Source organism: Pseudonocardia sp. Ae150A_Ps1 (assembly GCF_001932315.1).
Taxonomy (GTDB): Bacteria; Actinomycetota; Actinomycetes; order Mycobacteriales; family Pseudonocardiaceae; genus Pseudonocardia.
In genome coordinates this window covers 4,377,067-4,433,203 of the sequence record NZ_MCIJ01000001.1, presented here as the reverse complement: position 1 = coordinate 4,433,203, position 56,137 = coordinate 4,377,067, and the positions used below count along the sequence as shown (strand labels likewise).

Annotated in this window: 52 protein-coding genes, 1 tRNA gene, 1 other RNA gene and 1 pseudogene (2 of these 55 running past the window's edge); 20 read left to right on the top strand and 35 right to left on the bottom strand. The window is 73.3% G+C overall.

Annotated features, from left to right (window positions below):
- On the top strand, positions 1–1,060 hold the 3' portion of the coding sequence (locus Ae150APs1_RS20860) for an acyl-CoA dehydrogenase family protein (RefSeq protein WP_075299765.1). The gene continues 80 nt to the left of window position 1, outside the view; only the last 1,060 of its 1,140 coding nucleotides appear in the window; its start codon lies beyond the left edge, outside the window; its stop codon occupies positions 1,058–1,060.
- A gap of 287 nt (positions 1,061–1,347) precedes the next feature.
- Here the strand turns inward: Ae150APs1_RS20860 and Ae150APs1_RS20855 are convergent.
- From Ae150APs1_RS20855 to Ae150APs1_RS20845, 3 genes and pseudogenes are all read right to left on the bottom strand, one after another.
- A pseudogene (locus tag Ae150APs1_RS20855) lies at positions 1,348–4,728 on the bottom strand (pyruvate carboxylase).
- Positions 4,729–4,775: 47 nt separating this feature from the next.
- Positions 4,776–6,548: an L-lactate permease gene (locus Ae150APs1_RS20850; protein WP_075299763.1), complete on the bottom strand. Its 1,773-nt coding sequence runs from the start codon at positions 6,546–6,548 to the stop codon at positions 4,776–4,778.
- 421 nt (positions 6,549–6,969) lie between these two features.
- Positions 6,970–7,884: a LysR family transcriptional regulator gene (locus Ae150APs1_RS20845; protein ID WP_075299761.1), complete on the bottom strand. Its 915-nt coding sequence runs from the start codon at positions 7,882–7,884 to the stop codon at positions 6,970–6,972.
- 93 nt (positions 7,885–7,977) lie between these two features.
- Between Ae150APs1_RS20845 and mmsB the strand changes: the two genes are divergently transcribed.
- Genes mmsB through Ae150APs1_RS20825 form a run of 4 tightly spaced genes read left to right on the top strand, consistent with a single transcriptional unit; the run spans position 7,978 to position 12,442 of the window.
- Positions 7,978–8,871, top strand: a complete 894-nt coding sequence (gene mmsB, locus Ae150APs1_RS20840) for a 3-hydroxyisobutyrate dehydrogenase (RefSeq protein WP_283160256.1) — start codon at positions 7,978–7,980, stop codon at positions 8,869–8,871.
- A gap of 31 nt (positions 8,872–8,902) precedes the next feature.
- Positions 8,903–10,363, top strand: coding sequence for an aldehyde dehydrogenase family protein (locus Ae150APs1_RS20835; RefSeq protein ID WP_075299757.1), 1,461 nt, complete (start codon positions 8,903–8,905; stop codon positions 10,361–10,363).
- A gap of 8 nt (positions 10,364–10,371) precedes the next feature.
- Positions 10,372–11,232, top strand: a complete 861-nt coding sequence (locus Ae150APs1_RS20830; RefSeq protein ID WP_075299755.1) for an enoyl-CoA hydratase-related protein — start codon at positions 10,372–10,374, stop codon at positions 11,230–11,232.
- A 1-nt stretch (position 11,233) separates the two neighbouring features.
- Entirely contained in the window at positions 11,234–12,442 is a 1,209-nt protein-coding gene (locus tag Ae150APs1_RS20825) for a CoA transferase (RefSeq protein WP_075299753.1), read from the top strand.
- Between the two features lie 52 nt (positions 12,443–12,494).
- Here Ae150APs1_RS20825 and Ae150APs1_RS20820 read toward each other — a convergent pair whose 3' ends face one another.
- Positions 12,495–13,223, bottom strand: coding sequence for a GntR family transcriptional regulator (locus Ae150APs1_RS20820; RefSeq protein ID WP_075299751.1), 729 nt, complete (start codon positions 13,221–13,223; stop codon positions 12,495–12,497).
- Positions 13,224–13,395: 172 nt separating this feature from the next.
- The gene (gene ilvC, locus Ae150APs1_RS20815) at positions 13,396–14,415 is read right to left on the bottom strand and encodes a ketol-acid reductoisomerase (RefSeq protein WP_075299749.1); all 1,020 of its coding nucleotides are present in this window, start codon (positions 14,413–14,415) and stop codon (positions 13,396–13,398) included.
- Between the two features lie 223 nt (positions 14,416–14,638).
- Between ilvC and Ae150APs1_RS20810 the strand changes: the two genes are divergently transcribed.
- From Ae150APs1_RS20810 to Ae150APs1_RS20795, 4 genes are all read left to right on the top strand, one after another.
- Positions 14,639–15,760 carry an amidohydrolase family protein gene (locus tag Ae150APs1_RS20810; protein ID WP_075299747.1) on the top strand — a complete coding sequence of 374 codons (1,122 nt, stop codon included), beginning with the start codon at positions 14,639–14,641 and terminating at the stop codon, positions 15,758–15,760.
- 14 nt (positions 15,761–15,774) lie between these two features.
- The gene (locus tag Ae150APs1_RS20805) at positions 15,775–16,908 is read left to right on the top strand and encodes an amidohydrolase family protein (RefSeq protein ID WP_060573826.1); all 1,134 of its coding nucleotides are present in this window, start codon (positions 15,775–15,777) and stop codon (positions 16,906–16,908) included.
- 7 nt (positions 16,909–16,915) lie between these two features.
- Entirely contained in the window at positions 16,916–17,413 is a 498-nt protein-coding gene (locus tag Ae150APs1_RS20800; RefSeq protein ID WP_075299745.1) for a Rieske (2Fe-2S) protein, read from the top strand.
- A 137-nt stretch (positions 17,414–17,550) separates the two neighbouring features.
- Positions 17,551–18,516, top strand: coding sequence for a PDR/VanB family oxidoreductase (locus tag Ae150APs1_RS20795; RefSeq protein ID WP_075302355.1), 966 nt, complete (start codon positions 17,551–17,553; stop codon positions 18,514–18,516).
- Positions 18,517–18,533: 17 nt separating this feature from the next.
- Here Ae150APs1_RS20795 and Ae150APs1_RS20790 read toward each other — a convergent pair whose 3' ends face one another.
- Positions 18,534–19,094 (bottom strand): hypothetical protein, encoded by a 561-nt coding sequence (locus tag Ae150APs1_RS20790; protein WP_060573828.1) that lies wholly within the window; start codon positions 19,092–19,094, stop codon positions 18,534–18,536.
- Positions 19,095–19,228: 134 nt separating this feature from the next.
- Between Ae150APs1_RS20790 and Ae150APs1_RS20785 the strand changes: the two genes are divergently transcribed.
- Positions 19,229–19,828 (top strand): TetR/AcrR family transcriptional regulator, encoded by a 600-nt coding sequence (locus Ae150APs1_RS20785; protein ID WP_075299743.1) that lies wholly within the window; start codon positions 19,229–19,231, stop codon positions 19,826–19,828.
- A 115-nt stretch (positions 19,829–19,943) separates the two neighbouring features.
- Here the strand turns inward: Ae150APs1_RS20785 and Ae150APs1_RS20780 are convergent, their stop codons facing one another.
- From Ae150APs1_RS20780 to Ae150APs1_RS20730, 11 genes are all read right to left on the bottom strand, one after another.
- Entirely contained in the window at positions 19,944–21,695 is a 1,752-nt protein-coding gene (locus Ae150APs1_RS20780) for a biotin carboxylase N-terminal domain-containing protein (protein ID WP_075299741.1), read from the bottom strand.
- The gene (locus Ae150APs1_RS20775; RefSeq protein WP_075299739.1) at positions 21,689–22,630 is read right to left on the bottom strand and encodes an LLM class flavin-dependent oxidoreductase; all 942 of its coding nucleotides are present in this window, start codon (positions 22,628–22,630) and stop codon (positions 21,689–21,691) included. Before Ae150APs1_RS20775 ends, Ae150APs1_RS20780 begins: the two co-directional genes overlap by 7 nt.
- A 2-nt stretch (positions 22,631–22,632) precedes the next feature.
- Positions 22,633–23,463: a CoA ester lyase gene (locus Ae150APs1_RS20770; RefSeq protein WP_075299737.1), complete on the bottom strand. Its 831-nt coding sequence runs from the start codon at positions 23,461–23,463 to the stop codon at positions 22,633–22,635.
- On the bottom strand, positions 23,460–23,903 hold the full coding sequence (locus Ae150APs1_RS20765) for a MaoC/PaaZ C-terminal domain-containing protein (protein ID WP_010231785.1): 444 nt from the start codon (positions 23,901–23,903) through the stop codon (positions 23,460–23,462). Before Ae150APs1_RS20765 ends, Ae150APs1_RS20770 begins: the two co-directional genes overlap by 4 nt.
- On the bottom strand, positions 23,900–25,186 hold the full coding sequence (locus Ae150APs1_RS20760) for an MFS transporter (RefSeq protein ID WP_075302353.1): 1,287 nt from the start codon (positions 25,184–25,186) through the stop codon (positions 23,900–23,902). The genes Ae150APs1_RS20765 and Ae150APs1_RS20760 overlap by 4 nt, the downstream gene beginning before the upstream one ends.
- A 100-nt stretch (positions 25,187–25,286) precedes the next feature.
- The gene (locus Ae150APs1_RS20755) at positions 25,287–25,787 is read right to left on the bottom strand and encodes a MaoC family dehydratase (RefSeq protein ID WP_075299734.1); all 501 of its coding nucleotides are present in this window, start codon (positions 25,785–25,787) and stop codon (positions 25,287–25,289) included.
- Positions 25,787–26,587, bottom strand: a complete 801-nt coding sequence (locus Ae150APs1_RS20750; RefSeq protein ID WP_249266413.1) for an enoyl-CoA hydratase/isomerase family protein — start codon at positions 26,585–26,587, stop codon at positions 25,787–25,789. The genes Ae150APs1_RS20755 and Ae150APs1_RS20750 overlap by 1 nt, the downstream gene beginning before the upstream one ends.
- A complete protein-coding gene (locus tag Ae150APs1_RS20745; RefSeq protein WP_075299730.1) occupies positions 26,584–28,161 on the bottom strand; it encodes an AMP-binding protein in 1,578 nt (525 codons plus the stop codon). Before Ae150APs1_RS20745 ends, Ae150APs1_RS20750 begins: the two co-directional genes overlap by 4 nt.
- A complete protein-coding gene (locus Ae150APs1_RS20740; protein ID WP_075299728.1) occupies positions 28,158–30,134 on the bottom strand; it encodes an AMP-binding protein in 1,977 nt (658 codons plus the stop codon). Before Ae150APs1_RS20740 ends, Ae150APs1_RS20745 begins: the two co-directional genes overlap by 4 nt.
- Positions 30,135–30,159: 25 nt before the next feature.
- Positions 30,160–31,704 (bottom strand): acyl-CoA carboxylase subunit beta, encoded by a 1,545-nt coding sequence (locus tag Ae150APs1_RS20735; RefSeq protein WP_075299726.1) that lies wholly within the window; start codon positions 31,702–31,704, stop codon positions 30,160–30,162.
- Positions 31,704–32,819: an acyl-CoA dehydrogenase family protein gene (locus Ae150APs1_RS20730; RefSeq protein WP_083680264.1), complete on the bottom strand. Its 1,116-nt coding sequence runs from the start codon at positions 32,817–32,819 to the stop codon at positions 31,704–31,706. The genes Ae150APs1_RS20735 and Ae150APs1_RS20730 overlap by 1 nt, the downstream gene beginning before the upstream one ends.
- A gap of 159 nt (positions 32,820–32,978) precedes the next feature.
- Here Ae150APs1_RS20730 and Ae150APs1_RS20725 point away from each other — a divergent pair, with 159 nt between their 5' ends.
- On the top strand, positions 32,979–33,593 hold the full coding sequence (locus Ae150APs1_RS20725; protein WP_075299724.1) for a TetR/AcrR family transcriptional regulator: 615 nt from the start codon (positions 32,979–32,981) through the stop codon (positions 33,591–33,593).
- Between the two features lie 26 nt (positions 33,594–33,619).
- Here Ae150APs1_RS20725 and Ae150APs1_RS20720 read toward each other — a convergent pair whose 3' ends face one another.
- Positions 33,620–34,693: a M20/M25/M40 family metallo-hydrolase gene (locus tag Ae150APs1_RS20720; protein ID WP_249266412.1), complete on the bottom strand. Its 1,074-nt coding sequence runs from the start codon at positions 34,691–34,693 to the stop codon at positions 33,620–33,622.
- Between the two features lie 226 nt (positions 34,694–34,919).
- Between Ae150APs1_RS20720 and Ae150APs1_RS20715 the strand changes: the two genes are divergently transcribed.
- Positions 34,920–35,387 carry a GyrI-like domain-containing protein gene (locus Ae150APs1_RS20715; protein ID WP_010231806.1) on the top strand — a complete coding sequence of 156 codons (468 nt, stop codon included), beginning with the start codon at positions 34,920–34,922 and terminating at the stop codon, positions 35,385–35,387.
- A 132-nt stretch (positions 35,388–35,519) separates the two neighbouring features.
- Here the strand turns inward: Ae150APs1_RS20715 and Ae150APs1_RS20710 are convergent, their stop codons facing one another.
- Positions 35,520–36,137 carry a TetR/AcrR family transcriptional regulator gene (locus Ae150APs1_RS20710; RefSeq protein ID WP_075299722.1) on the bottom strand — a complete coding sequence of 206 codons (618 nt, stop codon included), beginning with the start codon at positions 36,135–36,137 and terminating at the stop codon, positions 35,520–35,522.
- A 119-nt stretch (positions 36,138–36,256) separates the two neighbouring features.
- Between Ae150APs1_RS20710 and Ae150APs1_RS20705 the strand changes: the two genes are divergently transcribed.
- The gene (locus Ae150APs1_RS20705) at positions 36,257–37,048 is read left to right on the top strand and encodes an SDR family NAD(P)-dependent oxidoreductase (protein WP_075299720.1); all 792 of its coding nucleotides are present in this window, start codon (positions 36,257–36,259) and stop codon (positions 37,046–37,048) included.
- Between the two features lie 102 nt (positions 37,049–37,150).
- Entirely contained in the window at positions 37,151–37,591 is a 441-nt protein-coding gene (locus Ae150APs1_RS20700) for an FtsX-like permease family protein (RefSeq protein WP_075299718.1), read from the top strand.
- Positions 37,592–37,682: 91 nt separating this feature from the next.
- Here the strand turns inward: Ae150APs1_RS20700 and Ae150APs1_RS20695 are convergent.
- The 3 genes from Ae150APs1_RS20695 to Ae150APs1_RS20685 form a co-directional block, all read right to left on the bottom strand.
- Positions 37,683–37,755 (bottom strand) — tRNA-Ala (locus Ae150APs1_RS20695).
- Between the two features lie 93 nt (positions 37,756–37,848).
- Entirely contained in the window at positions 37,849–38,595 is a 747-nt protein-coding gene (locus Ae150APs1_RS20690) for a TrmB family transcriptional regulator sugar-binding domain-containing protein (RefSeq protein ID WP_075299716.1), read from the bottom strand.
- A 271-nt stretch (positions 38,596–38,866) separates the two neighbouring features.
- Positions 38,867–39,580: a FadR/GntR family transcriptional regulator gene (locus Ae150APs1_RS20685; protein ID WP_010231824.1), complete on the bottom strand. Its 714-nt coding sequence runs from the start codon at positions 39,578–39,580 to the stop codon at positions 38,867–38,869.
- 163 nt (positions 39,581–39,743) lie between these two features.
- Between Ae150APs1_RS20685 and Ae150APs1_RS20680 the strand changes: the two genes are divergently transcribed.
- Both Ae150APs1_RS20680 and Ae150APs1_RS20675 read left to right on the top strand, forming a co-directional pair.
- Complete coding sequence (locus Ae150APs1_RS20680) at positions 39,744–40,280, top strand: gluconokinase (RefSeq protein ID WP_060722271.1); 537 nt, start codon at positions 39,744–39,746, stop codon at positions 40,278–40,280.
- The gene (locus Ae150APs1_RS20675; protein ID WP_075299714.1) at positions 40,277–41,749 is read left to right on the top strand and encodes a gluconate:H+ symporter; all 1,473 of its coding nucleotides are present in this window, start codon (positions 40,277–40,279) and stop codon (positions 41,747–41,749) included. The genes Ae150APs1_RS20680 and Ae150APs1_RS20675 overlap by 4 nt, the downstream gene beginning before the upstream one ends.
- Before the next feature lie 4 nt (positions 41,750–41,753).
- Here the strand turns inward: Ae150APs1_RS20675 and Ae150APs1_RS20670 are convergent, their stop codons facing one another.
- Entirely contained in the window at positions 41,754–43,208 is a 1,455-nt protein-coding gene (locus Ae150APs1_RS20670; protein ID WP_075299712.1) for a PLP-dependent aminotransferase family protein, read from the bottom strand.
- 109 nt (positions 43,209–43,317) lie between these two features.
- Here Ae150APs1_RS20670 and Ae150APs1_RS32195 point away from each other — a divergent pair, with 109 nt between their 5' ends.
- Positions 43,318–43,917: a membrane protein gene (locus Ae150APs1_RS32195; protein WP_050802535.1), complete on the top strand. Its 600-nt coding sequence runs from the start codon at positions 43,318–43,320 to the stop codon at positions 43,915–43,917.
- Here the strand turns inward: Ae150APs1_RS32195 and Ae150APs1_RS20660 are convergent.
- The 3 genes from Ae150APs1_RS20660 to Ae150APs1_RS20650 all read right to left on the bottom strand — a co-directional run bounded on the left by Ae150APs1_RS20660 (position 43,914) and on the right by Ae150APs1_RS20650 (position 46,754).
- Positions 43,914–44,648 (bottom strand): thioredoxin domain-containing protein, encoded by a 735-nt coding sequence (locus Ae150APs1_RS20660; RefSeq protein WP_075299710.1) that lies wholly within the window; start codon positions 44,646–44,648, stop codon positions 43,914–43,916. The genes Ae150APs1_RS32195 and Ae150APs1_RS20660 overlap by 4 nt on opposite strands.
- Positions 44,649–44,690: 42 nt before the next feature.
- Positions 44,691–45,194: a MauE/DoxX family redox-associated membrane protein gene (locus Ae150APs1_RS20655; RefSeq protein WP_010241379.1), complete on the bottom strand. Its 504-nt coding sequence runs from the start codon at positions 45,192–45,194 to the stop codon at positions 44,691–44,693.
- A gap of 69 nt (positions 45,195–45,263) precedes the next feature.
- Entirely contained in the window at positions 45,264–46,754 is a 1,491-nt protein-coding gene (locus tag Ae150APs1_RS20650) for a cryptochrome/photolyase family protein (RefSeq protein ID WP_075299708.1), read from the bottom strand.
- Positions 46,755–46,818: 64 nt separating this feature from the next.
- Here Ae150APs1_RS20650 and Ae150APs1_RS20645 point away from each other — a divergent pair, with 64 nt between their 5' ends.
- Complete coding sequence (locus Ae150APs1_RS20645; RefSeq protein WP_075299706.1) at positions 46,819–47,547, top strand: VIT1/CCC1 transporter family protein; 729 nt, start codon at positions 46,819–46,821, stop codon at positions 47,545–47,547.
- A 15-nt stretch (positions 47,548–47,562) separates the two neighbouring features.
- Here the strand turns inward: Ae150APs1_RS20645 and Ae150APs1_RS20640 are convergent, their stop codons facing one another.
- The 7 genes from Ae150APs1_RS20640 to ftsE form a co-directional block, all read right to left on the bottom strand.
- Positions 47,563–47,754, bottom strand: a complete 192-nt coding sequence (locus Ae150APs1_RS20640) for a ferredoxin (protein ID WP_075299704.1) — start codon at positions 47,752–47,754, stop codon at positions 47,563–47,565.
- 87 nt (positions 47,755–47,841) lie between these two features.
- Positions 47,842–48,233, bottom strand: a transfer-messenger RNA (tmRNA) gene (gene ssrA / locus Ae150APs1_RS20635).
- 110 nt (positions 48,234–48,343) lie between these two features.
- Positions 48,344–49,048: a hypothetical protein gene (locus tag Ae150APs1_RS33805; protein WP_249266411.1), complete on the bottom strand. Its 705-nt coding sequence runs from the start codon at positions 49,046–49,048 to the stop codon at positions 48,344–48,346.
- A gap of 584 nt (positions 49,049–49,632) precedes the next feature.
- Positions 49,633–50,556 (bottom strand): amidohydrolase family protein, encoded by a 924-nt coding sequence (locus Ae150APs1_RS20625; RefSeq protein ID WP_029239802.1) that lies wholly within the window; start codon positions 50,554–50,556, stop codon positions 49,633–49,635.
- Between the two features lie 155 nt (positions 50,557–50,711).
- The gene (gene smpB / locus Ae150APs1_RS20620) at positions 50,712–51,197 is read right to left on the bottom strand and encodes an SsrA-binding protein SmpB (RefSeq protein ID WP_010237295.1); all 486 of its coding nucleotides are present in this window, start codon (positions 51,195–51,197) and stop codon (positions 50,712–50,714) included.
- A gap of 66 nt (positions 51,198–51,263) precedes the next feature.
- Positions 51,264–52,166 carry a permease-like cell division protein FtsX gene (gene ftsX / locus Ae150APs1_RS20615; RefSeq protein ID WP_075299702.1) on the bottom strand — a complete coding sequence of 301 codons (903 nt, stop codon included), beginning with the start codon at positions 52,164–52,166 and terminating at the stop codon, positions 51,264–51,266.
- On the bottom strand, positions 52,167–52,856 hold the full coding sequence (gene ftsE, locus Ae150APs1_RS20610) for a cell division ATP-binding protein FtsE (RefSeq protein WP_075299700.1): 690 nt from the start codon (positions 52,854–52,856) through the stop codon (positions 52,167–52,169).
- A gap of 133 nt (positions 52,857–52,989) precedes the next feature.
- Here ftsE and Ae150APs1_RS20605 point away from each other — a divergent pair, with 133 nt between their 5' ends.
- On the top strand, positions 52,990–54,243 hold the full coding sequence (locus tag Ae150APs1_RS20605) for an oxygenase MpaB family protein (protein ID WP_249266409.1): 1,254 nt from the start codon (positions 52,990–52,992) through the stop codon (positions 54,241–54,243).
- An 18-nt stretch (positions 54,244–54,261) separates the two neighbouring features.
- Here the strand turns inward: Ae150APs1_RS20605 and Ae150APs1_RS20600 are convergent, their stop codons facing one another.
- Entirely contained in the window at positions 54,262–54,723 is a 462-nt protein-coding gene (locus tag Ae150APs1_RS20600) for a MarR family winged helix-turn-helix transcriptional regulator (protein WP_212567236.1), read from the bottom strand.
- A 62-nt stretch (positions 54,724–54,785) separates the two neighbouring features.
- Here Ae150APs1_RS20600 and Ae150APs1_RS20595 point away from each other — a divergent pair, with 62 nt between their 5' ends.
- Positions 54,786–56,012, top strand: coding sequence for a multidrug effflux MFS transporter (locus tag Ae150APs1_RS20595; protein WP_170918113.1), 1,227 nt, complete (start codon positions 54,786–54,788; stop codon positions 56,010–56,012).
- Here Ae150APs1_RS20595 and Ae150APs1_RS20590 read toward each other — a convergent pair.
- Positions 55,999–56,137, bottom strand: partial view of a hypothetical protein gene (locus Ae150APs1_RS20590; RefSeq protein ID WP_075299696.1) — the end only. It continues 638 nt past the right edge of the window; the window shows 139 of its 777 coding nt (coding positions 639–777); its start codon lies beyond the right edge, outside the window; it ends in the stop codon at positions 55,999–56,001. The two genes, Ae150APs1_RS20595 and Ae150APs1_RS20590, sit on opposite strands and share 14 nt — an antisense overlap.

The following is a 56,137-nucleotide window of genomic DNA, read 5'->3' as shown; positions in this document are numbered from 1 at the left end:
GCGCAGCCGCGAGATCGCCGGGTCGGACGCCGGGTGGCAGCCCTCGATCTGGCAGGCGTTCGCCGACGACCTGGGGATCCTCGGCGCAGCACTGCCGGAGGACGCCGGCGGCTCGGGCGGCGGCCCGGTCGAGGTCATGGTCGTCGCGGAGCAGCTCGGCCGCGCGCTCGTCGTCGAGCCCTATGCGGACACGGTCGTGCTCGGTGGCGGCGTGTTCGGCCGCGCGGGCGCGACCGACGTGCTGAAGGGTGTCGCCGCCGGCTCGGTCCGCATCGCACCGGCGCTGGCCGAGCCGGGATCGGGGCACACCGCGCACGACGTGTCGCTCACGGCCCGCCGCTCGGGCGGGGACTGGGTGCTGAGCGGCACGAAGGTCGTCGTACCCGGGGTGCCGCAGGCCACCCACCTGCTCGTCAGCGCCCGCACCTCGGGCGGGCGGCGCGGGCTCGACGGGATCTCGCTGTTCGCCGTGCCGGTCGACGTCGACGACCCGCCGGCCGGGCTGCGGATCGACCCGTTCCGGACCGTCGACGACCGGCACGCCGCGGACCTCGTGTTCGACGACGTCCGGCTGCCCGCCACCGCACTGCTCGGTGCGGAGGACCGGGGCTGGGACCTGCTCGCGCCCGCCCTCGACGAGGCGGTCGCCGCGGTGTGCGCCGAGGCGGTCGGATGCCTGCGGACGGTGCTCGCCGACACCGTCGCCTATGCGCGGGAGCGCCGGCAGTTCGGGCAGCCGATCGGGTCGTTCCAGGCGCTGCAGCACCGGATGGTCGACATGCACATGGAGGTGGAGCAGGCGGTCTCGGCCACCTACCTGGCGACGCTGCGGCTGGGTTCGGAGCCGGCCGAGCGGGCGCGGGCCGTGTCCGCCGCCAAGGTGACGGTGGGCCGCGCGGCCCGGTTCGTGGGGCAGAGCGCGGTGCAGCTGCACGGCGGCATGGGGATGACCCAGGAGCTCGCGGTCGGGCACTACTTCAAGCGGCTCACCGCGATCGAGTACGAGTTCGGCTCCGCCGACCAGCACCGGGCCCGCTACGCGCGCCTGTCCCGCGGCTGATCCGACCGCCGCCGGCCGGCTCCGCGGAGCCGGAACCCCGCGGCGAGCAGGACGACCGCCAGGACCGGCAGGCCCTGCCGGAACACCGAGTCGTCGAGCCCGAGGACGGACCGCACGAGGAACGTCGACACCGCCGCGAGGAACACCCCCGCGGCGGCGGTGACCAGCTGGTCCTCGGTGCGCCCCCCGGAGCAGCAGCACCGCGACGACCGCGGCGACGCTGACGGTGCAGGCGTCGAGCAGGACGAGTACGTCGGAGAGCGCGGCCGCCTCCCGGTCGGGCGGGGTCATCGCAGTGCGACGAGCAGGTCGCCGCCCTCGACCTGCGCCACGGCGCCGATCGCGAGCCGGAACACGGTTCCGGCGCGCTGGGTGGTGATCGAGGCCTCCATCTTCATCGCCTCGATCGTGGCCACGGTCTGGCCGGCGTCGACGGTGTCGCCCTCGGCGACCTGCAGGGTGACGACGCCGGCGAACGGGGCGGCGACGTGGCCGTCGTCGCCCTTGTCGGCCTTCTCCGCGGCCTTGACCTCGGTCGCGACCGACGCGTCGCGGACCGACACCGGCCGCAGCTGCCCGTTCAGCGTCGTGAGCAGCGTCCGGAAGCCGCGCTCGTCCGGTTCGGACACCGCCCCGAGCTCGATCAGCAGGGTGACGCCGGGCTCCAGCTCGACGGTGTGCTCCAGACCTGGTTCGAGCCCGTAGAGGTAGTCCTTCGTGGACAGCACGGAGGTGTCGCCGTACTGCTCGCGGTGGGTGCCGAACTCGCGGGTCGGACCGGGGAACAGCAGCCGGTTCAGGGTGCGCCGGGGGTCGATGGCGAGGTCCTTGCGGTCGCCCTCGGTGAGGTCGACGCGGCCGTGACCGGGGCGCCGCCCGTCGAGGGCGCGGGTGCGCAGCGGCTCGGGCCATCCGGCGGGCGGGGTGCCGAGCTCGCCGCGGAGCAGGCCGACGACGGAGTCGGGGACGTCGAAGCGGGCGGGGTCGGCCTCGAAGTCGGCGGGGTCGACGCCGGCGCCGACGAGGTGCAGGGCGAGGTCGCCCACGACCTTCGACGACGGCGTCACCTTCACCAGCCGCCCCAGCATCCGGTCCGCCGCCGCGTAACAGTCCTCGATCAGCTCGAACCGGTCCCCCAGGCCGAGCGCGATGGCCTGCTGGCGCAGGTTCGACAACTGCCCGCCGGGGATCTCGTGGTGGTAGACGCGGCCCGTGGGTGACGCGAGCCCGGACTCGAACGGCGCGTAGACCTTGCGGACCGCCTCCCAGTAGGGCTCCATGTCACCGACGGCGGCCAGCGACAGCCCGGTAGCTCGCCCGGTGTGGTCGGTGGCGGCGACCAGTGCCGACAGCGACGGCTGGCTCGTCGTGCCGGCCATCGAGGCGACCGCCCCGTCGACGGCGTCCACGCCGGCGTCGATCGCCGCGACCAGCGTCGCGAGCTGGCCGCCCGCGGTGTCGTGGGTGTGCAGGTGCACCGGCAGATCGAAGCGGTCCCGCAGCGCGCCGACCAGGGTCCGCGCTGCGGGCGGGCGCAGCAGCCCGGCCATGTCCTTGATCGCCAGCACGTGCGCACCGGCGTCGACGATCTGCTCGGCGAGGCGCAGGTAGTAGTCGAGGGTGTAGAGCTTCTCGCCGGGATCGGACAGATCCGCGGTGTAGCAGAGCGCGACCTCGGCCAGCGCGGTGCCGGTGTTGCGGACGGCGTCGATGGCCGGACGCATCCGGGAGACGTCGTTGAGCGCATCGAAGATCCGGAAGATGTCCATCCCGGTCGCCGCGGCCTCGGCGACGAAGGCGTCGGTCACCTCCACCGGATACGGCGTGTACCCGACGGTGTTCCGCCCCCGCAGCAGCATCTGTGTGCAGATGTTCGGCGCCGCCGCCTTGATCGCGGCGAGCCGCTCCCACGGATCCTCGGCCAGGAACCGCAGTGCCACGTCGTACGTCGCTCCACCCCAGCACTCGAGGGAGAGCAGCTCGGGCATCGTGCGGGCGACGTACGGCGCGACCGCGACGAGGTCGCGGGTACGCACCCGGGTGGCCAGCAGCGACTGGTGTGCGTCCCGGAACGTGGTGTCGGTGACCGCCACCGCGGACTGCCCCCCGCAGCCGGGCCGCGAACCCCTCCGGACCCAGCTCCCGCAACAGCTGCGCCGACCCGTCCGCCACCGGCGCGTCGAGGTCGACCCCGATCGGGAGCTTGTCGACCGGCTCCACCACCTGCGGCCGGGGCCCGTGCGGCCGGTTCACCGCCGTCTCGGCCAGGTAGGACAGCACCCGCGATCCCCGGTCCGCCGACGGTCGTGCGCGCAGCAGCTGCGGCCGTTCGGTGATGAACGAGGTCGTCACCGCGCCGGCGGCGAAGTCCGGGTCGTCGAGCACGGCGGCGAGGAAGCCGAGGTTGGTGGACACCCCGCGGATCCGGAACTCGGCGATCGCCCGCCGGGCGCGCCGCACGGCGCTGTCGAAGTCCTGACCGTGGCAGCTGAGCTTGACCAGCATGGAGTCGAAGTGCGCCGACACCTCGGCTCCGGTGTGGACGGTGCCGCCGTCGAGCCGGACCCCGGGACCGCCGGGCGTGCGGTAGGCGCTGATCGTGCCGACGTCGGGCCGGAACCCGTTCGCCGGGTCCTCGGTGGTGATCCGGCACTGCAGGGCGGCACCGGTCAGCGTCACCCGGTCCTGGGTCAGGTTCAGCTCCGGCAGCGTCGCGCCGGCGGCGATGCGCAGCTGGGCGATCACCAGGTCCCGGTCGGTGACCTGCTCGGTCACCGTGTGCTCGACCTGGATCCGCGGGTTCATCTCGATGAAGTGGTGCCGCCCGTGCTCGTCGAGCAGGAACTCCACCGTGCCCGCGTTCACGTAGCCGATCTCCCGGGCGAAGCGCACCGCGTCCGCGCAGATCGCGTCCCGGACCCGCGGGGCGAGGTTCGGCGCCGGGGCGATCTCGACGACCTTCTGGTGACGCCGCTGCACCGAGCAGTCCCGCTCGAACAGGTGCACCACGTTGCCCTCGGCGTCGGCGAGGATCTGCACCTCGATGTGCCGCGGGTCCACCACCGCCTGCTCCAGGAACACCGTGCCGTCACCGAACGCCGACTCGGCCTCGCGGCTCGCCGCCTCGATCGCCTCGCGCAGCGCGCCGGGCTCGGTGACCTGGCGCATCCCGCGCCCGCCGCCACCGGCGACGGCCTTGACGAACACCGGGAACTCCATCACCTCCGCGGCGGCGACGAGGGCGTCCACATCGGTCGTCGGCTCCGAGGAGGCCAGCACCGGCACCCCGGCGGCCTTCGCCGCCGCCACCGCCCGGGACTTGTTGCCGGTCAGGTGCAGCACCTCGGTCGGCGGCCCGACGAAGGTGATCCCCTCCTCGCGGCAGGCGCGGGCCAGGTCCGGGTTCTCGGACATGAAGCCGTAGCCGGGGTACACGGCGTCCGCGCCGGCCTTCGTCGCGGCGCGCACGACCTCGTCCACCGACAGGTACGCGCGCACCGGATGACCGGGCTCGCCGATCCGGTAGGACTCGTCCGCCTTGGCCCGGTGCAGCGAGTTGCGGTCCTCGTGGGGGAACACCGCCACCGTCGACACGCCCAGCTCGAACGCGGCCCGGAACGCCCGGTGGCGATCTCGCCCCGGTTGGCCACCAGTACCTTGCGGAACATCTGTCTCCTCGTGGGTCCACCCGCGCGCGACGGGCCGGCGATACGGCTCAGGTCAGGAAGGGTTCGGGCGCCCGGCGCCGGGCGCGGATCACCAGCCCGGCCAGCGCCGCGACCACCGCGGCCAGGACGATCGTGCCGAGGTTCAGCCCGACCCCGTAGACGATCACGAAGGCGAGGCCGCCACCGACCAGGCAGTAGTAGGTCATCGGGATGATCGTCATCCGGATGACGTCGCCCTCGCGGCCGAGCAGCCCCACGGTCGCCGACGCGGCGACGACGTTGTGGACGGTGATCATGTTGCCGGCCGCGCCGCCGACGGCCTGGGCCGCGACGATCGTCTCCGGCGTGACGCCGATGTTGGTCGCGGTGGCGAACTGGAACAGCGAGAACGTCATGTTCGAGATCGTGTTCGAGCCGGCGACGAAGGCGCCCAGTGCTCCGATCCACGGCGCGAGGACGGGCCACGAGCCGCCCGCGACGGCGGCCGCGCCCTCGGCGAGGGTCATCGGCATGCTGGCCAGGCCGGTCGAGTTCAGGTCCGGACCGGAGTTGATCAGGATCCGGACCATGGGCACCGCGAACAGCAGCGCCGCGGCGGTGCCCGCCAGCTGGCGTCCGGCGACGGCCCAGGCCCGCCCGATCTGCCTGCGGTTCATCCGGTGCAGCCCGTAGGTGATCAGGCACACGACCAGGAACACCGCCCCCGGGGAGTACAGCACCTGCACGGTCTCCGCGATGCCGGTCCCGAACAGGTCCGACGGTCCGATCTCGACGGACTGGATCGCCTCCTTGAGCGGCGTCACCGTGCGGCTGAGGACGAGCAGCAGGGCGACGACCGCGTACGGCGACCAGGCCATCCACACGCTGATCCGGGCCGCGTCGACCGAGGTGTCCGGCTCGATGTTCCCCATCCAGCGGTCCAGCCAGCGCTCCCGCGGCGGGAAGTCCCAGGTCTGCTTCGGCATCAGGAACCCGCGGCTGGAGGTGAACATGACGATTGCCAGGCCGATCAGGCCGCCGAGCAGCGACGGGAACTCGGGTCCGAGCAGGACCGCCAGCAGCAGGTAGGGGACGATCATGGCGACGGCCGCGTACAGCGCGAACGGCGCGATCGCCAGGCCCTCGGCCATGCTGCGGTTCGCCCCGAAGAACCGGGGGAGCAGGCAGACCATGAACAGCGGGATGAGGGTGCCCGCGACGGCGTGGATCAGTGCGATCTGGATCCCGATGTCGGACAGGTAGCCGAGGTGGTCGACGCCGAACTCGGCGGCCCGGCCCGCGACCGCCGGATCACCGGCGAGGCCCTGGTTGACCCCGGTGAGGATCGGCAGCCCGACCGCGCCGAAGCTGACCGGCGTCGACTGGATGGTCATGCCGACCAGGACCGCGCCGAGCGCCGGGAACCCGAGGGCGAGCAGGAGCGGCGCCACGATCGCGGCGGGTGTGCCGAAACCCGACGCACCCTCGATGAAGGATCCGAACAACCAGCCGATGATGATCGCCTGGACCCGGCGGTCCGGGCTGATGCTGGTGAACCCGGCCCGGATCGTGGCCAGGGCGCCGCTCTGGGAGAGCGTCTGCAGCAGGAGCAGTGCGCCGAACACGATGAACAGCGCGCCGAGGGCGATGACGATCCCCTCGACCGCCGACGCCGCGACCACCGGCAGACCCATTCCCCATACGAGGGAGCCGATCAGCGCGGCGGCCACGAAGCCGAGCGGCATCGCGTACTTCGCCGGCCAACGCAGGCCGACCAGGAAAATGGCGACGATGACGACAGGGGCCAGTGCGAGAACACTCAGCAGTCCCAGGTCTTCCACGATGAAGCCTCTCAGTGCCTACGGTTGACGACGATGACGACGGCGGTGCGTCCGCCCTCCGGCCGGGACAGGTCGAGCGGGCACGCCTCCGGAGCCCTGCCGACCGGATCGGCAGGGCCGGCGCGCCACGGTTCGATGCACTCGGCGGTCGGCGGGAGGTCCGCCGGTGGTCCGTCGGCGCGGTCACCCGGTGCGGGCGGTCGCGACTCCGCGGGGCACCGGGGCTCCGCGCCCCACTAGTCACAACTCCTTCACCACGCGGTACGCGGCGGGGCGGGAGCGCCGCCGGCCACGCGGTCGCGTCGACTCGGTGATGATCCAGAATCCTGGATCCAGGATGTGAGGACGGTAGCCACGGCCCCGGGGGCTGTCAACACAGCGTGGCCCCGGCAGCTACCGGCGGGCAGACCCCCGGGCGGGCTCAGCCCGCTGCGTCCCCCGAGGTCGCGGGCGGGATCAGCCGGTCCCCCGCGAGCCGCGCGGTCTCCGCGATGTGCTCGGCGACGATCGCGATCCGTTCGGTGTTCAGGAGCCGGTTGGGCGTGATCACCCAGAACGTCCGCCGCGCCGACACCTGGTCGTGCAGGACGGGCCGCAACCGATCGTCACCGTGGGCGAGGAAGCAGGGCACGAGCCCCAGCCCGACGCCTCCCGCTGCGGCCTCGACCTGCGCGAACAGGTTGGTCGTACGGAAGACAACGTTCGCCTGGGCGGCGATGTCCTCCGCGCTCTGGAGCTCGGGGAGGTCGAGGAGGGACGCGACGAACCAGACGAGGTCGTGGTCGGCGAGGTCCCGCGGTTGCCGGATCCGCGATCGCGCGGCGAGGTAGGCCGGACTGCCGTACAGGCGCAGGTCGTAGTCGCAGAGATGCTCGATCCGGAAGCCCGGCCGCTCCGGCCGGTGGATCGTGACGGCGAGATCGAACTCGCCGACCCCGTAGTCGAGCAGGTGACTCTTCGTGACCAGCTCGACCTGGATCCCGGGATGGGCACAACGGAGCCGGCTGAGCCCCGGCGCGATCACCGCACCGCCGAAGCCGTCGGTCGCGACGATCCGCACGGTGCCGCGGGGACTGTGCCCGTCGTCGGTCACCGCTCCCCGGGCGGCGTCGGCCTCGGCCTCGATCCGCTGCGCGTACGGCAGGAGCCGGCGGCCCGCGGCGGTGGGCGTCCACCCGCGCGGGGTCTTGTCGAACAGGCGCTGGCCGAGCCCCCGCTCCAGCGCGGAGATGCGACGCCGGATCGTCGTGTGCTCGACCCCCATCCGCTCCGCCGCGACGGTGAGCCGGCCGTACCGGGTCAGCTCCAGGAAGTAGCGGAGGTCGTCGAGGTTCACGTGTGTATTCTTGCACAGATATCGTGCTCAGGTTCATCTTGAGTGTGCATCTGTGCCTGGTCATAGTGAGCCCGAACTCGACACGAACGGAGCGTGACAATGAGCGTCATCGGATTCGTCGGCCTGGGCAACATGGGTGGCCCCATGGCGGCGAACCTGGTCAAGGCCGGGTACGACGTGCAGGGATTCGACCTCGGCGAGGAGGCGAAGGCCGCGGCCGCCCGCGCCGGCGTGACCGTCGTCTCCTCGGCCGACGAGGCCGCCGAGGGCGCCGACACGCTGGTGACGATGCTGCCGAAGGGCGACCACGTCCGCAGCGTCCTGCTGGGCGACGGCGGCCCGCTGACCCGGCTCAAGCCCGGCGGACTCGTGATCGACGCGTCCTCGATCGACGTCGCGACCAGCCGCGACGTGCACGCCGCGGCCACCGGGCTCGGCCTGCAGGTCCTCGACGCCCCGGTCTCCGGCGGCGTCGCGGGCGCCACCGGCGGCACGCTCACCTTCATGATCGGCGGCAGCGCCGAGGCGCTCGCCGCGGCCGGTCCGGTCCTCGACGCGATGGGCTCGAAGTTCTTCCACGTCGGCGACGCCGGCGCCGGGCAGGCGGTCAAGGCCTGCAACCAGATGGTCGTCGGCGCCAGCCTCGTCGCCGTCGCCGAGGCGTTCGTGCTCGCCGAGCAGCTCGGCGTCTCCGACCAGAACCTGTTCGACGTCCTCAGCACCTCCTCGGGCAACTGCTGGGCGCTGCACAACTTCACCCCGCGCCCCGGCCTGGTCGAGGGCTCGGCCGCCGACAACGGCTACGCCCCGAAGTTCGCCGCCGGGCTGCTGGCCAAGGACCTCGGCCTCGCCGCCGCGGCCGCCGCGGACACCGGCGTCGAGCTCGTCGTCGGGCGCGGGGCGCTCGACCAGGTCGGGAAGTTCGCCGAGACCGACGGCGGCCTGGACTCCTCCGCGGTGATCCGGGCCGTCGAGGTCCGGTCCTGAGCAGCCGCACGCACACGGAAAGGCACACCCCATGAGCACCACCCCCGAGTTCCGCAACTTCATCGACGGCGGCTGGGTCGCCGCACGCAACGACGAGTGGATCGACGTCGTCAGCCCGCGCAACCGCCAGGTGATCGCCCGCGTGCCGCGCGGCGGCGAGAAGGACGTCGCCGCCGCCGTCGAGGCCGCCGGCCGGGCGTTCCCGGGCTGGCGCGACACCGCGCCGCGGGCGCGCGGCCGGCTGCTGCAGCAGATCGCCGACGCGATCGAGCCGCACATCGAGCGGATCGGCCGCCAGATCGCCGACGAGAACGGCAACGCGCTGCGCACCCAGGCCCGCGGCGAGGTCCAGTACGCCGTCGACGTCTTCCGCTACTTCGGCTCGGTCGCGAGCGAGACCAAGGGCGAGACGATCCCGCTCAACGCGCACGTCCTCGACTACTCCCGCCGTGAGCCGATCGGCGTCGTCGGCGCGATCGTCCCGTGGAACGCGCCGGTCCAGCTGGCCTCGATGAAGATCGCCGCGGCGCTCGCCGCCGGCAACTCGCTGGTCCTCAAGGCCGCCGAGGACGCCCCGCTCGCCGTCCTGGAGATCGTGAAGATCTGCGCCGACTTCCTCCCGGCAGGCGTGCTGAACTGCGTCGTCGGCTACGGCACCGAGGCCGGCGAGGCCCTGATCACCCACCCGGCCGTGCGGAAGCTGTCCTTCACCGGGTCCACCGCCGTCGGCAAGCGGGTCATGGCGGCCGCCGCCGAGCGGATCGTTCCCGTCTCGCTCGAGCTCGGCGGCAAGAACCCGCAGATCGTCTTCCCGGACGCCGACGAGGACTGGGTCGCCCAGGGCGTCGTCACCGGCATGCGCTTCGTGCGCCAGGGGCAGTCCTGCACCGCCGGGTCGCGGCTGTTCGTGCACCGCTCGATCGTCGACTCGTTCGTCGAGAAGGTCACCGCGCACCTGTCGAAGCTGAAGGTCGGCGACCCGCTCGACGAGGCGACCGACATGGGCGCCGTGGTGAACCAGAAGCAGTACGACCGGGTCTGCAGCTTCATCGACGAGGGCCTGCAGCGCGGGGAGGCCCGGGTCGCGATCGGCGGGCGTCCGCCGTCGGAGGGCCCGCTGTCGGAGGGCTACTACATCGAGCCCACCGTGTTCGTCGGGATCGAGAACGACTGGCGGATCGCCCAGGAGGAGATCTTCGGGCCGGTGCTGTGCGTGATCCCGTGGGACGACGAGGAGGAGGTCGTCCGCATGGCCAACGACACCCACTACGGGCTGTCCGCGTTCGTCTGGACCCACGACCTCGGGAAGGCGCTGCGCACCGCGCACGCGATCGACGCCGGCTGGGTGCAGGTCAACCAGGGCGGCGGCCAGGTGCTCGGGCAGTCCTACGGTGGCTACAAGCAGAGCGGCATCGGCCGCGAGTTCTCGCTCGAGGGCATGCTGGAGAGCTTCACCGAGCGCAAGCACGTCTCCGTCGACACCTCCCACTGAGGCGCGCCATGACCGACGAGACCTTCACCGGCGAGCTCGGCCGGGTCCTGCGTGAGGACCCGCCCGCCGAGCTCGTCGTCGACCGGGTCGCCGTGCAGGACGTCGACGACGTCGCCGTGGTGACGCTGTCGAAGCCCGAGGCCCGCAACGCACTGTCGCTCGCCGCCTGGCAGCGGCTGCGCACCGTGTTCACCGAGCTCGGCGGGCGGGACGGCCTGCGGGCCGTGGTCGTCCGCGGAGCCGGCCCGGACGCACTCGCGGCCGGCGCCGACATCAAGGAGTTCCCGCAGACCCGCCTCGGTGCGGCCGCGGCGACCGGCTACAACGAGTCGATCGCCCGGGCGCTGCGGGCGGTGTCCGCGGTGCCGGTGCCGGTGATCGCGTCCATCCACGGGCTCGCGGTCGGCGGCGGCTGCGAGCTCGCCGCCGCGTGCGACGTCCGGATCGCCTCGACGGCGGCCCGGTTCGGCATCCCCATCGGCAAGCTGGGGGTCACCCTCGGCTACACCGAGACCTCCGCGGTGGCCCGGGTGATCGGCCCGGCCGAGCTGAAGTACCTGCTGTTCAGCGGGGACATCGTCGGTGCGGCCGACGCCCACCGGATCGGGCTCGTGCAGCGGCTCGCCGAGCCGGGTGAGCTGGTCGACACCGTCACCGGCCTGGTCGGACGGATCCGGACCCAGGCCCCGGTCACGATCAGCGCCGCCAAGCTCGTGACGGACATGGCGGGGCGTCCGCTCACCGACGCCGACGCCGACCTGCTGTCGCGGCTGCACGTCGAGGCCTACGACGGGCCGGACCTCCGCGAGGGGGTCGCGGCCTTCGGCGAGCGCCGGGCACCGGTGTTCGGCCGGAAGGGAGAGGACTGACATGGGAGCACTGGACGGGGTCCGCGTCGTCGACCTCACCCGGTACCTGTCGGGACCGACGCTGACGATGCTCCTCGCCGACCTCGGCGCGGACGTCGTGAAGGTCGAGACGTTGCCGAACGGGGACGCCGCCCGCCAGTCGGGACCGTTCACCGGCGGCGAGAGCGTCTGCTACATGGCCTCGAACCGCAACAAGCGCAGCGTCGCCCTCGACCTGCGCAGCGAGGCGGGCGCCGAGGCGCTGCGCAGGCTCATCGCCGAGGCCGACGTGTTCGTGGAGAACTTCAAGCCGGGCACCGTGGAGAAGATGGGCGTCGGGGCGGCGGCGATGCGGGAACTGAACCCGCGTCTGGTCTACGTCTCGCTCAGCGGGTTCGGGCAGCGCCCGCCCGGGTCCGAGCTGGCCGGTTTCGACCAGACCGCGCAGGCCATGTCGGGGCTCATGAGCGTGACCGGCACACCGGAGACCGGCCCGCTGCGGGTCGGAATCGCGGTGGCCGACTCCGCGACCGGCGTGTTCGGCGCGGTCGGCGTGCTGTCCGCGCTCTACGAGCGCGAACGCACCGGGCAGGGCACCGTGGTCGAGGGATCGCTCATGCAGTCGATGCTGACGCTGCTGTCCTACCAGGCCCAGAAGTACCTGAGCCTCGGCGTCACCCCCGGCCAGGACGGCAACGACCACCCGATCATGTTCCCGCAGGGCACTTTCAGGACCGGTGACTCGGCGATGACGCTGGCCTGCGGGAACGAGAAGATGTGGCAGCGGCTCTGCTCCGCACTCGGGAAGCAGGAGTGGGAGCAGGATCCCCGCTTCGCCAGCAACGCCGACCGGATGGCGAACCGGGCCGAGCTGCGCACGCTGATCGAGGAGGTCCTCTCGGCGAAGACCACCGAGGAGTGGCTCGACTCGGTCGGGGCGGCCGGGGTCCCGTGCGGCCCGGTCCTCACCATCCCGGAGGCGCTCGAGCACCCGATCACTGCGGGCCTCGACATGGTGGCCGACGTCGACCACTCGGCGCTGGGCGCGATGCGGGTCCTCGGGCAGTCGGTGAACGTGGGCGCCGCCGATCCGGACTGGCTGCGCAGGCCGGCCCCGATGCTCGGCGAGCACACCGAGGAGGTCCTCACCGCGGCCGGCTACTCGGCCGACGAGATCGACCTCATGGTCGTCGGCAGACACGCGGCGCAGTGGCGGCGCAGCGGGAGCTGACCACGACGACGGCGGGCCCGGGACACCGTCCCGGGCCCGCCGTCGTCGGAGCTCACGCCTCGATGGTGCCGGCGAGCGAGGTCACCAGCTTCTCGGCCGCGTTCCCGAGGTGCTGCCGGACCGCGGCCTCCGCGGCGTCGGCGTCGCGGGCCTGCAGGGCACGGGCGATCTCGGCGTGCTCCTGCCACGCGCTGTCGAACACGGTCGTGGTGTGCAGGACACTCACCATCGCCCGCTCCACGATCGACCACACCGGCACGATCGCCCGCTGGTAGTGCTCGTTCCGGGACGCGGACAGGATCGCCATGTGGAACTCGCGGTCGGCGGCGAGCAGCTTCTCCGCGTCGTAGGAGGCGAACGCCTCGCCGTGGGTGTCCACGATCGTCCGGATCCGGCGCAGGTCCCGGTCCGAGCCGTGCTCGGCGGCGTTGCGGACCGCGCGCGACTCCAGCGCGAGGCGCACCTCGTACACCTGCCGCACGTCGGTCTCGGTCAGCGGGCGGACCGCCACTCCCCCGCCGGGCAGCGACTCGAGCAGGCCCTCGGCGACGAGGTCGGGGATCGCCGCGCGGATGGGCATCCGGCTCACGCCGAGCTGGCGGGCGACCTGGACCTGGTTCAGCTTCCCCTCGGGGATCTCGGCGAACGCGATCGCCAGCCGGAGCCGGTCCCGCACCGTCCGCACGAGCGTCGTCGTGTCCCGTGGTGGCAGCTGCTCCAGCGCCGACCCCCGCGACGGCGGGTTCCCGGCCGGGTCGGCATCGTCGGTTGTGCTCGCCATGGACGCACGCACCTTTCGTCGTCTTCGCGGCCAATCTAGCAGCAGCGAGGTTCCTGGATCCCCGAGCCACATCGGCCCGGACACGCGGCCGCCCCCGTCCCGGCTCGTGGCCGGACGGGGGCGGGAGGCCACGTCGCCGGCCGATCGGACCGGCGGCGACGGCGGGTGCGGATCAGGCGGTCTCGGTGATCTTCCGGTCGATCCACGGCATCATGTCGCGCAGCCGGGCACCGACCTGCTCGATGCCGTGCTCCTTGCCCTCGGCGCGCAGCCGCAGGAAGTTCGGGCGGCCGTTGTCGTCCTCCGCGATCCACTCCTTCGCGAAGGTGCCGTCCTGGATCTCGGTGAGGATCCGGCGCATCTCGCGACGGGTGTCGTCGTTCACGATCCGCGGGCCGCGGGTCAGGTCGCCGTACTCGGCGGTGTCGCTGCAGGAGTAGCGCTGACGCGCGATGCCGCCCTCGTAGACGAGGTCGACGATCAGCTTCATCTCGTGCAGGACCTCGAAGTAGGCGATCTCGGGCTGGTAGCCGGCCTCGACGAGGGTGTCGAACCCGGCCTGGATCAGCGCCGAGGCGCCGCCGCACAGCACGGCCTGCTCACCGAACAGGTCGGTCTCGGTCTCCTCGGCGACGGTCGTCTCGATGACCCCGGCCCGGGTGACGCCGAGCGCCTTCGCGTAGGCGAGCGCGAGCTGCTTCGCGGAGCCGCTGCCGTCCTGCTCGACCGCGACCAGCGCGGGGACCCCGTGCCCGTCGGCGAACTGGCGCCGGACCAGGTGGCCGGGCCCCTTCGGCGCGACCAGCGCGACGTCAACGCCCTCGGGGGCGGCGATGTAGCCGTACCGGACGTTGAACCCGTGGCTGAAGATCAGCATGTTGCCGGGCGCGAGGTTCGGGGCGATCTCGTCCGCGTACAGCGTGCGCTGGACGGTGTCCGGCGCCTGGATCGAGACCACGTCGGCCTCGGCGGCGGCCGCCGCCGGGGTGACGACCCGCAGGCCCTCCTCCTCGGCCTTGGCCCGCGACCTCGACCCCTCGAGCAGGCCGACGCGGACGTCGACGCCGGAGTCCCGCAGGCAGAGCGCGTGGGCGTGGCCCTGGCTGCCGTACCCGATGACGGCGACCTTCCGGCCCTGGAGCAGCCCCAGGTCGGCGTCGGCGTCGGCGTCGTAGTGGACGGTGGCGGTCATCGATTCACTCCTTGTCGGACGGTCGTGCGGCCCCGGTGCTGCGGGGCCGGGGACGAACGTACTCCGTATCGACTCCTGGATCCAGGAGACAGGATCAGAAGTTCGCGCTCGTGTCTTGAGTCACCTGAGGATCCATGGTTATCCTTGATCCTGGATCCACGTTACTGAGCCTCTCGTGGCCCAGCCACGGTCCGCACGAGAACCGAAAGGTCCGTTCCCGAACATGGTTGACACCGTCGTTACCCCGAGGCAGAAGCTCGCGGTACCCGCGGCCGGCACGCGCGCCGCCGTGGTCGACTGCGACACCCACCCGATCCTGCCGTCGGCCCGCGATCTCCTCCCCTACCTCGACGAGTACTGGGGTGACCAGCTGATCGGCGCACTCGCGCCGTACTACGACCCCAGCTACCACCCGCGGGGGTCGAACATCGCGCAGCTGCCGGATGCGCGCACCGACGACAACGGCCGGGCGTCCACCCGGGTCGAGGACTTCGTCGCCGACGTCTTCGCCGACGGGCGCACCGACTACGCGATCCTCAACTGCCTCTACGCCGTCCAGCAGATGCACCAGCCGCGCCGCGAGGCCGCGCACGCCAGGGCGCTGAACGACTGGGTCGCCCACGAGTGGCTGGCGCAGGACTCGCGCCTGCGGGCCTCGATCGTCGTGCCGCAGGGCACCCCGGAGCTGGCCGCCGAGGAGATCGACCACAGGGCGGGCGACGACCGGTTCGTGCAGGTACTGCTGCTCGGCCAGTCCGAGCTGCTCTACGGCCGTCAGATCAACTGGCCGATCTGGGAGGCCGCGCACCGCAACGGGCTGCCGGTCACCATCCACATCGGAGGCGTGTTCCGCCAGACCCCGACGTCGGTCGGCTGGCCCACCTCGTACCTCGAGTGGTACGTCGGCCAGCAGTCCAACCTGGAGGCCCAGATCAACTCGATCGTCTCCGAGGGCGTGCTGCAGAAGTACCCGGACACCAAGGTCGTCGTCAGCGAGGTCGGGTTCAAGTGGCTCCCGCCCTTCGTCTGGAAGTTCGACAAGCTCTGGAAGAGCTACCGGCCCGACATGCCGTGGCTGGACCGCGCGCCGTCCGAGTTGATCCGCGACCACTTCCGGTTCACCACCGCCCCGTCCGACGGCGCCGAGCAGGCCGGCGGCCTGGACACCGCGGTCGAGCGCATGGGCAGCGACCGGATGCTCGTGTTCTCCAGCGACTACCCGCACCACCACACGACCGGCCCGCACGCGATCGCGAACGGCACGACCGACCCCGAGCTCATCGAGCGCATCTACCGGCACAACGCCTGGGACCTCTACAACCTCAGCGTCCCGGCCGACGAGTGAAAGGCGACATCACCATGACGGTCATCGACCACGCTCCCGCCACCGCGCCGGTGAGCACGCCCGTCCTCGGTACGGGCATCTTCGACGTCGACATCCACCCGGTCCCCAAGGAAGGCCTCATCGCCGGCTACCTGCCGGAGCGGTGGCGGCGCCACATCGCCGAGTACGGCGTGCGCACCACGAACGGCCTGTCCACGGTCACGGAGTACCCGCAGATGTACGGCGGGGCCATGCGCAACGACTCGTGGCCCGACGACGGGACCTACCCCGGTTCGTCGCTGGACCTGATCCGGTCCCAGCTGCTCGACCCGTACGACATCACCATCGGTGTGCTCCAGTGCCTGGCCCCCGGCGGCCAGACCCTGAACCCGGCGAGCCAGGCGCTCGACCCGCGGCTCGCGCACGTGCTGACCCAGGCCATCAACGACTGGCAGCTCGAGCACATCGTGTACCCCGAGCCGCGGCTGCGGGCCTCCGCGCCGGTCGCCTTCGAGGCCGCCGACCTGGCCGTCGAGGAGATCGAGCGGGTCGGGTCGAACCCGGGCGTCGTGTCGCTGCTGGGCCTGAGCAAGACCCTGGAGCCGCTGGGCAGCCGCCGGTACTGGCCGATCTACGAGGCCGCCGTCGCGCACGGCCTGCCGATCCAGTTCCACCTCTCGCAGGGCGGCGGGCACGCCAACACCGGGACCGGCTGGACCTCGTACCACACCGAGTACCACGTCGGGCACACCCAGAGCCTGCAGTCCCAGATGCTCAGCCTGATCCTCACCGGGACGTTCGACCGCTTCCCGGACCTGAAGGTCATGTTCGTCGAAGGCAACGTGCTGCACTTCGCGCCGCTGGCCGAGCGGCTCGACTACCACTGGAGCAACCTGCGCAGCGAGGTCGCCGACCTGCAGCGCAAGCCCTCGGAGTACATCCGCGACCACATCTGGGCCTCCACCCAGCCGATCGACGAGCCGGAGAACCCGCGCCACCTCGCCGAGATGATCGAGGAGTTCTGCCCGGACAACGTGGTGTTCGCCTCCGACTACCCCCACTTCGACTTCGACTCCCCGGAGACGGTCTTCCCGGCCTCCTTCCCCGAGGAGATGAAGCAGAAGATCATGCGCGACAACGGGCTGAAGTTCTTCGGCCTGGACGGGTGAGCACTCCATGACCAAGTACGCAGTCGCCAACGTCGCCGACATCGCGCCGGGCGAGCGCAAGATCGTCGAGATCGAGAGCCGCAAGGTCGGCGTGTTCAACGTCGACGGCGAGTACTACGCCCTGCTCGACCAGTGCCCGCACGCGGGCGCCGCGCTGTGCAGCTTCGGCACCGTCTTCGGGGTCTCCGAGTCCGAGGCCCCCGACACGCCGATCACCTACGAGCGCAACCGGTCCATCCGGTGCCCGTGGCACGCGTGGGAGTACGACATCCGCACCGGTGAGTCGTTCTTCGACCCGCGCAACGCGCGTGTCCGCAAGTACACCGTCGAGGTCGTCGCCGGGTCCCCGGAGGACACCGTCGACCCCGAGGGCGGTGTGCAGAAGGGCCCCTACGTGATGGAGAGGTACGAGGTGTCGATCGACGGCGACATGGTCGTCGTCGACACCAGCCGGCGCCGGCCCGCACGCGGGCCCCGCGCGCAGGCCACGACCGGCCGGGCCTGACCGGCCCGGTCCCAGCCCGCCGGACCGGCGCGACCCGCCGGCCCGGCGGCGGCCCGTCCCGCACTCCCCTGGTCCGCCCGCTCCGTACAGCGCCGTCCGGCACCCGCCCGGCTCGTCCCGCGAAACGGGTGATCCTGATGCCGAACACTCCCCGCAGCGCTCCCGCCGAGGTGCGCGTGCTCGTCGCCGAGATCCAGCTCGAGGCCACCGGCGTCGTCTCCGTCCGCCTGGAGCCCGCCGTCGGCGACAAGCTGCCCGCCTGGGACCCGGGCGCCCACATCGACCTCGTGCTCGGGCCGGACCTGGAGCGGCAGTACTCGCTGTGCGGGGACCCGACCGACCTGCGCAGCTGGCGGATCGGTGTGCTGCGCGAGCCGGACAGCCGCGGCGGCTCCGCCCACGTCCACGAGAAGCTGGTCGTCGGCGACGAGGTGCTGTGCCGGGGCCCGCGCAACAACTTCACCCTCGACGACGCCGACGACTACCTGTTCATCGCCGGCGGCATCGGGATCACCCCCATCCTGCCGATGATCTCCGCCTGCGAGGCCGCCGGGAAGCCGTGGCGACTCGTCTACGGTGGCCGGGCCGAGGAGTCGATGGCCTTCCGGTCCGAGCTCGCGGCCCACGGCGACCGGGTCACGATCTGGCCGCAGGACGCGAAGGGCCTCATCGATCTGGACGGCCTGCTCGGCACTCCCGCTCCCGGGACGCACGTCTACTGCTGCGGCCCCGGTGTCCTTCTCGACGCCGTCGAACAGCAGTGTGCGACCTGGCAGGCCGGCACCCTCCACCTCGAGCGCTTCCGCCCCAAGGAGGGCGCGCTGGACGGCGAGAACTCCGCGTTCGAGGTCGTCCTCGACTTCTCCGACATCAGCATCACCGTGACGCCGGACCAGACCGTCGCCGAGGCGATCGAGGCCGCCGGGGTCGACGTCCCCACCTCGTGCCGGGAGGGCACGTGCGGGACCTGCGAGACCGTCGTGCTGGAGGGGGAACCGGACCACCGCGACTCGTTCCTCACCCCGGAGGAGAGGGCGTCGAACGAGGTCATGATGGTCTGCTGCTCGCGGGCGTGCTCCGCGCGGCTCGTGCTCGATCTCTGACGGTCCCCGCCTCCCCCTCAGCGGTCCCCCGCGCCGCGGCCGAGCCGCAGCGCCGACACGAGGAAGAAGACGCCGCCGAGCGTGGCGTAGCCGGCCACGTTCACGAGCGTCGGGTCCGCCGCCCCCGCCATGAGCAGGAACCCGGTGCCGGCGAACACCGAGATGCCGCCGCTGAGGACCATCGGCCACTGCCCGCCGAGCGCACGCCTGCCGATCCCGACGACCAGCTGGACCAGTCCGGCGACGACGGCCCACACACCCCAGACCCGCAGGACGTCGGGAACGCCCGACGCCGCGGCGACGCCCAGCCCGATCGCGGCGAGCAGGCTGACCGCGACGTTCAGGTACAGCCCCCGGGGTGCCGGCGCCGGGCGCGAGGCCCGGGCGTCGACGACGGCGCAGGCCACGTCGAACAGCGGGTACAGCACGACCAGGACGGCCACGACCGGCCCGAGGTCCGGCCCGGTCACGACCAGCAGGACCGCCCAGACGATCGCGAACGCGAACCGGACGAGGTAGAGGCGCCGTAGTGCCGGAGCGGATCCGGTGACGGCGGGTGTGGTGACTGCGGTGCTCACGGCGGCTCCTCGGAGGGCTGGGTGCGGAGGCCTCGCCCCCACAAGAGAGAACGTTCTGTCTCCCTACGACGGAAGCGTGTCAGGCTCCCGCCGCGAAAGCAAGACCGAACATTCTTTCTGATAGCCTCCGTCGTATGGCACGTGGCAGCAGCGACCGACCGTCCGAGCCCCGCTCGCGGCTGCTCGGCACCGCGAGCCGGATCTTCTACGCCGAAGGCGTGCACTCGGTCGGGGTCGACCGGATCCTCACCGAGGCGGGCACCACCCGGGCGACGTTCTACCGGCACTTCCCCGGCAAGGAGGACCTGGTCGTCGCCTACCTCGAGGCCGCCGACCAGCAGCTGCGGGCGCGTTTCGAGCAGAGCCGGGCGGACCGCGGGACGGCGGAGGACGTCCTGCGCGCCGTCGCCGCCGACATCGCCGGGGACATCGGGAGCCCCGGCTTCCGCGGCTGCGCCTTCCTCAACGCGGCGGCCGAGTACCCGGACCCGTCGCACCCGGTGCACCGGCGGATCGTCGCCCACCGCGAGTGGTTCCTCGGCGCCGTCTCGGAGCTGTTCGCGGAGGTCGGGGACGGACTGGCCGAGCCGGCCGGGCGGCACTTCGCCATGCTGCGCGACGGTGCGATGGCGGCCGGCTGCCTGTCCGATCCGGCGACCGTGGGACGGACCTTCCTCGACGGTGTCGAGGGTCTCCTGTGGTCCCGCTCCGTCCCCGGTGCCCCGCGGGGCTGAGGCCCGGCAGTCGACCGGACGACCCGGCTGCGGGACGCCGATTCCCGGTCGGTCCGCCGTCGGACCGTGATGCCGTCGCCCACCGGCGGCCGGCCTCACCCACCGTGTCCCCCGGTCAGCCGTCGACGATCTCGCACAGCACCATGCGCGCGGCCACCGACGACCCGACCGCCATCGCGCCGCCACGCACCACACCCGCGCGGTGGGCGAGCACCGGGTTCTCCATCTTCATCGCCTCGACGACGACGATCAGCTCACCCTTCTCGACGACCTGACCGTCCTCGACGGCGACCTTCACCACCGTGCCCTGCATGGGCGCGGTGACCGCGTCCCCGGCGACGTCGGCCGCCTCGGTCCGCCTCAGCTCGGCGGACTCGCGGCGGATCGTGGTGGCACGCTCCGCCGCCAGCGTCGTCAGCCCGGGCGCGTCGACCGTCATGAGCCGGCGTCCGACGCGGACCGTCAGTCGCTCGCCGGTCGGCTCGGGCTCGCGGACGAGCTCGTCGGCGTGCTGCTCGATCCACCGGTTGTGCACGGCGAACGCCGGGTCCCCGACGAAGTCGGGGTGCTCGATGATCGCGGCGTAGACCCCGAGCGGGGTGGGAGCGCCCTCGATCCGGGTCTCACCGAGCGCCCGGCGGGCCCGGCGCAGCGCCTCGCCGCGGTCGCGACCGGTCACGACGAGCTTGGCGAACGTCGAGTCGAAACGGCCGTCGACGGTGTCGCCCTCGACGACACCGGAGTCCACCCGGATGCCGGGTCCGGCGGGCATCCGGTAGCGGGTCAGCGTGCCCGGGGTGGGCACGAAGTTCCTCGCCGGGTCCTCCGCCGTCAGCCGGAACTCGACGCTGTGTCCGCGCGCCACGGGCGGCTCGCCGGTGAGCGGGGCGCCCGCGGCGATCCGGAACTGCTCGGCGACGAGGTCGACGCCGGTGCTCTCCTCGGTGACCGGGTGCTCGACCTGCAGCCGGGTGTTGACCTCCAGGAAGGACAGCGTGCCGTCGTCGCCGAGCAGGTACTCGACCGTCCCGGCGCCGACGTAGCCCGCGGCCCGGCAGATCCGCTCGGCCGAGGTGCGCAGCTCCTTGTCCTGTGCCTCGGTGAGGAACGGTGCCGGGGCCTCCTCGATCAGCTTCTGGTTGCGGCGCTGGGTCGAGCAGTCCCGCAGTCCCACGACGAGGACGGTGCCGTGGGAGTCCGCGAGGACCTGGGCCTCGACGTGCCGGGCCCGGTCGAGGAAGCGCTCCACGAAGCACTCGCCGCGGCCGAACGCCGCGGCGGACTCGCGGGTCGCTGCCGCGAAGGCCTCCGCGACCTCCGCCTCCTCGTGCACGACCTTCAGCCCCCGGCCACCACCGCCGAAGGCCGCCTTGATCACCAGTGGGAAGCCGTGCTCGCGGCCGAACGCGACGATCTCGTCGGCGTCCCCGGCCGGGTCGGTGGTGCCGGGGGCGAGCGGCGCCCCCACGTCGACGGCGATGCGGCGCGCGGAGACCTTGTCGCCGAGCTCGCGGATGGTCCGGGGCGGTGGGCCGATCCAGACCAGGCCGGCGTCGGTCACGGCCTCGGCGAAGTCGGCGTTCTCGGACAGGAAGCCGTAGCCGGGGTGCACGGCCTCGGCTCCGGACTCCAGTGCGGCCGCCACCAGGGCGTCGACGTCCAGATACGTCGAGGCGGCGTCGTCACCGTCGAGGGCGACCGCCTCGTCCGCCTCGCGGACGTGCAGCGCACCGGCGTCGGGGCGGCCGTGCACGGCGACGCTCCGCAGTCCGGCGTCACGGGCGGCGCGGATGACGCGGACGGCGATCTCGCCGCGGTTGGCCACGAGGACCGAACGCAGCGGGACCCGGGGTTCATCGGTCAGCACGGGGAACCGTTCTCCTTTCCGGTGGGAGCGGCCGTGAGCGCGGGGACGACCTCACGGGCGAACTCCACGATGTTGCGGTCGAGGTCGTCGGCGGAGCAGGCGGGCGCGAACAGCACGGTCTCGGCGCCCGCCTCCCCGTACTCGGCCAGCCGGCCCGCCACCTCGGCGGGGGTGCCCGCGGGCACGTAGCGGGACAGCCGGCCGAAGTCCTGGTCGTAGATGCCGCGCAGGGTGTCGTACGCGCCGCGGCGGGCGGCCTCGCCGTCGGCGCCGACGGCCGCCCAGCAGAAGGCGGCGCCCCGGACCGGGGCCCGGCCGGGCGGGGCCGCGGCGTGCTCCCGGATCGTCGCGAGCCCGTCGGCGACGTGCTCGGGGGTGACCATGTACGGCATCCAGACGTCGGCGGAGCAGGCCGCGCGCCGGAACGAGGCGGGCTTGCGGCCGCCCACCCACAGCGGGATCCGTCCGCGTGCGGGGGCGGGGTCGAGCGCCACGTCGTCGAGGCGGGCGAAGCGCCCGTCGTGGGTCACCCGCTCGCCGGCGAACAGCCGGGTCATGACCTCGAGGGCCTCGTCGGTGCGGGCCCCGCGCTCGGCCGGGTCGACGCCGCAGGCGCGCAGCTCGGCGGGGTTCTCCCCGCCGACGCCCACGCCGAGCGAGAAGCGGCCGCCGCTGATCCCGTCGAGCGTGGCGGCCATCTTCGCGGCGAGCGCCGCCGGATACGTCGGGAGCAGGGTGACGGCGCTGAGGAGCCGGATCCGGCTCGTGGCGCCGGCCGCGGCCGACAACGCGACGAACGCGTTCGGCACCGGGCCGTGGAAGAACACGTGCTCGCCGCAGGCCAACAGGTCGTACCCCAGCTCCTCGGCCCGCACGGCGAGCGGGACGACCTGGTCGAGCGTGACCTGGGGCGGGATCATCAGGCCGAACCGCATGCTCACGCCTCTCCCGCCCGCGCCAGCACGCCCCGGGCCATCGCGACGTGCACGGCGTCGACCATCTGCCCGTCGATGACCGCGACGCCGGTGCCCGAGGCCGCCAGCACCTCGCGGGCGTGGCCCACCTCCTCGGCGGAGGGCGTGAACACGGCGTGGGCGGCCTCGACCTGGGTGGGGTGCAGGCAGATCTTGCCGCGGTAGCCCAGGTCGCGGGCCTGCTCGGCGTCGGTGCGGAACCGCTCCACCTCCCGTACGGCGACGACCGCCTGGTCGACGGCGGGCACCGCCGCCAGGTGCGCGGACAGGCAGACCCGGCTGCGGGCGTAGAGGACCTCGGTGCCGTCTGCGGTGCGGCGGCCGCCGAGGTCGGCGATCAGGTCCTCGGCACCGAAGTACGCGGCGTCCGGTCCCGCCTCCAGCAGCGGGCGCGCGTCGGCCACCCCGCGGGCGCTCTCGATCCCGACCACCACACGGGTGTCCGGCGGCAGCGCCGACCGCACCCGGTCGAGCTGCTCGACCCGCTCGTACTTGGGCAGCACCGCACCGTCCACCGTCTCGGCGAGATCCGCGACGGCGGCCACGTCGGCCTCGTGCCACGGGGTGCCGGGCGGGTTGACCCGCACGAGCACCGTCCCGGCTCCGGGGCGGGCCTCGCGCAGGGCCGCGGAGGCCGCCGCGCGCGCCTGCTCCTTGTCCCCGGGGGCGACGGCGTCCTCAAGGTCGACGACGACGGCGTCCGGCCGGGAGCGAGCGACCTTCGCCAGCAGCTCCGGCCGACCGCCCGGGACGAACAGCAGGCTCCGCACGGTCAGCGGGTCGCGCGTGCTCATGCCACGCCCTCCCGGACCACGAGGGCCTTGAGGGTCGCGTCGATCACGACGGCGTCGTCCTGGTTCCTGACGACGAACGAGCAGGTCACCACGCCGCGGTCGGTGCCCTTCGGCTCGACGGCCACCACCTCGGTCTCGACCCGCACGGTGTCGCCGATGACCGTCGGCGACACGAACCGGAGCCGGTCGATGCCGTAGAAGGCCTTCATGGCGTCCGGCCGGAACTCGACGAGGCCGAGCGCGACCGACAGGACCAGCGCGCCGTGCGCGATGCGCTGCCCGAAACGGGGGTCGGCCGCGGCGAACTCGACGTCGGTGTGCAACGGGTGCCAGTCCCCGCTGAACATGGAGAAGGTGACGATGTCGGTCTCGGTGATGGTGCGCGACCGGCTGCCGTGCCGGTCGCCGACGCCGATCCTGTCGAGGAAGTCGGAGATCACGGGGTGCTCGCTCCTGTCGTTCCGGTCATGTCGCTGCTGGCCCGGTCGACGTCCTGCTGCCGGATCGCCAGCACGCAGAGCAGCGACAGCACCGACAGCGCGGCGACGTAGGCCGAGACGCTCGACGAGGTGCCGGTGGCCGCGACCAGTGAGGTCGCCACCAGCGGCGCGATCGCCCCGCCCAGCATCACGCCGATCTGGTAGCTGGCCGACGAGGCGCTGTAACGGACGCTGGCGTCGAACAGCTCGGTGATGAAGGTGGCCTGCGGTGCGTAGGACACCGCGAACAGCAGGGAGCTGACGACGTAGGCGAGGACGACCAGGACCGCGCTGCCGCTGTCGATCGCCCAGAACGTCGGGAAGATCCAGATCGCCTGCAGCGCGAGCCCGACGACGAGGAGCTTCTTCCGGCCGTGCTGCTGGGCGAGCACCCCGAGCACCGGCAACGCCATGATCGCCACGGCGGAGCCGGCGAGGACGGCGAGCAGCATGGTGCCGTTGGTCTGGACCTGCGTCGCCTTGGCGTAGGAGAGGCTGAAGGCGTTGACGATGTAGACGATGTAGAAGTACGCGCCCGTGCTGATCATGAGCCCGGTGCCCAGGACGAGCCGCTTCGGGTAGCGGCGCACCGCGTCCGCGAGCGGGGTCCGCACCGTGCGCTTCTCGGTCCTGACGGTGCGGAAGACCGGGGTGTCCTCGAGCTTGGCGCGCACGAACAGCCCGACGACGAGCACGATGCTGATCAGGAACGGAATGCGCCAGCCCCAGCTGAGGAAGTCCTCCTCGGGCAGCTGCGACACCCCGAGGAAGGCCAGCGTGGCCAGGAACAGCCCGGCGGGCACGCCCATCTGCGGCAGGCTGCCGAACAGGCCGCGCTTCTTCGGGTCGGCGTACTCGACCGCGGTCAGCACGGCACCGCCCCACTCGCCGCCGACACCGATCCCCTGCACCACGCGCAGCAGCACCATCAGGATCGGCGCCGCCACCCCGATCGAGGCGTAGGTGGGCAGCAGACCCATGAGGAACGTCGCGACGCCCATCATGGACAGCGACAGGACCAGCATCTTCTTGCGGCCCAGCCGGTCGCCGAAGTGACCCATCACCAGCCCGCCCAGCGGCCGGGCGGCGAAGCCGACCGCGAAGGTGCCGAAGGCGGCCAGGGTGGCCGCCACCGGGTCGGCCCCGGGGAAGAACAGCTGGCCGAGGACCAGGCCCGCGGCGAGGCCGTAGATCTGGAAGTCGTACCACTCGATCGTGGTGCCGAGCAGGACCGCGGCTGCCACTCGCCGGCGCTGGACGCGGCCGGTCGGGTCGGCCGGCCGGCTCGTCCCCGGGCTCGTCGGGTTCACTGGTCACGGAGCACTCCTTCGTGCTGGACGTCGATCAGTCGTCCGCAGAGCCGGTCGGCCTGCGGTGCATGAGGCCGGTCCGCCGGGCGCGGCAGACCAGCTCGCCGCGCTGGTTGAACGCGCGGTGCTCGAACACGACGAGCCCCGCGGTGGGCCTCGACCTCGAGGCCCGGGACTCGACGACCTCGGTCTCGACCCGGACGGTGTCGCCGTGGAAGACGGGCTTGGGGAACGTCACCCGGTCGACGCCGAGCTGGGCGACGATGGTGCCCAGCGTCAGCTCCGGCACCGACAGGCCCACGACGAGCGCGACGGTGAACATGCTGTTCACCAGGGGCTTGCCGAACTCGGTGCCCTCGGCGTAGTCGAAGTCCAGGTGCAGCGGCGCCGGGTTCATCGTCATCGTGGTGAAGAGGATGTTGTCGGTCTCGGTGACCGTGCGCCGGGTCGCGTGCTGCACGACGGTCCCCACCTCGAGCTCCTCGAACCACCTGCCGGTGGCGGGACGGTGGTCGGACGTGCCGGTCGCGGACATCAGGTCTCCTGCGGGTGGAAGCGGTCGTCGGTGAAGTCGGGGGCCCTGCGTTCGACGAACGCGCCGAGCCCCTCGGCGATGGTGGGGCTCTCCAGGTGCTCGACGAGCGCGGCGCGTTCCGCGGCCAGCGCGGGGACCGCGGGAGCCTCCAGGGCCGCCCGGTGGAGCGCCGTGGTCCGGAACAGGGCGTCCGGGCTGTGCCGGGCGAGCCGGGCGACGAGGGCGTCGAGCGTCTCGTCGAGCTGGTCGGCGGGGGCGTGGTGGCTGACCAGGCCCCACCCGGCGGCGGTCCGTCCGTCGATCATCTCGCCGGTGTAGGACAGCCGCCGTGCCAGTGGCGCCGGGAGCACCCGCGGCAGGCGCACCGAGCTCCCCGCACCGGGGATCAGGCCGTACTCGAGGTGGCGGTCGCCGATCCGCGCGTCGTCGGTGGCGACGGCGAGGTCGCAGGCCAGCATGATCTCGAAGCCGCCCGCCAGCGCGTAGCGGCCGATCACGGCGACCGACACGAACGGCGCCGCCTCGATCCGGTCCAGCACGGCACCGATGGAGCCGATGTAGGCGTCGGTGCGCGCGGGGTCGCCGAGCAGGGTCCGCAGGTGCGGGAGGTCCGCTCCCGCCGACAGCGTGCTGCCGGCGCCGCGCACGACGAACACCGTCGCGCGCTGCTCCAGTGCGGTGTCCACGGCCGAGTCCAGACCGGCGATCACCGCCGGGCTCAACGCGTTCTGTGCTTCGGGACGGTCGATCAGGACGCGGACCACGCGACCCTCGACGGCGACCCGGACCGGCCCGCTCACGAGCGCACCACGGCCACGCCGGCCTTCTCCCGGTCCCACAGCTCGGCGAGCCGCTCGCGGGCGCCGACCATCAGCTTGTACTTCTCGATCTTCTCGGAGGGGGTCTTGGGCAACACGTCGATCACGTCCAGGTAGCGGGGAACCATGTAGTAGGCCATGTGCTCGGCGCAGAAGCCGATCAGCTCGGCGAAGTCGATCTCCGCGCCCTCGGCCGGCACGAGGTAGGCCATGACCTCGTCCTCGCCCAGCTCGGAGGGGACGGGTACGGCCGCGGCCTCGACGACGGCGGGGTGGCGGCAGAGCACCGTCTCCACCTCGAAGGCGGAGATGTTCTCCCCGCGCCGGCGGATGGCCTCCTTCTTGCGGTCGGCGAAGACGAGGTAGCCCTGCGCGTCGAGCCGGCCGCGGTCCCCGGTGTGGAACCACAGGTCGGTCGTCGCCGCGACGGTGGCCTCGGGCATCTTGTAGTAGCCGAGCATGACGCTGCCGCGCTCCCGGGGACGGATGCAGATCTCCCCGATCTCGCCGAGCGGCAGCGGGCGCCGCTCGTCGTCGACGATCTCGACCTCCATGTCCTCGCGGACCCGCCCGGCGCTCCCGGCCCGGTCCCGCGGGTCGTCCGGGCCGAGGATCGTGACCGCACAGTTCTCGGTCATCGCGAACACCGAGGTCGTCGCCCCGATGCCGAAGCGGTCGGCGAACGTCGCGGCCAGCTCGGGTGAGGTCGGCACGGTCATCGCCATCCGCACCCGGTGGTCGCGGTCCCGTGGGGACTCCGGCTGCTGGAAGAGGATGTTCGCCATGGCGCCCAGCGCGTTGAACACCGTGGCCCCGGTGTCACGGACCTCGTCCCAGAACCGCCGCGCCGAGAACCGGGTCCCGAGCGCCACCGACGCGTCCGCCCACAGCGCCGCGTAGACCGTGTAGTAGAGCGCGTTGGCGTGGAACAGCGGCAGGCACGTGTAGAGCACGTCGTCGGGCCGGTAGCCCGACACCGCCGCCAGCCTGCTGCCGACGGCGTGGCCCTGCGAGTGCGGTGCCACCACGCCCTTGGACGGCCCCGTGGTCCCCGACGTGTACATGATCAGGTGCGGGTCGCCGTGGCGGACACCGGACATCCCCGCCGGATCGTCGGCGGGCAGCCCGGTGAACGCGGCGAGGTCGCCCGGTCCGAGGACCTTCCGGACCAGTGGCGCCTCCGCCCGCACCTGGTCCACCCGGTCCCGGTAGCCGTCCTCGGCGCAGACCAGGACCGAGTCCGACTGCGCGAGCAGGTAGGCCAGCGCGTCGCCTCTCGCCGCGGTGTTCAGCGGCACCGCGACGGCACCCAGCTTCCCGAGTCCCCAGATCGCCCAGAGCAGCTCGGGGCGGTTGTCGAGGAGCAGCGCGACGTGGTCGCCGCGGCCGATCCCCCGGCGCCGGAACCCCTCCGCGAAGCGGTTGGTGACCTCGTGCGCGTCGGCGTAGGTCCAGCGGGTGCCGGCGAACAGGAGGAAGGGGCGGTCCCCGACCGTGGCGGCCTTGCGGGCCAGGATCGCGCCGATGGTCCGGTCCTGCAGGGGGAGTCCGGTCACGATCGCGCCTTCGCGATGGCCTCCGTGACGACGGCGAGCGCGCCCGCGTCCTCCATCGCGCTGGTGTCCCCGCTCGGCCTTCCGTGCACGACGAGGTCGCGCAGCAACCGCCGCATGGTCTTGCCGGTGCGGGTCTTCGGCAGGGCCGACGTGAGGTAGACCGTGTCGAGCCGGGCGTAGCCACCGAGCTCGCCGACGCCCCGCCGCTTGATGTCCTCCTCGACCGTGTCCGTCGGACCGTCCGTCGCGACCGTGGCCGGCGCCAGCGTCACGAAGGCGATCGGCACGGTCCCCTTGGTGTCGTGCGGGACACCGACCACCGCGGCCTCGACGACCGCGGAGTGCGCTGTCACGACGGCCTCGATCTCCATCGTCGAGATCCGGTGCGCCGCCACGTTGATCACGTCGTCGGCGCGGCCGAGGACCCAGAGGTGCCCGTCGTGGTCGACCACGGCCTCGTCGTTGGTCTGGTAGTGGCCGGGGAAGCGGCTGAAGTAGGTGTCGAGGTAGCGCTGGTGGTCGTCCCAGACGGTGCGGGCCAGCGTCGGGAACGGCTGGGTCAGGACGAGGTTGCCCTTGACCCCCGGCGGGACGGGCTCGCCGTCGTCGTCGAGTACCGCGTACTCGTGGCCCGGCACGGCGGTGCCGACCGAACCCGCCTTGAGCGGTTCGGCACCGTGGACCGGATACGTCCAGGTCGAGCCGGTCTCGGTCTGCCCGTAGGCGTTGACCACCGGGACGTCGAAGGTCGCGCTCGTCCAGCCGAAGGTGTCCGCGTCGAGCGGCTCACCCTGCATGGTGATGAGCGCGAGGTCCAGCGGATGCGCGGCGGCGAGCTCGTCCCCGAACTTGCGCAGCATCCGCGCGAGGGTGGGCGCCGCCAGCACCTTGGTGACCCGGTGGCGTTCACAGATCTCGTAGAAGCGCGCCGTGGTGGGGGTGTCGAGCGCGCCCTCGAAGCACGCGATGGTCATCCCGTTGGCCAGCCCCCCGATGACGGCCTGGATGGGGAAGGTCAGCCAGCCGACGTCGGCGGCCACCCAGTACACGTCGCCGGCCTCGTAGCCGACCTGCCAGTGGGCGTTGGCCCAGGTGCCGAGCAGGAACCCGGCGACGCTGTGCACGACGCCCTTGGGCGTGGACTCCGTCCCGCTGGTGAAGATCAGGAACGAGGGCTCGTTCGGGTCGAGCGGGACGGCCGGGGTGCCGGCCGCACCCGCCTCCAGCACCGCGGCGTACGCGTGCTCGCCCTGCTCCAGTGCGACGCCGTCACCGGTGCGGTCGACGACGACGGTGGACTCCAGGGTCGGCACCCGCTTGCGGGCGGCGCGCAGCGTCTCCAGCAACGGCACCCGCCGGCCTCGCCGGTAGCTCGCGTCCGCCACCAGCACCGCCTTGGCGCGGGAGGACTCCAGCCGGGAGGAGACGGCCTCCTCGCCGAACCCGGAGAACAGGACGGTGTAGATCGCGCCGATCCGGTTGCAGGCGTGGATCGCGGTGAACGCCTCGATGAGGTTGGGCATGTAGATGCCCACGACGTCGCCCTTGCCGACACCGAGCTCCACCAGGCCGGCGGCCAGGCGGGAGACCTCGTCGGCCAGCTCGGCGTAGGTGAGGGTGCGGACCTCGCCGGGCTCGCCCTCCCAGATCAGCGCGCGGCGGCCTGCGGTCCCGGGGTCCTCCGCCCAGCGGTCGACGCAGTTGTCCGCGACGTTGATCCGTCCGCCCTCGAAGTAGCGGAAGTCGGTGATCCCGCCGGAGCGGACGGACTCCCAGGGCTGCGACCAGCGCTGGCGCCTCGCCACCCACTCCCAGTACTCGTCGGCGGAACCGAGGGCACGGACCTCGGCGAGCTCGTCGACCCGCTCCTGGACGGTCCACCGTGCGGGCAGCGGCTGCAGCGGGGTGGCGATGAGCTGCGCGAGCGGGTCACCGTCGGGACCGGGGACGCTCGTCGAGGTGTGTGAAGACATCGTTGTCCTTCCTCGGGACGGGTGGTCAGACCGGGCTGACCGGGTGATGACGGCGGTCGGCCGGCCGGGACCAGCGGTCGGCGTCGACCATGCGGGCGGCCAGCTCGGCACGCAGCCGTCCGGGCTCGACGACGGCGTCGACGACCAGGTCGCTGCCCATCCGCAGCAGGTTGAGGTCGGCGTTCTGCTCGACCGTGCGGGCCTCGACGAACGCGGCACGCTCGGTCTCGTCGGAGATGGCCGCGATCTTGTTGGCGTAGACGGCGTTGACCGAGGCCTCGGCCGCCATCGGCCCGATGACGGCGGTGGGCAACGCGAGCGTGGCGCGGGGCTCGAAGCCGGGTGCGCACATCGCGTAGTAGCCGGCGGCGTAGGCCTTGCGCAGGACGACGGTGTACTTCGGCACGTCGGCCGAGGCCATCGCCACGATCATCTTCGCGCCGTGCCGGATGATGCCCTGGCGCTCGACCTCGACGCCCACCATGAATCCGGGGACGTCCTGCAGGAACACCAGGGGGACTCCGAACGCGTCGCACAGGGAGACGAACCGCGCCGCCTTGTCCGCGGAGTCGACGAAGATCGCGCCGCTGCGCACGCTGGGCTGGTTGGCGACCAGGCCAATCACGCGTCCGTCGAGCCTCGCGAACCCGACGACGATCTCCTCGGCCCAGCGGGCCTTGATCTCGAAGAACGAGTCCGCGTCGACCAGCCCGTCGATGACGTCCCGGACGTCGTAGGCGGTGTTCGGGTCCATCGGCACCACGTCGCCCAGCGGCCGCTCCGGTGCCTCGCCGGCGACCCGCGCCGGCGCCGAGCGGAAGTCGTCGGGCAGGTACGACAGCAGCAGCCGCGCCGCGGCGACGGCCTCCCAGTCCGAGTCGAAGACCTCGTCACCGCACCCCGAGACCGACGCGTGCATCATCGCGCCGCCCATCTCCTCCAGCGTGGTGACCTCACCGGTGACCTTCTCGGCCACCCGCGGGCTGGCCAGGTACATCGAGGCGTTGCCGTTCACCATCCCGACCCAGTCGCAGAAGGCGGGCATGTAGGCCCCGCCCGCCGCCGACGGACCGTGCAGGCAGCAGATCTGCGGGACCCGGCCGGACAGCCTCACCTGCAGGTTGAAGATCGCCGACGCTCCGCGCCGGCCCGGGTAGAAGCCCATCTGGTCGGTGAGCCGGCCACCCGCCGAGTCCACCAGGTAGACCACCGGGAGCAGGTCCCTGTCGGCCCGCTCGAGGATGCGGATCTGCTTCTCGCAGGTCAGCTCCCCCCACGAGCCCGCCTTGACGGTGAAGTCGTGGGCGATGACCGCGACCGGCCTGCCCTCGACGCGACCCACACCCGTGACGACGCCGTCGGCGGGCAGGGCCTCCGCCGCGGCGGTGGCCAGCAGGCCGTCCTCGACGAACGACCCCGGGTCGAACAGGACCGCCAGCCGCTCACGGACCGGCAGCTTGCCGGGCCACCGGGCCGGGTCTCCCCCGCCCAGCGCCCGCCCGGCGGCGTCCACCACGTCCTGCGCCGTCGGAGCACCCGGTGCGACGGCGCCCTCGTCCACCGCCGTCATCAGGCGCCCTTCATGGACTTGGACAGGATCTCCAGCTGCACCTCGTCGGTCCCGCCGCCGATGCGCAGGATCCGCGCGTCGCGGTAGTGGCGGGCGACGGGCGTCTCCTCGACGAACCCGGCACCACCGAAGAGCTGCACCGCGTCGTCGATGACGCGGTTCGCCGCCACGGCGGCCAGGTACTTGGCGCGCGCCACCGAGACCGGCGCCTCGGGGTGGCCGGCGTCCATCCGTGCCGCGGCCTGGTAGGTGACCAGCCGGGCGGCGTCGAGATCGATCTCCATCGTCGCGACCCGGTGCCGGACCGTCTGCAGACCGGTCAGCGGCGCGCCGAACGCCTCCCGCTCGCGCACGTGGGCCCGGACCAGGTCGAGGCACTCGGCGGCCTGCCCGATCCCCATGCCCGCCAGGGCGATCCGCTCGAGCTGGAACCCCTCCATGATCTGGTGGAACCCGCGGTTCTCGGCACCGACGACCGCGTCGTGCGGCACGACGGCGCCGTCGAGGACGACCTCGCGGGTGTCCGAGGAACGCCAGCCCATCTTCGTCAGCGGCGAGCCGAACGACAGCCCGGGCGCGTCCTTCGGCACCTCGAACAGCGTGATCCCCGAATGGCGGGGCCCTCCCGAGCGGGCGCCGACGATCAGCACGTCGGCCAGGCCCGCGTTGGTGATGAACATCTTGCGGCCGTCGATGACCCAGCCGTCGTCGGTGCGCCGGGCCTTCGACGTCAGGCCCGCGACGTCCGAGCCCGCGCCGGGCTCGGTGACCGCGATGGCGGCGACGGCCTCGCCCCCGGAGATCCGGGACAACCAGCGGTCCCGCTGCTCCGGCGACCCGTTCCGGGCCAGGTGCGGTGCGGCCATGTACGAGCTCACCAGCGGCGTGATCGCGATACCCGCGCTGGCCCGGGACAGCTCCTCGGCGACGATCGCGACGGCGAGCGCGTCCCCCTCGGACCCACCGTGCGACTCCGGGATCGACATCCCCAGCAGGCCCGCCTTGGCCAGCGACGCCCAGAGCTGGACGGGGAACGTGCCGGTCTCCTCGGCGGTGTCGACGAGCGGACGGACCTCGCGGTCGGTGAAGTCCCTGCAGGACTCGCGGAAGAGCACGTGATCCTCATCCAGTTCCCACATGCAGATGTGCACCGCCTCACATATCTTACTGACCGGTCGGTCAGATTTTTCGCAGACGCGGCCCGGACTTGTCAAGGCCGTCGGTCCGGGACCGGCCGACTACGGTGGAGCGGGCACATCGGGAACGGAGGACCCATGACGCAGGCCGCGCGGCGCCGGCCGGGGCCGAGCAAGGCGGACGCCCAGCGGCAGCGCCTGGTCTCCGAGGCCGCCGCGATCTTCAGCCGGCAGGGCTTCCGGGCGACGTCGATGAACGAGATCGCCGCCGCGGTGGGCATGTCGAAACCCGCCCTGTACTACTACTTCCGCAACAAGGAGGAGCTGCTCGTCCGGATCTACTCGGACGTCCTCGACGAGAGTCTCGCGATGGCACGGGAGACGGTCGCCGACGCCACGTCGTCCTTCGACGCGGTCCGGGACCTGATCGCCTCACGGGTGGTCTACACCTGCAGGAACCAGGCGCTGCTCAAGGTGTGCTTCGAGGAGGAGCACGAGCTCCCCGCCGACCTGGCGAGCGAGATCCTGCAGCGGCGCCGCACGTTCGAGGCACTGTTCGCCGACGAGCTCCGGGGCCACCTCGAGCGGCACCCCGATCTCGATCTCGGCATGTCGCCGTCGATCTACGTGAACATGTGCCTGGGCGCGGTGAACTGGTGCTACAAGTGGTTCGACCCCGCGGGGCCGTCCTCCCCCGAGGAGATCGGCCGGCAGATGGCGGCGGCACTCACGGTGTCCCTCGCGACGAGGTGAACCGGGGCCGGACGGGGTGCCGGCCGTCAGCCGACCGCCCCGGCCGGGGTCTCGGCGAAGCGGGCGAGGGTCGCGGCGACGGCGGTCGTGTAGCGGTCGAACCGGTCGGTGTCGACGCTGGCGAGGGTGTCGCACGCGGAGTGGTAGCAGGGGTCGAAGACCTCGCCCTCGGTCCCGCCCCACACCGCGGCCTGCTGGGCGGACTTGGTGTCGCCGTCCCCGGTCACGGCGCCACCGGTGGGGATGCCGGCCTCGACGAACGGGCCGTCGTCGTCGCCGTAGAGGGGGATCGGCTCGGCCCTGGCCCCGGTGGCGGCGAGTTCCTCGCCGAGCACGGCGGCGACCGTGCCCGATCCGGGCGGCCCCGTCTCGGACTCGTCGTCCCCGGCCCCGCCCTGGACGAAGTACCCGCCGTTGGACGAGCCGAGCATGTCGACGTTGAGGTAGAGCAGGTGGGCGTCGCGCTGCTGCGGGGTGAGCCCCTCGACGTAGCCGCGGGAGCCGTGCAGGCCCTCCTCCTCCGAGCCCCAGAACCCGAACGCGACGGTCGTGGCGACGCCCGGGGCCGGGCCGAGCCGTAGCGCAGCCTCGAGGAGCGCGGCGACACCGGTGCCGTCGTCGTTGATGCCCGGCCCCTCGGGCACCGAGTCCAGGTGCGCGCCGGCGAGCACGAGTGCGCCGGGGTCGCCGTCGCGGGTGCGGGCGACGACGTTGCGCAGCTCGCGGCCGAGATCGGCGTCGTAGTAGGTCGGGGTGTCGACGTCGAACCCGGCGTCGCGCAGGACGCCTGCGACGTAGTCGACCGAGCGCTCGTAGCCGGGACTGCCGGACGCGCGGTTGCCGCCGGCGTCGTCGGCGATCCTCTGGAGCGCCTCCAGGTGGGTCGTGGCCGGAGTGGCGCTCGGGGTGGACCGGACCCGCTGCGCCAGGGCGCCGTCGGGCGGGGTGGGCCCGGGCCCTGCCGGGGTGGACGTGGTGCAGGCGGTGAGGACCATGACGGCGCAGGCGAGCAGCGCAGCCACGCAGCGGGCGGGCCGCCGGGACCGGCGCACGGCCCTCGCCCTGCCCTCGGAGGTGTGGTGCGGTACGCGCGAACGCATGTCCGGCTCCCGCGTCGCCTGGGTGTGGTCCGGTGTTCGGCGCGGACCCGGCAGCCGGTTCGTCACGAGTCGTCCCGGTCGGCGCCGATGCCGGAGTCTGCCACGGCGGGACCGGGTTTGCGACAGGATCACGAGCCGGACCGGTCGCCGGCATCCCGCCCGGCGCGATGAGTTCCACGCCCGGGTGGAGTCACCCGTACGTCGACCGTCGAGGAGGAACTCACCGATGACCACCAGCGCGCCCCCGCAGCTGATCACCACCACCGCGACGACCACGGCGGTGGTCCGTGGCGTGGTGGCGATGGCCGAGTTGCCCGCCTTCTACGACCGGGTGTTCGGCACGCTCCCCGGCGTCCTGGCCGCCCAGGGCGTGGAGGTCACCGGCCCGGCGTTCGGCCTGTACCGCGGCATCCCCGCCGAGACCGTCGACCTGGAGGTGGGGTTCCCGACCGACCGGCCGGTGGCCGACGACGGCGAGGTCACCGCGGGCGGGCTTCCCGCGGGCCGGGTGGCGCGGGCGGTGCACAGCGGTTCGTTCGACGGGCTGGGGCCGGCCTGGCAGGACCTGGCCGGCTGGATCGCCGGCCAGGGCCTGCGGCCGGGCGACACGTTCTGGGAGGTCTACCTCACCGAGCCGTCGCCGGAGATGGACCCGCGGGACCTGCGCACGGAGCTCAACTGGGTGGTGTCCTGACGGACTCACGACGGACCCCTGCTCGATGACGACCACGGTGGACGGAACCCGCTCCGGTCGGGCATGAGCAGGTGGTCCGTGTCGAGCTGTCCTCGACACACCGCCCGGGCCCGGATCGAGGGCCCGGGCGACCTACGGCCCGTGGACGCCGGCGCAGCCGAGCGCGGCGAGCACGGTCCGGTACGTCAGGTCGGCGCGCACACCGGCCTCGGCGGACGGGTCGCCGTCCAGCGCGAGGACCGAGGATCCGGTGGGAAGTCGCGCGGCCTCATGGACCACCGCCAGGTACACGCCACGACACCACGCCGGGTCCGTCGCCGTGATCTCCCCGGCATCCCGCAGCCGGGAGAAGAGCAGGTCCAGTCCCGCGATGACGTCGTCGTCGGCAGGGGACATCCCGGTCGTCGAGTCCGTGGTGAGCTCCATGATCGCCCGGCTGTCCGCCTTGAGCTCGAACAACAGCTGAGTCAGACGGTGCAGTGCGGCGACCGGCGGCGCCGTCCGCACGCGCGCCTGCTCGAGCCCCTGCCGATAGCGCTCGTTCAGGCGCCCGCTCAGCGCCTCAAGCAGTGCCCTACGGGACGAGAACCGCCGGTGCACGGTCGCACGCGCAAGCCCTGCCACGTCGGCGATGCGCTCCAGGGTCGCGTTCGGATCGACCGAGAGCACCTCCTCGGCTGCAGCCAGGATCCGCGCGGTGCTGCGCTCCGCGTCAGCGCGCATGCGGCGCGGCGGGCCGTCCGGACTCATGCCACCTCCAGCGTCTCGGTCGAGCATATCTGCGCCACATGAGAGTTGCAGATATCGACATAACTGTCACAGTCGCGCTTCACTTGTGACGTCACGACACCCGCTACGAAGGAGTGACCATGGAACTGGACCTTGCCGGCAAGCGCGTACTCGTGACGGGGGCGAGCAGGGGAATCGGCCTCGCGGTCGTCGACGCCTTCCTCGCGGAGGGCGCCGAGGTGATCGCGGTGTCCCGGAAGAGCACACCGGAGCTCGCGGCGACCGGCGCGAGGTTCGTCGCGGCCGATCTCACCGATCCCGACGCGCCGGATCAGGTGCTCGACGCGGCGCTCGCGGAGGACCGACGACTCGACGTGCTGGTGAACAACGCCGGCGGCGGAAGCCCGGCCGACGACGCCGAGCTCGTCGACCCCATCGGCGGCTCGGCCCGCACGTGGACGACCATCCTCGCGCTGAACCTCGGCGCGGCCGTCGAGATGACCCGTGCAGCACTCCCCGCCCTGTCGCACGCACGGGGCTCGGTCGTGAACATCAGCTCGACCGCTGCCCGCAACCCCCACGCCATCCCGCTGTCCTACGCCGCGTCGAAGGCGGCCCTCAACGCCTTCACCCGCGGCCTGGCCGAGAAGTTTCCCGATACCGGGGTGCGGGTCAACGCCGTCACCCCCGGCGGGACGCGGACCGCCATGATGACCGCTCCGGACGGTTACCTCGGGCGACTGTCGACGGTACTGGGCGTCGGCCACGACACCCTGCTCGCGGCCATGCCTGAACAATCCGGGATCGTCACCGGCGCCCTCGTCGACCCGTCCGAGATCGCCCGCGCGGTACTGCTGCTGGCGGCGCCGAGCATGTCCAGCGCCGTCGGCTCGAACTGGGTCGTCGACGGTGGAACGCTGAAGGCCGCATGACCCGGGCGGCGCCTCGCGGCGCTGCTGCCCGGCGCCGCGGGCAGGCTCGCGGGCCGCACCCTGCGGGCACGCGCCCGGACCCACGGCGCCGCGGCCGGCCCGTTGGTCCTCCTCGCCGGGATCGCCGGCGGGACGCTCGCCATGCAGGCGATCGAGGACCGGCTCCCCGCGACCACGGGCCCGCAGCTCGCGACGGTGAACTACCTGGTCGTCCTGGTGATCACCGGGTTCGCGGCGGTCGCGGTGACGAACACCCTGCTGACCGCGACCCGGGCCCGCAGCAGCGAGTTCGCGACACTCCGGCTCACCGGCGCGACCCGCGGGCAGGTCGTCACCGTGGCGGGCGTCGAGGCGCTGGTGACGGCGGTGGTCGCGACGGCGCTCGGTGCCGTCGCCGTCCTGGTCACCGTCGTCCCGTTCGGCCTGGTCCGGGGATCCTGGGCGTTCCCCGGGTGGCTGCTGCCCCTCGTCGCGCTCGGCACGGTGGCACTGGCCCTCGCCGCGACGATCCCGACAGCCTGGCGGCTCGTCCGCGGGTCGTGATCGGGGACTCGACCCGTCGACACGCGGTGGACACTCGGCTCACGAGGGCAAGAAAAAGCCAGGACCGAAGTCCTGGCCTGGTGAAGCAGGGTGGAGCTGAGGGGATTCGAACCCCTGACCCCTTGACTGCCAGTCAAGTGCGCTACCAGCTGCGCCACAGCCCCTTGCGACATGAAGAACAGTACACGTCCCGGTTTCCGCCCCGAGAAGGGGGGTCCCCCGCCCCGTCCTGCCCGCGTGGCCGGACGGGACCGCTCTCATCCGGTCCACTCGCCGCGGTCGTCGCCGCCCTCGTCGACCGGGGGCGGCACCTCCCGGAGCCGCCGGATCGCGGGGTCGCCGGCCCAGAACTCCTCGAACCCGTCGCCGGCGAAGCGCTCGGCGACGAGGTGCATCGCGATGTCGAAACGCACGTACCCGGCCGCGAGCAGCACGGTCGCCGGGTCGTCGGTGTACATGCCCCAGGTCTGGTCACCCGCGATACCGCCGATGACGGCCTGCTCGCGGTCGGCCACGACGACGAGCATGCGCCGGCCGAGGACGGCCTCGACGGTGTCCGGTGGCGAGTAACGGTGCTCGGTCGCCCAGCCGACCGGGTCGTGGTCGCGTCCGAACACGACGGTCGCGACCGCCGCGCCTCGTTCCTCGGACCTGCGGACGGAGGGCTTGAGCCGCTCGAGGTCCTCCGGCCAGCCCGAGACCCACAGCTCCGTGCGGGCCGCGACGACAACGTCCTCGGCGCGGTCGAGCAGGGTCTCGCGCTCGGACAGCGAGTGCGCCAGCCGCACCCGGGGCGGCGACGTCAGCCTCGGCATCTCGTCCTCGAGGACCCCGAGCGTACGGTCGAAGTCCCGGCGCATCCGCTCGAGCAGCGAGTCGGGCGGCAGCGGCACGTAGCCGACACCGTCCTCGTCGGACCGGACCTCGTAGGCCGCACCCCGGCCGACGAGCTTGCCCAGCGTCTCGTAGACGGTGCTGCGCGGGACGCCCGACCGCTTCGCCACCTCGTACCCGTTGACCGGCTCCCCGCGACGACGAGCGCCACGTAGGCCTTGGCCTCGTACCCGGACATGCCGAGGCGTTGCAGTTCCTCGGTCACCCGCTGCACGGACATTGCGAGATCATCTCACCCGTTCGACACGCGTTCGTGCGGCCCCGGTGCCCGACGCACCCCTGACCGCGGTCCGGCACGGCCGGCCCCGGGGAGTGAATCGATCGTGGCGGACCGGACGCTACGGGCGGAACCGCCCCATCATCACAATGACCGATCACCACTCAGCCGGTGACCTCGCGCATCGCCGACGCCGCCTCGGTGAGGATCTCGCGCATCGCGGCCTCGGCGGCGACGGCGTCGCCGGAGCGGACGGCGTCGGCGACGTCACCGTGCAGCCGGATCGCGACCGGCTCGGGACGCGCCGGCATGAGGTGGTGCCGGGTCCGGCCGGCGAGCACCTCGGCGACGACGCCGTCGAGCGCGGCGAGCATCTCGTTCCCGGACGCCGCGAGCAGCGCGCGGTGGAACCGGACGTCGGCCCCGAGGTAGGCCTCCAGGTCGCCGGACCGTCCGTGCACGGCCATGTCCATCACCGCGCCGACCAGCTCGCCGCACTGCTCCGGGGTGGCCCGGACGGCGGCCAGTGCCGCGGCCACCGGTTCGACGCCCTGGCGCAGCTCGGACAGCGACCGGAGCTGGCCGTCGCGGTCCGGGCCGTCCAGCCGCCAGCGGATCACCCGCGGGTCGTGCACGTTCCAGCGCTCGCGGGGCGCGACGGTCGTCCCGACGCGACGGCGGCTCTGCACCAGCCCCATCGACTCGAGCACCCGCACGGCCTCGCGGACCACGGTCCGCGACACGCCGTAGCGCTCGACGAGCTCGTCGGCGCGCAGCACCGTCCCCGGGGCCAGCTCACCGCCCGCGACGAGCGAGCCGATCCGGTCGAGCACGCCCGCGTGCAACCCGGCGCCTGCCGTCCCGTCCACGCTGTCCACACCTCGGATCCTCGCACCTGTGCGGGCCCGGCACCTGTTTCCACATATCTGTATCGGTCCGGTCTTGAATAAGTACTACTTATCGCGCACTCTGGTCCACCAGCGACCGGGTGCCCCCGGTCCGCGTGCCGGAGCCGTCACAGCACGAGGAGCCGATGCAGCGATGCAGCAGCCGACCCCACGCCCGCCCCTGGTCGTCGTGATGGGGGTGTCCGGCTCCGGGAAGTCCACCGTCGGCGCCGCCCTCGCCGAGCGTCTCGGGGTCGGCTTCACCGACGCCGACGCCCTGCACCCGGCGGCGAACGTCGCCAAGATGCACGCCGGCGTCGCGCTGACCGACGCCGACCGCGAGCCCTGGCTCGACATCGTCGGCGGGCAGCTCGCCGGCCACGCCGCGAGCGGCCTCGTCGTCGCCTGCTCGGCGCTGCGCCGCGACTACCGCGACCGGCTGCGCCGGCACGCCCCTGCCACCGTCTTCCTCCACCTCGCCGGGGACCACGACACCCTGGCCGCGCGGATGACGGGCCGCGAGGGGCACTTCATGCCCCCGGCCCTGCTGGGCTCCCAGCTCGCCACGCTCGAGCCGCTCGGCGCCGACGAGACCGGCGCCACACTGGACATCGCCCGGACCGTCGACGAGCTGGTCGAGGCCGGCGCCGACGCCGTCACCGGGCACGGCACGGAGGTCTCCTCCCGATGACGACCCTGCTCACGCACCCCGCGCTCGTCCTCGCCGCCGAGCAGACCGAACCGGTCGCCTCGGCCGGACGCCTGCTGACCGCGGCGCTGGTCGGCATCCTCGCCCTCGTCCTGCTGATCACGCAGTTCTCGCTGCACCCGTTCCTCGCGCTGACGATCGGCTCGCTGCTGGTCGCCGCCGTCGCCGGGATGTCCATGGGGGACGCGGTCGACGCGTTCTCCGAGGGCTTCGGCGACACCGCCGCGAGCGTCGGGACACTGATCGCGCTCGGCGCGATGTTCGGCAAGCTGCTCGCCGACTCCGGCGGCGCCGACCGGCTGGTCGACACGATCATCGCCCGTTCCGGGCCGCGGTCGCTGCCGTGGGCGATGGCGCTCGTCGGGGCCCTGATCGGGCTGCCGATGTTCTTCGAGATCGGCCTGGTCATCCTGATGCCGGTGATCTTCCTGGTGGCCCGGCGGGCCCAGGTGTCGCTGATCGCCGTCGGCATCCCGGCGCTCGCCGGGCTGTCCGCGATGCACGGTCTGGTGCCGCCGCACCCCGGGCCGCTGGCCGCGATCGGGGTCCTGAACGCCGACCTCGGGATCACCCTCGTGCTGGGCGTCCTCGTCTCGATCCCGGTGATCGTGCTGGCCGGTCCGCTGTTCGCGAAGCTCGCCGCCCGCTGGGTGGACGTGTCGCCGCCCGCGCTGTTCGAGTCGAAGGTCCCGGCGGGGACGTCCACAGGCGGCTCCGCGGCGCCCGCCGACGCCGGCACCGACACCAGCACGGACACCCCGGCCGCCGAGGACGGGCCCACCCGCCGCCCTGGCTTCGGGATCACGCTGTTCACCGTGCTGCTGCCCGTCGTGCTGATGATGGGCAAGGCGGTCGGCGACATCGCGGCCGACGAGGGCAACCCCGTCCGGTCCGCACTGGACTTCGTCGGCACCCCGCTCGTGGCGCTGCTGCTGTCGGTGCTCGTCGCGATGTTCACCCTGGGCGGCGGGTCCGGGATGAGCCGCCGGGCCGTCACCGGCTCGCTGGAGCGGTCGCTGCCCGCGATCGCCGGCATCGTGCTGATCGTCGCCGCAGGCGGCGGGTTCAAACAGACCCTGGTCGACACCGGGATCGGCGCGATGATCGCCGGATGGGCCACCGGCGCCGGCATCTCGGCGCTGCTGCTGGGCTGGCTGGTCGCCGTCGCGATCCGGCTGGCGACGGGCTCGGCGACGGTCGCCACGGTGACCGCCGCCGGGATCCTGGTGCCGCTGCTGCCGGGCCTGGACCCGACCCAGACGTCGCTGCTGGTGCTCGCCATCGGCGCCGGCTCGGTGTTCTTCTCGTTCGTCAACGACGCCGGGTTCTGGCTGGTCAAGGAGTACTTCGGGCTGACGGTCGGGCAGAACGTCAAGACCTGGTCGGTCATGGAGACGGTGCTGTCGGTCGCCGGCCTGGTGCTCGTCCTGTTGCTGGACCTGGTCCTCTAGCCCCTCAGACGAGGACGTCGGCGCGGGCCCCCGGCAGGGGGTCCGCGCCGTCCGCGTTCCCCGCCACCTCGTCCGCCGCCCGGCGCAGCCTGCGCACCGCCTCGGCGAGCACCGGCTCGGGGTGGGTGAAGGGCAGCCGGAGCCGGTCGGTGAACGCGTGGCCCGCGCCGAACCGGGGGCCCGGTGCCAGCACCAGCCCGTGCCGCGGGGCCACCGCCGCCAGTGCGGTCGAGCGGGGCGCCCCGAGATCGCACCAGAGCGCGAGCCCGCCGCCGGGCAGGTCGAACCGCCACTCCGGCAGGACGGCGGCCAGCTCGGCGGCGAGACGGTCCCGGCGGGCCCGCAGCTGCCCGGTCCGCTCGGCCCGCACCACACCCAGCGCGTCCAGCACCTCCACCCCGACCAGCTGCTCCAGCACCGGCGGCGCGATCTGGGAGCGGGCGAGCCGGCGGCGCATCCGGGCGGCCTGCTCGCGGCCCGCCCGGATCCAGCCGAGCCGGAGCCCGCCCCAGGCGATCTTGCTGGTGCTGCCGACGGTGACGACGTCGTCGGGCCGCGGTGCGTGCGCGGCGCACGGCAGCGGGACGGCCGCGCCCGGCCCGCGCAGGTCCAGCTCGGCGAACGACTCGTCGACGATCGCGACCGTGCCGTGCCGGGCGAGGCGCTGCAGCAGGCGGGCCCGCGCGTCGTCGTCGAGGAGGCGGCCGGTCGGGTTCTGGAAGTCCGCCATCATGTACGCGGCCCGCGCCGCCGTCTGCCGGGCGGCCCGCGGCAGCGCGGTCTCGGCCGGGTCCTCCCCGACGGCGACCGGCACCGGGCGGACACCGGCGTCGGCGAGCACGTCCAGCGCCGACGGGTACGTGGGGTGCTCGACGAGCACCCGGTCCCCGGGCCCGGCGATCTCGGCGACCGCCAGGTGCAGCGCGTGCAGCGCACCGCCGGTCACGACGATCGCGTCCGGGCCGGTCGGGACACCCCGCTCGGTGAACCGGGCGGCGATCCGCTCCCGCAGCCCGGCCAGGCCGTCGGGGCCGTAGCCGTGCCCGGCGAGCTCGGCCTCCAGCCGCTCGGTGGCCCGCCGCACCAGCGACGACATCGCGGACGGCGCCGCCGGCGCGGCGTGCGCGAGGTCGATCACGCCACCACGGACCGGGCCGGGCACCCAGACGCCGTCGACGCGCAGCTCGTCGTCGGGCAGCCGGACCCAGGTGCCGGATCCCTGCCGGGCCTCGGCCCAGCCGTCGTCGCGCAGGTCGCGGTACGCCCGGGTGACGGTCACCCGGCTCACGGCGAGCTGTCCGGCCAGCGCCCGCTCGGCGGGGAGCCGGGTGCCCGACGCGAGCCGCCCGTCCCCCACCAGCACCCGGATCGCGTCGGTCAGCGCCCGGTACGCCGGCCCGCGCCCACCGCGCACGTCACCGCAGAGCTCGGCCAGCCGGGCCGCGCCGATTCCGTCCATTTCCAGTCCACTTCCGCCGGATTGGCCTGATGACCGCGGGCCGGTCCGTCGTGGAGCATGCCATTTCGTGACGATCGACAGGAGGCGCAGCCGGTGGACGGTCGCCGGGATGCCCCGACGCGGACGGCGGCTCACCCAGCTGGTGCTCGGGCTGCTGGCCTACGCGTTCTCGATGGCGCTGATGATGCGCGCCGGGCTCGGCTCGATGCCGTGGGACGTGCTGCACCAGGGCCTCGCGGTGCACACCGGGCTCCCGATCGGGGCGCTGACGGCGCTGGTAGCGGTCGTCGTCCTGCTGCTGTGGATCCCGCTGCGGGAGCGGCCGGGGATCGGGACGGTGGCGAACGTCGTCGTCATCGGGCTGTCGGTCGACGCCGCGCTCGCGGTGGTCCCCGCGGTGGAGGCGCTGCCCGGCCGGATCGGGCTCGCGGTGGCCGGGATCGTGCTCAACGCGGCGGCGACGGCGGCCTACATCGGGGTCGGGCTGGGCCCGGGCCCGCGGGACGGGCTGATGACCGGGCTCGCGGCCCGCACCGGCCGGTCGGTGCGGCTGGTGCGGACCGCGATCGAGGTGACGGTCGTGCTCACCGGCTGGCTGCTCGGCGGCACCTTCGGGGTGGTGACGGTGCTCTACGCGTTCGGGGTCGGGCCGCTGATCCAGTGGTTCCTGCCGCGGCTCACCGTCCGGACGCCCGGGGCCGCGACCTAACCGGTCACCTGCGTCAGCCAGGCCCCGTTCGAGAGGTCGGCCTTGGTGCCCTGCACGAGGACGGTCGGGGTGCCGAACCCGCCCCCGGGGGCGGCCTTCGGGTCGGCGGCGGCCGCGCGGGTGGCGTCGGCGATCGCCTGCGAGCTCTCCTGGCGGGTGACGCAGCCGCCGAAGTCGCCGGTCGCGCCGAGCTCGGTGCCCAGCGCGGTCAGCTGCTGCACGGTGAGCCCGGCGCCGCCCTCGCTCGGCTGGTCGGTGTAGAGCCGGGAGTGGTAAGCCGGGAAGATCCCGGCGTCGGCGGCACAGAGCGCCGCGTTTCCGGCCCGGGTGGAGTACCCGGGCGGGGTCGTGCGGTCGTCGAGGATGGCGACGTGGTGATAGTTGATCTTCGCCTTGCCCTCGTTGAGCGCTGCGGTGAGGTCGCCGCCGTAGTACCGCTCGAGCTCCTTGCAGTTCGGGCAGAGGTAGTCCTCGTAGATGTCCACGGTGACCGGCGCGGCCGGGTCCCCGGCCGTCACGACGACGCCGTCACGCGCGACCGCATAGGCCGGGACGGCCGACGAGTTGTAGTTCTGCCAGGCCACGTACACCCCGGCGAGCACGGCGACGGCGAGCACGACGCCCGCGATCACCAGCCCCCGGCCGGCACCGCCCGACTTCTTCGGCGTGATCCCGGCCGCCTGCAACCGGGCGTGCCCGGCCTGCCGCCGCTCCCCCTCTGTCCGTCCCATCCTGCGTCTCCTCCGTTGCTCCCCGGCACCCGCCGGGCCTGGTCACCGCTCGCGCCCACCGGCCGTGCCCGCCGCGGGCGCCGGCGTCTCCCCGATCCGGTCGACCGCGAACAGCGTGCGCGGCCGCACGACCAGCCACAGCGCGAGCGCCAGGAACCCGAGGTCGCGCAGCAGGGTCAGCGGGTACTGCTCCTCGCCGGGCGGCACCGGGCCGCCACCGCCGAAGCATCCACAGTCGATCGACAGTCCGCGCGCCCAGGCCTGCACCAGCCCGGCCACGAACCCGGCCAGCAGCACCGCACTGACGACGGCGACCAGCCGGGTACCGGCCCCGGCGAGGAGCAGCGCGCCCAGCGCCAGCTCCAGGAGCGGCAGGACCGTCGCGACGACGGGCACGGCCGCGTCGGGCAGCACCTGGTAGGCGCCCACCGCGACGGCCGTCCCGACGGGGTCGACCAGCTTCGGCACGCCCGACACCAGCCAGACGGCCGCGAGCGCGAGCCGGACGACGGTGCCCACGAGGTCCGTCGGCCGGGCGGTGGTCACGGCCAGAGAGCCTAGCGAGGTCGCCCGCGGCGCCGGATCACACGTCCGTGTCGCGCGTTCCCCCGGCCGTCAGAACTCCTCGCGCGCCGACTCCTGCTCCAGCAGCGCGTCCAGGTCCGTCAGCCGGTCCATCGTCGCGACCGCCCGCTTCGTCCGGTGGTTCGACGCGTGCAGCTCGCGGTGCCGGTGCACGAACTGCCAGTACCCGGCGGTGAAGGGGCACGCCTTCTCCCCCACGCGGACCTTCGGGTCGAACGCGCAGGCCTTGCAGAAGTCGGTCATGCGGTCGATGTAGGCGCCACCGGAGGCGTAGGGCTTGGTCGTCATCCGGCCGCCGTCGGCGTGCTGGCTCATGCCGATCACGTTCGGCGGCATGACCCACGCGAACCCGTCGACGAACGCCGTCGCGAACCAGTCGTTGACCTCGTCCGGGCGGTAGCCGCGCTGCATCGCGTGGTTGCCGAGGATCATCAGCCGGGGGATGTGGTGGGTCCAGCCGCGGTCCCGGACGTCGGACAGCGCCGAGGACAGGCACGACGCGGTGACGGCGCCGGCGTCGAGCCCGGCCCACCAGTCCGGCAGCGGGGTGCGGGCCCGCAGGTGGTTGCTGCGGGTGTAGCCGCGGCCGAACCGCCAGTAGAGCTGCCACACGAACTCGCGCCAGCCGAGCACCTGCCGGACGAAGCCCTCGACGCTCTCCAGCCGGGCCGTCCCGTCGTGGTACGCCTGCTCGGCCGCACGGACGGCCTCCAGCGGGTGCAGCGCACCGAGGTTCAGCGGGACCGACAGCAACGAGTGCGCCATGGCCCAGTCCCGGGCCAGGACGGCGTCCTCGTACGGGCCGAACGTGTCGAGCCGGTGGTCCACGAAGTGCCGCAGGGCGCGGACGGCCTCGTCGTGCGTGACCGCGAAGCGGCGCGGGCCGTCCTCCCCGACCGTCGGCAGGCCTGCGGCGTCGAGGTCGGCGCGGACCTGCTCGTCGATCTCGTCCTCGGACGGCTGCCACGGCGGCTCGACACCGACCGTCCCGGCGCCCTTGGGCGGGGACTCGCGGTTGTCGTGGTCGTAGTTCCACTTCCCGCCGACGGGCTCGGTGCCCTCCATCAGCACGTCGAAGCGTTCCCGCTGGGAGCGGTAGAAGTCCTCCATCCGGAACGTCTCGCGGTCGCCGGCCCAGTCGTCGAACTCGTCCTTCGGCAGCGCGAAGGTCGGCGTCGGCCGCACCTCCGCGACGAGGCCCTCCTTCCGGAAGCGGCGCACCATGTCCGACGCCGGGAACGACGTCGGCTGGTGCACCACGACCGGCCGGCCCACCGTCTCCAGCGCCTCCCGGTAGGTGCCGGTCCGCAGGTAGGTGGCCCGGTCGCCGAGTGCGTCGGCGAGGTGCCGCATCCCGGACAGCACCAGGTGCAGCTTCTGCCGGTGGTAGGGCTTGCGGCCGAGCGCCCGCGACGACTCGACGAGCACGATCTCGCGGTCCGCGAACTCGCCGGTGTCCCACACGTGCGGGCCGAGCTGGTCGGCGAAGAGCCAGAGCGGCGGACGGTCCCGAGAGGCCATGGCCCCAGTGTCGGGGCGGCGCGGACGCCCCGCGCGGCGAGCCCGCGCGCCTATCGTCGCACGCATGAACGACCCCGAGCTGGACGCCGAGCTCGCCGCCCACGCCCACGACCACGCGCACCGGGACGTGTCCGGCGGCTGGCTGCGGGCGGCCACGTTCGGCGCGATGGACGGCCTGGTCACGACGATCGCGCTCGTCGCGGGCGTCGGCGGGGGCGGCGCCGGGCGGGACGTGATCGTGCTGACCGGGCTCGCCGGTGTGGTCGCCGGGGCCTTCTCGATGGCGCTCGGCGAGTTCGCCTCGGTCGGCACGCAGAACGACGCCGTCGACGCCGAGGCGGCCGTCGAGCGGCGCGAGATCGCGGAGCACCCGCGCGCCGAGCAGCACGAGCTGGCGGAGATGCACCGCGGGATGGGGCTGTCGGCGGGGACCGCCGACGCCGGCGCCCGGGAGGTGCACGCCGACCCGGACCTCGCGCTGCGGGTGCACCTGAGCCAGGAGCTGGGCGTCAGCCTGGACGACCAGCCGTCCCCGTGGGTCGCCGCGGTGTCGTCGTTCGCCGCGTTCGTCGTCGGCGGGATCGTGCCGCTGGTGACGTTCCTGCTCGGGTACGGCTCGCTGGCGCTCGGGCTGGCCGTCGGTGGGCTGGGACTCCTGGGCGCCGGGGCGCTGACGTCCCGGTTCACCTCGAGGTCGTGGTGGGTGGCCGCGTTGCGGCAGCTCGCGTTCGGTGCGATCGCGGCGGGCGCGACCTACCTGGTCGGGATGCTCATCGGGGTGGGCGTCGCCTGAGCGGCGGCACCCGGCTCAGTCCTCGACGGCGATCACCCGGGCCGGGCACACGTGCTCGGCCTCCTTGACCGCGTCGCGGGCGCTCTCGCCGGGGTCGTCGGTGAGGAGCTCGACGATGCCGTCGTCGTCCTGGTCGAACACGTCGGGTGCGGTGACGACGCACTGGCCGGCACCGATGCAGAGTTCCTTGTCCACGGTCACGCGCATGCACCCAGGATGCCACCCGGCGCAGCGGGAAAACCGTGGGAACGACGGCGGCCCCGTCCCGGAGGTCCGGGACGGGGCCGCTGTGGCTGGTGGAGGTGCCGGGAATCGAACCCGGGTCCTCCGTCGGTTCACGAGGGCTTCTCCGTGCGCAGTCCGCTCTGTCTCTACTCGGATCCACCGGTCACGCGGACGAGCCGGTGTGACGATCCCAGCCGCTGTTGGATGTCCCCTGCGCTTCCGCGGCCGAACCGCAGGGTGAGTCCCCTAGCTGATGCCGGGTACCGGAGCGGGGACGCCTCCGGCCCGACAGCCCCTTACTAGATCAGGCAGCGAGCGCGAAGGCGCTCTGAGCCTGAACCGGGGCAGTGCGACTGTTGTCGGCACTTATTTTTTTGCGACGCATGGTTAACGAGATCATCGTCGCCTTCCTCGGCACGCTTCACCTCGATCGACGATCGGAGTCGAAACCGTTCACCCCCTGGTCAGGTCGTGATCCACCTGCTGTCCGCCCGGGTCTCCCCGCGCGGACACCCAGCATAACGCCCGGCGCCACCGGGATCATTCCGGTTCCGGATGTGTCACGGCTGCGTCAGTCCGCCGAGACCTCGTAGGTGTGCCCGGCCGCCCGCAGGCGGTCGACGAGCACGTCCCCCATCGCCGTCGCCGGGGTCAGGGAGCCCGCCCGGTCCGGCAGCGCGGACCCGCCCAGCGCCAGCGCGAGCCCGCTCTCCCCGAGCATGACGGCGGTCGCGGCGTACCCCGGGTCGCCCGGCCCGGACACCCGGGCGCGGTAGCGGCGCCCCGACTCCGTCGTCGCGCGGACGTCCATCCGGAACCAGCCCGAGGCCCGGGTCCGCTCCGACGGCCCGCTCCCGGGGGCGGGCAGCACGCGGTCCAGCAGCGGGCGGACCGGTCCGATCGCGAACGCACCCACCAGCGCACCGAGCCCGCCGGTCACGACGCCCGCCGCGACGGCACCGGCGATCCCGCGGCCGCAGCCCTGGAGCTCGCCGTACCGCAGGCCGCGGCCGTAGGCGTGGCCGAGCAGCGCGTTGGAGCGGCGCACGATCCGGGTGTTGTAGGACGCCATGACGAACGGCGCGGTCCACGTGCCGTCGTCGAGCCGGCTCGGCGGGCCCGCGTCGGCGGGCTGCGACGGCGTCGGCTCGGTCGCCCGGTCCGGGCTCAGCGCGTGCGGGTCGGCCGCCAGCCGGCGCAGCGACCGGTCGGCGCGGACGGCGTCGATCTGGCCGCGCAGCGAGTCGACCGTCCCGCCGGAGACACCGCCCCGCATCGTCGCGACCGTCCGGACCTCGGTGAGGCCGCCGGCGTCGTCGGCCTCGGCGGCGGTGTGCGCGAGCCACCCCCCCGAGGTCGGACGGGACGGAGTCGTAGCCGCAGGAGTGCACGATCCGGGCGCCGGTGGACTCGGCGATGCCGTGGCACCGGTCGACGGCGTCCCGGACGAACAGCACCTCCCCGGTGAGGTCGGCGTAGTGCGTCCCGGCCCGGGCGCAGGACTCGACGAGCTGCCGGCCGTACTTCGCGTACGGCCCGACCGTCGTCAGGACGACGCGTGCGGCACCCGCGAGCCGGTCGGTGGCCGCCCGGTCCGACGCGTCGGCGACGATCAGCGGCCACTCCTTGGCCCGCTCCGGCAGTGCCGCCCGGGCCGCGGCGAGCTTCGCCTCGGACCGGCCGGCGAGCGCGATCCGGACGCCGGCCGGGGCGTGTTCGGCCAGGTAGCGGGCCGTCAGGGCGCCGACGAACCCGGTCGCGCCGTAGAGCGCGATGTCCACGGGCTCGTCGGGCGCGGCGCCGCCGGTCGGGTCGTGCTGCGGGTTCACCACGGGGTCTCCTCCTCGGTCCTGCGCGGGGTCAGGCCGGCAGCTCGTCACGGACGCCCAGCACCTCGGCGGGCGCGTCGTACAGCACCGAGCGCAGGAAGCCGTGCCCGAGGCGCGGCTCCGCCGCCGCCCAGGCGTGGATCGCCTGCAGCTGCTCGGCGTAGGGGTACGGGATGTTCGGGAAGTCGGTGCCGAGCACGATGCGGCCCGGGTGGTCGGCCAGGCGGGCCGGCCAGTCCGCAGGCAGCGGCGCCATCCGCTCGCTGAACGCGGTGCCGACCATCGTGGTGTCCAGCACCAGGTTCGGGAACCGGTCCAGCAGCTCCAGTGCGCCCCGGAAGTCCGGCATGCCCGCGTGCGCGAGGACGATCCGCAGCGACGGGTGCGCCTCGAGCACCTCGGCGAAGATCCCGAGGCCGGTGTGGTCCCCGGGGATCGGCCCGTCCCCGCAGTGCACGACGGCCGGCACCCCGGCCTCGGCGAGCAGCCCCCACGCGTCGCGCAGCTGCGGGTCGCGCGGGTCGAACGCACCGACCTGGACGTGCACCTTCACCATCCGCGCGCCGTCGTCGACGGCCCGGCCGAGGTAGTCGGCGACCGACGGCTCCGGGTACAGCGTCGCGGTGCGCACCGCACGCGGGTGGGCGTCGGCGAACTCGCCGGCCCAGCCGGTCAGCCACTCCCCCATCCCCGGCTTGTGCGGGTAGGTGAGCGGCGCGAACCGCAGGACGCCGAGCTGCTCCAGCAGCGCGTACCGCTCGGACTCGGGGAGCTTGTACTGCACCGGCCACGGGACGCCGTAGTGCGTCTCGGCCTGCTCGAAGTAGTCCCACACCTTGCGCAGCATGCGCTCGGGCAGGAAGTGCACGTGCACGTCGACCAGGCCGGGCAGTCCGAGCTCGGCGGTCCAGCGCGGGACGTCGGCGTCGTCGCGGGGTGGCGGGGGAAGATCCACGCCACCCACCCTAGGCGCGACCCCGCCACCCGGCCGGGCCACCTGCGGCCCGTCCGGCCCTGGCGATCATCGTTCGCACGGGATCCTGTCGTTCGCACGGGATCCGATCCCGTGCGAGGCACGCGGACCCGTGCGAAGCCGGTGGCACGGCCGGCTCAGCGCATCTCGCGGGCGCGTCCCTTCGCGGCGCGGCCGACGGCGCGGGCCATCTCCCGCTGCGCGTCCTTCTTGGCCAGGTCACGCCGCTTGTCGTAGTCCTTCTTGCCGCGCGCCAGCGCGATCTCGCACTTGACCTTGCCGTCGTTGAAGTACAGCGACAGCGGCACGAGGGTCAGACCGCCCTCGCGGGTCTTGCCCATCAGCCGGTCGATCTCCTCACGGTGCAGCAGCAGCTTGCGGGTGCGCCGCGGCTCGTGGTTGGTCCAGCTGCCGCGGACGTACTCGGGGATGTGCAGCCCGCGCAGGAAGATCTCGCCGTCGTCGATGGTGGCGAACGCGTCCGCCATCGAGGCCCGGCCGAGACGGAGGCTCTTCACCTCGGTCCCCTTCAGCGCGACCCCGGCCTCGAAGACGTCCAGGATCGAGTAGTCGTGCCGGGCCCGGCGGTTCTGCGCGATCACCTTCCGGCCCTGTTCTTTCACGCGTCCAGCCTACCCGCGGCGCGCCACCGGTATCCGTGGCGACGTCCGCCCCGGCCCGTCACGTGGTCAGACCTTCACGTAGGCGCGCAGCGTCACGTAGCCGGTGACACCGGCGACGACCGCGCCGGTCGGGACCAGCAGCACCGCCACGAGCGCGACGTCGGTGAGCCGGACCGGCGGGATCACCCCGGCCTGCCCGATGGCGGCCAGCAGGTCGTCGACGACGGCGAACTTCGCCGCGACCAGACCGGCCCCGGCCAGCGCGCCGCCGACCGCGCCGGCGATCGCCGCCTCCACGAGGAACGGCAGCTGGGTGGTCCACCGGGTGGCTCCGACGAGCCGCATCACCCCGACCTCGGTGCGCCGGGTGAAGGCCGAGACCTGGACCGTGTTGGAGATCAGCAGCACCGCGGCGATCGCCTGCACGATCGCCAGCGCGAACGCCACGTTGCGGACGCCGTCGAGGAAGTCGAACAGCGTCCCGACGACGTCGCGCTGGTCGATCACGCCCCGCACGCCGGGCCGGCCCTCCACCGCGGCGGTCGCGGCGGCGGCGCCGCCCTGCTGGTCGGTCAGCGACACCCGCAGCGTGGCGGGCAGCGACTGCGGCCGGGCGACGTCGGCGACCGACTGCCCGGCGAACAGCTCGCGGAACCGCTCGTAGGCCTGCTGCTGCGACTCGAACGCCACCCCACCGACGCCCGGCGCGGACTCCAGCGCCGCCCGCAGCGACGCGCAGGTCGGGCCGGAGCAGTCGGCGTCGGTGCCGGACACGTCCGGGGTCAGCGCGACCTGGATCTCGAGGCGGTCGGCGTAGAGCGCGGAGATGTCGTCGATGGTGCGCAGCACGAGCAGCCCGGCCCCGACCGACATCAGGGTCACGGCGGTGGTCAGCACCATCGCCAGCGTCATCGTCACGTTCCGGCGGAGGCCTCCGGAGACCTCGCGGGTGAGCAGAGCGGGCCGCATCTACCGGCCCGCCCCGTACACCGCGCGGGCCTCGTCGCGCAGGACGCGGCCGTCGGACAGCTCGATCACCCGGCGTCGCATCGCGTCGACGATGGTGTCGTCGTGCGTGGCCATCAGCACCGTCGTGCCGCCACGGTTGATCCGTTCCAGCACCTGCATGATCTCCCGGCTGGTCTCGGGGTCGAGGTTCCCGGTCGGCTCGTCGGCCAGCAGCAGCGGCGGCCGGTTCACCGACGCCCGCGCGATCGCGACCCGCTGCTGCTCCCCGCCGGAGAGCTCGTGCGGCATGCGCTCCGCCTTGCCCTGCAGGCCGACCATCTCCAGCAGCTCCGGCACCGCGACCGCGATGTCGGACCGCTTGCGGCCCAGCACCTCGAGGGCGAACGCCACGTTCCCGGCGACGCTGCGTCCGGGCAGCAGCCGGAAGTCCTGGAAGACGCAGCCGATCCGCTGGCGCAGGCCCGGCACCTTCCGGCGGGGCAGCCGGGCGACGTCCCGGCCGTCCACCAGGATCGCACCGGAGGTGGGGACGTCCTCGCACAGCAGCAGCCGCAGCAGCGTCGACTTGCCCGACCCGGACGGTCCGATGAGGAACACGAACTCGCCGCGATCGACCGTCGCGGAGATCCGGTCCAGCGCCGGACGTCCGGACGCCGGGTAGCGCATAGTCACGTCCCGCAGCTCGATCACGGAGCGGGACGGTACCGCCGCTCCGCGTATACGGGCCGTGACGACACGCGCGACGGGCGCACCGTCCGCCGGGCGGTAGCGCCGCGGCAGCGATCATGCCGGGAGCGGAGCGACACACGACGACGGGGTGACGATGAGCGGTGCCGGCGACGGCGGCGGGCGGGTCCCGGCCGCGTTCCTGCTCGGGCGTCCCGGGCGGTGGCCGGGCGGGCGCACGGTGGACCGGGCCCTGCGGGCGTGCACCGGCACCGGCCTGCACCCGGCGGCGGACCAGGTGCACGCGGTGACCGACGGCCTGTTCCCCGCCGATCCCCTCGCCGAGCGGTTCGCCGACGAGGTCCTCGACCGTCCCGGCGGGCGGGCGATGCTCGACGCCGCGCTCGGCCCCGGCGGGGTCGCCGCCGTCCCGGACGCGCCCGAGGCGATGCGCGCACTGTTCGCCGGGTTCGAGCGGACACCGGACTGGGTGCGTCCCGAGCTCGTCGAGCGGGGCGCCGCGGTGTGGCGGCGCTGGGGCACGATGCTGTTCGCCGTCGCCGGGAGCACCACCCTCGAGATGTACACCGAGGCGGCCGTCGCCACCCCCCTCTCGCTGGCAGGCGGGTACGCCGGGGACAACGCCCGGCGGCGTTTCTTCGAGACCGTCCGGTTCTGGATCGACGTCTCCGAGCCCGGTGCGCTGTTCACGCCCGGCTCGGCGGGCCGGTCGACGGCCCTGCGGGTCCGGGTCATGCACGTCGCGGTGCGGCGCCGGGTCGCGGGCCACCCCGAGTGGGACGAGGACCGGTGGGGCGTCCCGATCAGCCGGACCTGGCAGATGATGACGCTGCTCGGCGGCAGCGTCGCCCCCGCGCTCGCGCTGTGGCCGCTGGGCCATCTGACGAGCCCGGCCGAGATGCGGGCGCTGCTGCACTTCCAGCGCTACCTCGGGCACCTGCTCGGGGTGGAGCCGCGCTGGTACCCGGAGACGGTCGCCGACGCCGTCCGGTTGCTGCTGCTCGTGCTCGACGCCCGCTCCCGCGACTCCGGCGCGCACGGCGCCGAGCTGATCGAGTCGTTCCCCGCCGGGTTCGCACCGGCCCCGGGCCGGACGGGGGCCGACCGGCTGCGCGGCGTCTACACGCACGGTGTGCACGCGGGGTACGCCTGGCTGTGGACGGCGCGCCGGACCTGGCGGGCGCACCGCATGCCCTCGCCGCTGCCGTGGATCGCCGTCCCGCTACTCCGGGCGCCGTTCGTCGCCGCCGCGGAGCTCGCGGGGCACCTGCTCCCACCGGTGCGGCGGGCGCTGGAGCGGCGCGGTGCGCGGCACCGGGAGCGCTGGTACGCGCGTTACGCCCGCGGCCACGTCGCGGCCTACGAGGCGACCTCCGGCCTGCGCCGCTGACGGGGACGGTCGCCCGGGTCAGCGCGGGTCGAGCGCGGCGACGAGCCGGTCCAGCACGGGTGCCGCTGCCCGGAGAGCCTCGGCGTCGCCCGCGGGGAGCCCGGCGAGGGCCCGCTCGATCCGGTCCGACCACGCCGCGTCCAGCAGCTCGCGGTGCCGGAGCGCCCGCGCCGTGGGGTGCAGCAGGGCACGCCGCCCGTCCGCCGGGTCCGGACGGCGTTCGACGAGATCGCGCCCGAGCAGCGACCGCACCGTGGTGCTGACGTTGCTGGCCTGCAGCCCGAGGGTCCGGGACACCGCGGAGACCGTGCTCCCCGGACGGGCGCAGACCGTGCGCAGGACCTCGTGCTCGGATCCGGTGATCGCGTCCGGCCTGACGGCCCGCTCCCCCACGCTGCGCAGCACCCGGGACAGGTCGTGCACCGCGGTGGCGAGCCCCGGCCAGTCACCGGTCACCGGTTGCGCGTCGACATCCGTCACATCCGCCAGTGTACCGCGGAATTCATATCTATATTCATAGGTACCTGACGGAAGGAGAGCCGATGACCGGCCACACCGACGCCGTGACCTCCCCGGCACCCGAGCGGGGCCGGCACGTCCCGGACGGTGTCTGGATCTGCGTGCTCGCCCTGCTCACCGCCGTGGCCCCGCTGGCCACCGACATGTACCTGCCGGTCCTGCCGGACGTCGCGGCCGACCTCGGTGCGTCGGCGTCGGCCGCCCAGCTGACGCTGACGGCGTTCCTCGTCGGCCTCGCGTCCGGCCAGCTGGTCATCGGCCCGCTGTCCGACGGCTGGGGCCGGCGGCGGCTGGTGCTGGCGGGCACCGTCCTGCTGTTCCTGGCGAGCGTCGCCGCGGCGTTCGCGCCCTCGGTCCCGGTGCTCGTCGCCGCCCGGTTCCTGCAGGGCTTCGGCGGTGCGGCGGGCGTGGTGCTCAGCCGGGCGATGATCTCCGACCGGACCTCCGGCGACCGCACCGCACGGCTGTTCTCGCTGATGATGGCGATCAACGGCATCGCCCCGGTGGTGGCGCCGGTGCTCGGGAGCTCGCTCGGCGGCCCGATCGGCTGGCGCGGCATCTTCGGGGTGCTCGCCGCGCTGGCGCTGGTGATGCTGGCGTCCTCGGCGCTCGCCGTGCGCGAGACGCTGCCGGTCACGGCGCGCAGCGCAGGCGGGCTGCGGCGCACCCTCTCCGACGTCCGCGCCCTGCTGCGCCGCCGCCGCTACGTCGGCTACGTCCTCGCGTTCGCGACCGCCTTCGCGATGATGTTCGCCTACATCTCCGGCTCGCCGTTCGTGCTGCAGCAGACGCTCGGCCTCTCGACCACCCAGTACGCGATCGCCTTCGGGGTCAACGCGATGGGCCTGGTCACCGGCAGCATCGTCAGCGGACGGCTGTCGTCGCGGATCGCCCCGCGCCGCCAGCTGGTCACCGCCGTCGGCCTGCTCGTGGTGCTCTGCGCCGCCCTCACCGTGACGGTGCTGCTGGGCGCGGCCCGCTGGCCGGTCCTGGTGCTGCTGTTCGGGATCCTCACCACCCAGGGCTTCGTGCTGGGCAACAGCTCGGCACTGGCCTCCGGAGAGGTCCGCGACCGGGCGGGCACCGGGTCGGCGCTGCTCGGCGCCACCCAGTTCGGACTGGGCGCCCTGGTGTCCCCACTGGTCGGCTCCAGCGCGACGGTGATGGCGGTGGCCATGCTCGTCGCCGCAGCCCTGTCGGCCTCGACGCTGGCGACGCTGACCCGCGGCGCCCCCGTCAGGGCGCGGTGACCTCGACCGGGAGTCCCGGCTCGGTGAAACCGAGCGTGACGGCGCCGGGTACGGCGGCGTTCGCGCTCTGCTCGCCGGACGCCGGGCCGGCCGGCTCCAGGCGCAGCTGCACCAGGCGTCCGCGG

Coding starts and splice junctions, on each gene's coding strand:
- Ae150APs1_RS20835 (WP_075299757.1), top strand. CDS start 8,903: ATGAGCACCACCCCCGAGTTCCGCAACTTCATCGACGGCGGCTGGGTC.
- Ae150APs1_RS20830 (WP_075299755.1), top strand. CDS start 10,372: ATGACCGACGAGACCTTCACCGGCGAGCTCGGCCGGGTCCTGCGTGAG.
- Ae150APs1_RS20825 (WP_075299753.1), top strand. CDS start 11,234: ATGGGAGCACTGGACGGGGTCCGCGTCGTCGACCTCACCCGGTACCTG.
- Ae150APs1_RS20820 (WP_075299751.1), bottom strand. CDS start 13,223: ATGGCGAGCACAACCGACGATGCCGACCCGGCCGGGAACCCGCCGTCG.
- ilvC (WP_075299749.1), bottom strand. CDS start 14,415: ATGACCGCCACCGTCCACTACGACGCCGACGCCGACGCCGACCTGGGG.
- Ae150APs1_RS20810 (WP_075299747.1), top strand. CDS start 14,639: ATGGTTGACACCGTCGTTACCCCGAGGCAGAAGCTCGCGGTACCCGCG.
- Ae150APs1_RS20805 (WP_060573826.1), top strand. CDS start 15,775: ATGACGGTCATCGACCACGCTCCCGCCACCGCGCCGGTGAGCACGCCC.
- Ae150APs1_RS20800 (WP_075299745.1), top strand. CDS start 16,916: ATGACCAAGTACGCAGTCGCCAACGTCGCCGACATCGCGCCGGGCGAG.
- Ae150APs1_RS20795 (WP_075302355.1), top strand. CDS start 17,551: ATGCCGAACACTCCCCGCAGCGCTCCCGCCGAGGTGCGCGTGCTCGTC.
- Ae150APs1_RS20785 (WP_075299743.1), top strand. CDS start 19,229: ATGGCACGTGGCAGCAGCGACCGACCGTCCGAGCCCCGCTCGCGGCTG.
- Ae150APs1_RS20775 (WP_075299739.1), bottom strand. CDS start 22,630: ATGCGGTTCGGCCTGATGATCCCGCCCCAGGTCACGCTCGACCAGGTC.
- Ae150APs1_RS20770 (WP_075299737.1), bottom strand. CDS start 23,463: ATGAGCACGCGCGACCCGCTGACCGTGCGGAGCCTGCTGTTCGTCCCG.
- Ae150APs1_RS20755 (WP_075299734.1), bottom strand. CDS start 25,787: ATGTCCGCGACCGGCACGTCCGACCACCGTCCCGCCACCGGCAGGTGG.
- Ae150APs1_RS20740 (WP_075299728.1), bottom strand. CDS start 30,134: ATGTCTTCACACACCTCGACGAGCGTCCCCGGTCCCGACGGTGACCCG.
- Ae150APs1_RS20735 (WP_075299726.1), bottom strand. CDS start 31,704: ATGACGGCGGTGGACGAGGGCGCCGTCGCACCGGGTGCTCCGACGGCG.
- Ae150APs1_RS20725 (WP_075299724.1), top strand. CDS start 32,979: ATGACGCAGGCCGCGCGGCGCCGGCCGGGGCCGAGCAAGGCGGACGCC.
- Ae150APs1_RS20720 (WP_249266412.1), bottom strand. CDS start 34,693: ATGCGTTCGCGCGTACCGCACCACACCTCCGAGGGCAGGGCGAGGGCC.
- Ae150APs1_RS20715 (WP_010231806.1), top strand. CDS start 34,920: ATGACCACCAGCGCGCCCCCGCAGCTGATCACCACCACCGCGACGACC.
- Ae150APs1_RS20710 (WP_075299722.1), bottom strand. CDS start 36,137: ATGAGTCCGGACGGCCCGCCGCGCCGCATGCGCGCTGACGCGGAGCGC.
- Ae150APs1_RS20705 (WP_075299720.1), top strand. CDS start 36,257: ATGGAACTGGACCTTGCCGGCAAGCGCGTACTCGTGACGGGGGCGAGC.
- Ae150APs1_RS20680 (WP_060722271.1), top strand. CDS start 39,744: ATGCAGCAGCCGACCCCACGCCCGCCCCTGGTCGTCGTGATGGGGGTG.
- Ae150APs1_RS20675 (WP_075299714.1), top strand. CDS start 40,277: ATGACGACCCTGCTCACGCACCCCGCGCTCGTCCTCGCCGCCGAGCAG.
- Ae150APs1_RS20670 (WP_075299712.1), bottom strand. CDS start 43,208: ATGGACGGAATCGGCGCGGCCCGGCTGGCCGAGCTCTGCGGTGACGTG.
- Ae150APs1_RS32195 (WP_050802535.1), top strand. CDS start 43,318: ATGCCCCGACGCGGACGGCGGCTCACCCAGCTGGTGCTCGGGCTGCTG.
- Ae150APs1_RS20660 (WP_075299710.1), bottom strand. CDS start 44,648: ATGGGACGGACAGAGGGGGAGCGGCGGCAGGCCGGGCACGCCCGGTTG.
- Ae150APs1_RS20650 (WP_075299708.1), bottom strand. CDS start 46,754: ATGGCCTCTCGGGACCGTCCGCCGCTCTGGCTCTTCGCCGACCAGCTC.
- Ae150APs1_RS20645 (WP_075299706.1), top strand. CDS start 46,819: ATGAACGACCCCGAGCTGGACGCCGAGCTCGCCGCCCACGCCCACGAC.
- Ae150APs1_RS20640 (WP_075299704.1), bottom strand. CDS start 47,754: ATGCGCGTGACCGTGGACAAGGAACTCTGCATCGGTGCCGGCCAGTGC.
- Ae150APs1_RS33805 (WP_249266411.1), bottom strand. CDS start 49,048: ATGCGGGGCGGTGTCTCCGGCGGGACGGTCGACTCGCTGCGCGGCCAG.
- ftsX (WP_075299702.1), bottom strand. CDS start 52,166: ATGCGGCCCGCTCTGCTCACCCGCGAGGTCTCCGGAGGCCTCCGCCGG.
- Ae150APs1_RS20605 (WP_249266409.1), top strand. CDS start 52,990: ATGAGCGGTGCCGGCGACGGCGGCGGGCGGGTCCCGGCCGCGTTCCTG.
- Ae150APs1_RS20595 (WP_170918113.1), top strand. CDS start 54,786: ATGACCGGCCACACCGACGCCGTGACCTCCCCGGCACCCGAGCGGGGC.